At 64.5% G+C, this 56507-nt stretch carries 57 protein-coding genes (1 of these 57 running past the window's edge); 23 read left to right on the forward strand and 34 right to left on the reverse strand.

Going from position 1 to position 56507, the window contains the following annotated elements:
• From J0O65_RS20030 to J0O65_RS20095, 14 genes are all read right to left on the reverse strand, one after another.
• A partial coding sequence (locus J0O65_RS20030; RefSeq protein ID WP_215408988.1) for a bifunctional 5-dehydro-2-deoxygluconokinase/5-dehydro-2-deoxyphosphogluconate aldolase occupies window positions 1-1655 on the reverse strand: 1655 nt, incomplete at its 3' end.
• 12 nt (window positions 1656-1667) lie between these two features.
• Window positions 1668-2657, reverse strand: a complete 990-nt coding sequence (iolG, locus tag J0O65_RS20035; RefSeq protein ID WP_151096947.1) for an inositol 2-dehydrogenase — start codon at window positions 2655-2657, stop codon at window positions 1668-1670.
• Between the two features lie 69 nt (window positions 2658-2726).
• On the reverse strand, window positions 2727-3821 hold the full coding sequence (locus J0O65_RS20040) for a porin (protein WP_215408989.1): 1095 nt from the start codon (window positions 3819-3821) through the stop codon (window positions 2727-2729).
• 114 nt (window positions 3822-3935) lie between these two features.
• Window positions 3936-4766, reverse strand: a complete 831-nt coding sequence (locus J0O65_RS20045) for an inositol monophosphatase family protein (protein ID WP_215408990.1) — start codon at window positions 4764-4766, stop codon at window positions 3936-3938.
• Complete coding sequence (locus J0O65_RS20050) at window positions 4763-5848, reverse strand: ABC transporter ATP-binding protein (RefSeq protein WP_215408991.1); 1086 nt, start codon at window positions 5846-5848, stop codon at window positions 4763-4765. The genes J0O65_RS20045 and J0O65_RS20050 overlap by 4 nt, the downstream gene beginning before the upstream one ends.
• Window positions 5845-8019, reverse strand: coding sequence for an ABC transporter permease (locus tag J0O65_RS20055; protein WP_215408992.1), 2175 nt, complete (start codon window positions 8017-8019; stop codon window positions 5845-5847). Before J0O65_RS20055 ends, J0O65_RS20050 begins: the two co-directional genes overlap by 4 nt.
• Window positions 8020-8102: 83 nt before the next feature.
• Window positions 8103-9122, reverse strand: a complete 1020-nt coding sequence (locus J0O65_RS20060; protein ID WP_251373864.1) for an ABC transporter substrate-binding protein — start codon at window positions 9120-9122, stop codon at window positions 8103-8105.
• 249 nt (window positions 9123-9371) lie between these two features.
• Window positions 9372-10658, reverse strand: coding sequence for an MFS transporter (locus J0O65_RS20065; protein ID WP_215408993.1), 1287 nt, complete (start codon window positions 10656-10658; stop codon window positions 9372-9374).
• 688 nt (window positions 10659-11346) lie between these two features.
• The gene (locus J0O65_RS20070; protein WP_502793580.1) at window positions 11347-11667 is read right to left on the reverse strand and encodes a thioredoxin family protein; all 321 of its coding nucleotides are present in this window, start codon (window positions 11665-11667) and stop codon (window positions 11347-11349) included.
• Window positions 11668-11688: 21 nt separating this feature from the next.
• On the reverse strand, window positions 11689-12384 hold the full coding sequence (locus J0O65_RS20075; protein WP_215408995.1) for a fumarylacetoacetate hydrolase family protein: 696 nt from the start codon (window positions 12382-12384) through the stop codon (window positions 11689-11691).
• A gap of 77 nt (window positions 12385-12461) precedes the next feature.
• Window positions 12462-13757: an MFS family transporter gene (locus tag J0O65_RS20080; protein ID WP_058048361.1), complete on the reverse strand. Its 1296-nt coding sequence runs from the start codon at window positions 13755-13757 to the stop codon at window positions 12462-12464.
• 152 nt (window positions 13758-13909) lie between these two features.
• Window positions 13910-15112: a 3-oxoadipyl-CoA thiolase gene (gene pcaF / locus J0O65_RS20085; protein ID WP_215408996.1), complete on the reverse strand. Its 1203-nt coding sequence runs from the start codon at window positions 15110-15112 to the stop codon at window positions 13910-13912.
• A 28-nt stretch (window positions 15113-15140) separates the two neighbouring features.
• Window positions 15141-15782 carry a 3-oxoacid CoA-transferase subunit B gene (locus J0O65_RS20090; protein ID WP_215408997.1) on the reverse strand — a complete coding sequence of 214 codons (642 nt, stop codon included), beginning with the start codon at window positions 15780-15782 and terminating at the stop codon, window positions 15141-15143.
• A 12-nt stretch (window positions 15783-15794) separates the two neighbouring features.
• On the reverse strand, window positions 15795-16496 hold the full coding sequence (locus J0O65_RS20095; protein ID WP_215408998.1) for a 3-oxoacid CoA-transferase subunit A: 702 nt from the start codon (window positions 16494-16496) through the stop codon (window positions 15795-15797).
• Between the two features lie 164 nt (window positions 16497-16660).
• Here J0O65_RS20095 and J0O65_RS20100 point away from each other — a divergent pair, with 164 nt between their 5' ends.
• Window positions 16661-17488 carry an IclR family transcriptional regulator domain-containing protein gene (locus J0O65_RS20100; RefSeq protein ID WP_215408999.1) on the forward strand — a complete coding sequence of 276 codons (828 nt, stop codon included), beginning with the start codon at window positions 16661-16663 and terminating at the stop codon, window positions 17486-17488.
• Here the strand turns inward: J0O65_RS20100 and J0O65_RS20105 are convergent, their stop codons facing one another.
• Genes J0O65_RS20105 through J0O65_RS20120 form a run of 4 tightly spaced genes read right to left on the reverse strand, consistent with a single transcriptional unit; the run spans window position 17489 to window position 19605 of the window.
• Window positions 17489-18346: a ChaN family lipoprotein gene (locus J0O65_RS20105; RefSeq protein ID WP_215409000.1), complete on the reverse strand. Its 858-nt coding sequence runs from the start codon at window positions 18344-18346 to the stop codon at window positions 17489-17491.
• Window positions 18347-18389: 43 nt separating this feature from the next.
• The gene (locus tag J0O65_RS20110) at window positions 18390-18818 is read right to left on the reverse strand and encodes a YeeE/YedE family protein (protein ID WP_215409082.1); all 429 of its coding nucleotides are present in this window, start codon (window positions 18816-18818) and stop codon (window positions 18390-18392) included.
• Window positions 18818-19243 (reverse strand): YeeE/YedE family protein, encoded by a 426-nt coding sequence (locus J0O65_RS20115; RefSeq protein ID WP_215409001.1) that lies wholly within the window; start codon window positions 19241-19243, stop codon window positions 18818-18820. The genes J0O65_RS20110 and J0O65_RS20115 overlap by 1 nt, the downstream gene beginning before the upstream one ends.
• Before the next feature lie 8 nt (window positions 19244-19251).
• Complete coding sequence (locus tag J0O65_RS20120; protein ID WP_215409002.1) at window positions 19252-19605, reverse strand: ArsR/SmtB family transcription factor; 354 nt, start codon at window positions 19603-19605, stop codon at window positions 19252-19254.
• A 335-nt stretch (window positions 19606-19940) separates the two neighbouring features.
• Between J0O65_RS20120 and J0O65_RS20125 the strand changes: the two genes are divergently transcribed.
• The gene (locus J0O65_RS20125; RefSeq protein ID WP_215409003.1) at window positions 19941-20348 is read left to right on the forward strand and encodes a PEP-CTERM sorting domain-containing protein; all 408 of its coding nucleotides are present in this window, start codon (window positions 19941-19943) and stop codon (window positions 20346-20348) included.
• Window positions 20349-20418: 70 nt separating this feature from the next.
• Here the strand turns inward: J0O65_RS20125 and J0O65_RS20130 are convergent, their stop codons facing one another.
• The 4 genes from J0O65_RS20130 to J0O65_RS20145 are packed head-to-tail and all read right to left on the reverse strand — an operon-like array spanning window position 20419 to window position 23164.
• Complete coding sequence (locus J0O65_RS20130; RefSeq protein WP_215409004.1) at window positions 20419-20598, reverse strand: hypothetical protein; 180 nt, start codon at window positions 20596-20598, stop codon at window positions 20419-20421.
• Entirely contained in the window at window positions 20595-20996 is a 402-nt protein-coding gene (locus tag J0O65_RS20135; RefSeq protein WP_215409005.1) for a DUF3224 domain-containing protein, read from the reverse strand. Before J0O65_RS20135 ends, J0O65_RS20130 begins: the two co-directional genes overlap by 4 nt.
• Window positions 20996-21583 carry a DUF1697 domain-containing protein gene (locus J0O65_RS20140; RefSeq protein WP_215409006.1) on the reverse strand — a complete coding sequence of 196 codons (588 nt, stop codon included), beginning with the start codon at window positions 21581-21583 and terminating at the stop codon, window positions 20996-20998. The genes J0O65_RS20135 and J0O65_RS20140 overlap by 1 nt, the downstream gene beginning before the upstream one ends.
• Before the next feature lie 15 nt (window positions 21584-21598).
• Window positions 21599-23164: a sensor histidine kinase gene (locus J0O65_RS20145; protein ID WP_215409007.1), complete on the reverse strand. Its 1566-nt coding sequence runs from the start codon at window positions 23162-23164 to the stop codon at window positions 21599-21601.
• 206 nt (window positions 23165-23370) lie between these two features.
• On the opposite strand from J0O65_RS20145, the gene J0O65_RS20150 reads away from it, so the two are divergent.
• Together J0O65_RS20150 and J0O65_RS20155 are read left to right on the forward strand one after the other, a co-directional pair.
• Window positions 23371-23709, forward strand: a complete 339-nt coding sequence (locus J0O65_RS20150) for a hypothetical protein (protein WP_251373865.1) — start codon at window positions 23371-23373, stop codon at window positions 23707-23709.
• Window positions 23706-24551 (forward strand): HDOD domain-containing protein, encoded by an 846-nt coding sequence (locus J0O65_RS20155; RefSeq protein ID WP_215409008.1) that lies wholly within the window; start codon window positions 23706-23708, stop codon window positions 24549-24551. Before J0O65_RS20150 ends, J0O65_RS20155 begins: the two co-directional genes overlap by 4 nt.
• Before the next feature lie 116 nt (window positions 24552-24667).
• Here J0O65_RS20155 and J0O65_RS20160 read toward each other — a convergent pair whose 3' ends face one another.
• Window positions 24668-24994: a hypothetical protein gene (locus J0O65_RS20160; protein ID WP_034746769.1), complete on the reverse strand. Its 327-nt coding sequence runs from the start codon at window positions 24992-24994 to the stop codon at window positions 24668-24670.
• Window positions 24995-25658: 664 nt separating this feature from the next.
• On the opposite strand from J0O65_RS20160, the gene miaB reads away from it, so the two are divergent.
• From miaB to J0O65_RS20215, 11 genes are all read left to right on the forward strand, one after another.
• Window positions 25659-27026 carry a tRNA (N6-isopentenyl adenosine(37)-C2)-methylthiotransferase MiaB gene (gene miaB / locus J0O65_RS20165; protein ID WP_215409009.1) on the forward strand — a complete coding sequence of 456 codons (1368 nt, stop codon included), beginning with the start codon at window positions 25659-25661 and terminating at the stop codon, window positions 27024-27026.
• Entirely contained in the window at window positions 27023-28087 is a 1065-nt protein-coding gene (locus J0O65_RS20170) for a PhoH family protein (RefSeq protein ID WP_215409010.1), read from the forward strand. Before miaB ends, J0O65_RS20170 begins: the two co-directional genes overlap by 4 nt.
• Entirely contained in the window at window positions 28071-28535 is a 465-nt protein-coding gene (ybeY, locus tag J0O65_RS20175) for an rRNA maturation RNase YbeY (protein WP_215409011.1), read from the forward strand. The genes J0O65_RS20170 and ybeY overlap by 17 nt, the downstream gene beginning before the upstream one ends.
• 4 nt (window positions 28536-28539) lie before the next feature.
• Window positions 28540-28959: a DUF4259 domain-containing protein gene (locus tag J0O65_RS20180; RefSeq protein ID WP_215409012.1), complete on the forward strand. Its 420-nt coding sequence runs from the start codon at window positions 28540-28542 to the stop codon at window positions 28957-28959.
• 117 nt (window positions 28960-29076) lie between these two features.
• Window positions 29077-29955: a CorC family transporter gene (locus J0O65_RS20185; RefSeq protein WP_034746750.1), complete on the forward strand. Its 879-nt coding sequence runs from the start codon at window positions 29077-29079 to the stop codon at window positions 29953-29955.
• A gap of 16 nt (window positions 29956-29971) precedes the next feature.
• Window positions 29972-31561, forward strand: coding sequence for an apolipoprotein N-acyltransferase (gene lnt, locus J0O65_RS20190; protein WP_251373866.1), 1590 nt, complete (start codon window positions 29972-29974; stop codon window positions 31559-31561).
• A 147-nt stretch (window positions 31562-31708) separates the two neighbouring features.
• Window positions 31709-32626, forward strand: coding sequence for a glycine--tRNA ligase subunit alpha (glyQ, locus tag J0O65_RS20195; RefSeq protein ID WP_099376578.1), 918 nt, complete (start codon window positions 31709-31711; stop codon window positions 32624-32626).
• Between the two features lie 39 nt (window positions 32627-32665).
• Complete coding sequence (gene glyS, locus J0O65_RS20200; RefSeq protein WP_215409013.1) at window positions 32666-34768, forward strand: glycine--tRNA ligase subunit beta; 2103 nt, start codon at window positions 32666-32668, stop codon at window positions 34766-34768.
• On the forward strand, window positions 34768-35355 hold the full coding sequence (gmhB, locus tag J0O65_RS20205) for a D-glycero-beta-D-manno-heptose 1,7-bisphosphate 7-phosphatase (RefSeq protein WP_215409014.1): 588 nt from the start codon (window positions 34768-34770) through the stop codon (window positions 35353-35355). Before glyS ends, gmhB begins: the two co-directional genes overlap by 1 nt.
• Window positions 35356-35371: 16 nt before the next feature.
• Window positions 35372-36112 carry a lysophospholipid acyltransferase family protein gene (locus J0O65_RS20210; protein ID WP_034746739.1) on the forward strand — a complete coding sequence of 247 codons (741 nt, stop codon included), beginning with the start codon at window positions 35372-35374 and terminating at the stop codon, window positions 36110-36112.
• A gap of 44 nt (window positions 36113-36156) precedes the next feature.
• Window positions 36157-37089 (forward strand): M48 family metallopeptidase, encoded by a 933-nt coding sequence (locus J0O65_RS20215; RefSeq protein WP_215409015.1) that lies wholly within the window; start codon window positions 36157-36159, stop codon window positions 37087-37089.
• Here the strand turns inward: J0O65_RS20215 and waaA are convergent.
• The 4 genes from waaA to J0O65_RS20235 form a co-directional block, all read right to left on the reverse strand.
• Complete coding sequence (gene waaA / locus J0O65_RS20220; RefSeq protein WP_215409016.1) at window positions 37086-38363, reverse strand: lipid IV(A) 3-deoxy-D-manno-octulosonic acid transferase; 1278 nt, start codon at window positions 38361-38363, stop codon at window positions 37086-37088. The two genes, J0O65_RS20215 and waaA, sit on opposite strands and share 4 nt — an antisense overlap.
• A 17-nt stretch (window positions 38364-38380) precedes the next feature.
• Window positions 38381-39403 (reverse strand): lipopolysaccharide heptosyltransferase I, encoded by a 1023-nt coding sequence (waaC, locus tag J0O65_RS20225; protein WP_215409017.1) that lies wholly within the window; start codon window positions 39401-39403, stop codon window positions 38381-38383.
• 4 nt (window positions 39404-39407) lie between these two features.
• The gene (locus J0O65_RS20230; RefSeq protein ID WP_215409018.1) at window positions 39408-40790 is read right to left on the reverse strand and encodes a phosphomannomutase/phosphoglucomutase; all 1383 of its coding nucleotides are present in this window, start codon (window positions 40788-40790) and stop codon (window positions 39408-39410) included.
• 104 nt (window positions 40791-40894) lie between these two features.
• Window positions 40895-41203: an H-NS histone family protein gene (locus tag J0O65_RS20235; RefSeq protein WP_215409019.1), complete on the reverse strand. Its 309-nt coding sequence runs from the start codon at window positions 41201-41203 to the stop codon at window positions 40895-40897.
• Window positions 41204-41656: 453 nt separating this feature from the next.
• Between J0O65_RS20235 and J0O65_RS20240 the strand changes: the two genes are divergently transcribed.
• The 7 genes from J0O65_RS20240 (at window position 41657) to J0O65_RS20270 (ending at window position 48100) form a co-directional block, all read left to right on the forward strand.
• Window positions 41657-42496: a symmetrical bis(5'-nucleosyl)-tetraphosphatase gene (locus tag J0O65_RS20240; protein WP_215409020.1), complete on the forward strand. Its 840-nt coding sequence runs from the start codon at window positions 41657-41659 to the stop codon at window positions 42494-42496.
• Between the two features lie 92 nt (window positions 42497-42588).
• Window positions 42589-43509, forward strand: a complete 921-nt coding sequence (locus J0O65_RS20245; protein WP_215409021.1) for an AraC family transcriptional regulator — start codon at window positions 42589-42591, stop codon at window positions 43507-43509.
• 117 nt (window positions 43510-43626) lie between these two features.
• Complete coding sequence (locus J0O65_RS20250; RefSeq protein ID WP_215409022.1) at window positions 43627-44181, forward strand: carboxymuconolactone decarboxylase family protein; 555 nt, start codon at window positions 43627-43629, stop codon at window positions 44179-44181.
• Window position 44182: 1 nt separating this feature from the next.
• Entirely contained in the window at window positions 44183-45268 is a 1086-nt protein-coding gene (locus tag J0O65_RS20255; RefSeq protein WP_215409023.1) for an acyl-CoA dehydrogenase family protein, read from the forward strand.
• On the forward strand, window positions 45265-46071 hold the full coding sequence (locus tag J0O65_RS20260) for an ABC transporter ATP-binding protein (protein WP_215409024.1): 807 nt from the start codon (window positions 45265-45267) through the stop codon (window positions 46069-46071). The genes J0O65_RS20255 and J0O65_RS20260 overlap by 4 nt, the downstream gene beginning before the upstream one ends.
• A gap of 17 nt (window positions 46072-46088) precedes the next feature.
• A complete protein-coding gene (locus tag J0O65_RS20265) occupies window positions 46089-47333 on the forward strand; it encodes an ABC transporter substrate-binding protein (protein WP_215409025.1) in 1245 nt (414 codons plus the stop codon).
• A 2-nt stretch (window positions 47334-47335) separates the two neighbouring features.
• Window positions 47336-48100 (forward strand): ABC transporter permease, encoded by a 765-nt coding sequence (locus J0O65_RS20270; protein WP_215409026.1) that lies wholly within the window; start codon window positions 47336-47338, stop codon window positions 48098-48100.
• On the opposite strand, the gene J0O65_RS20275 is transcribed toward J0O65_RS20270, so the two are convergent.
• From J0O65_RS20275 to J0O65_RS20300, 6 genes are all read right to left on the reverse strand, one after another.
• Entirely contained in the window at window positions 48097-48843 is a 747-nt protein-coding gene (locus J0O65_RS20275; protein WP_215409027.1) for a lysophospholipid acyltransferase family protein, read from the reverse strand. The genes J0O65_RS20270 and J0O65_RS20275 overlap by 4 nt on opposite strands.
• A gap of 87 nt (window positions 48844-48930) precedes the next feature.
• Complete coding sequence (locus J0O65_RS20280; RefSeq protein ID WP_215409028.1) at window positions 48931-50232, reverse strand: dihydroorotase; 1302 nt, start codon at window positions 50230-50232, stop codon at window positions 48931-48933.
• Between the two features lie 24 nt (window positions 50233-50256).
• A complete protein-coding gene (locus tag J0O65_RS20285; RefSeq protein WP_034780223.1) occupies window positions 50257-51222 on the reverse strand; it encodes an aspartate carbamoyltransferase catalytic subunit in 966 nt (321 codons plus the stop codon).
• The gene (pyrR, locus tag J0O65_RS20290) at window positions 51215-51739 is read right to left on the reverse strand and encodes a bifunctional pyr operon transcriptional regulator/uracil phosphoribosyltransferase PyrR (protein ID WP_215409029.1); all 525 of its coding nucleotides are present in this window, start codon (window positions 51737-51739) and stop codon (window positions 51215-51217) included. Before pyrR ends, J0O65_RS20285 begins: the two co-directional genes overlap by 8 nt.
• 39 nt (window positions 51740-51778) lie before the next feature.
• Window positions 51779-52162: a Holliday junction resolvase RuvX gene (gene ruvX, locus J0O65_RS20295; RefSeq protein WP_099668368.1), complete on the reverse strand. Its 384-nt coding sequence runs from the start codon at window positions 52160-52162 to the stop codon at window positions 51779-51781.
• A 165-nt stretch (window positions 52163-52327) separates the two neighbouring features.
• Window positions 52328-52930 (reverse strand): YqgE/AlgH family protein, encoded by a 603-nt coding sequence (locus J0O65_RS20300; RefSeq protein ID WP_034746689.1) that lies wholly within the window; start codon window positions 52928-52930, stop codon window positions 52328-52330.
• A 386-nt stretch (window positions 52931-53316) separates the two neighbouring features.
• Between J0O65_RS20300 and J0O65_RS20305 the strand changes: the two genes are divergently transcribed.
• Window positions 53317-54780: a cryptochrome/photolyase family protein gene (locus tag J0O65_RS20305; protein ID WP_215409030.1), complete on the forward strand. Its 1464-nt coding sequence runs from the start codon at window positions 53317-53319 to the stop codon at window positions 54778-54780.
• A 1-nt stretch (window position 54781) separates the two neighbouring features.
• On the opposite strand, the gene J0O65_RS20310 is transcribed toward J0O65_RS20305, so the two are convergent.
• Window positions 54782-56507 carry the 3' end of a hybrid sensor histidine kinase/response regulator gene (locus J0O65_RS20310; RefSeq protein ID WP_215409031.1) on the reverse strand. It continues 3542 nt past the right edge of the window, so 1726 of the gene's 5268 nt are visible here — the last part of the coding sequence; its start codon lies beyond the right edge, outside the window; its stop codon occupies window positions 54782-54784.

The following is a 56507-nucleotide window of genomic DNA, read 5'->3' on the forward strand; positions in this document are numbered from 1 at the left end:
TGCTTGGCCGACATGCTTTCCAGCTTCCACCATTCCGGATAGATGCCCAGGTTGTACAGCCGCTTCACCGCGCGATACACGGTGTCGTCGTGCTGCGGCAGCGACTTGGCAGGGATAATTTCCAACAGCAATTCATGGCCCGTGACTTGCGCCGCATCGTACAAGCCCTTGATCTGCGCTTCCTGCTCCAATCGGTTTTCCGGCGTATCGTCGGGGTGCAGCTGGACCAGGCATTTGATCACATGTTCCTTGGGCCACTGCGTCAGGCGCGACGCGAGCGAACGGCCCCAATCGAACTGCAGCGGATTCGATCCCGGCATCTCGACGGGACGGCCTATCCACCAGCCGCGCCCCGTCGCATCGTTGAGCGCGTCGACGCCATAACGGTCATCGATCAGCACGCCCGTGCCGCCTTGCAAGCCGCGTGCCGCCTCCGTCTGGCCCACGGCTTGCACGAACAGTTGCTTCAACTTTGCAATCCGCGCCTCATCGCTGGCTCCCTGCTGGGCCAGCTCAAAGAATTGTGTGCGGTGATCAAAAGCAAACACGCACAGCTCGTTCCACTCTTTGCGCGCCACCGTCGTGCGGTGCAGGCGCGCCAGGGTGGCGTCCTGGTCGGGACGGCTCAGCGTGGCCGAGTTGGCGAGGAAATAGTCGAGCTCGACGGGCGACGGCATGGCCGGCGCGCAGCCGTGGCGAGACACGACGAGGGCGCCGCAGCCATTCGCGTAGCGGCAGCACGCCGCGTAATCCTCGCCGCGCAGCCAGCCTTTCAAAAAGCCCGAGAGAAACGCGTCGCCCGCGCCCAGCACGTTCAAGACTTCCACGCGTACGCCCTGATAATTGAAAGCCGCATCGAGGCTGGCAGGAATGGCCGCCTCGATGACGGCGCAGCCCAGCGGGCCGCGCTTGACCACCAGCGTTGCCTCGCTCACTTTACGCACGGCGCGCAAGCTGTCCATGATGTCCGCGCCGCCGCCGGCGATCATGAATTCCTCTTCCGTGCCGACGATCAAATCAAATTGCGGCAGGATCGCCTGCAAGTGGCTGGTCACGCCGTCGTTCGAGACGAAACGCGTTTCGCCATCGGCCTTGCCCGACAAGCCCCACAGCACGGGCCGATAATCGATGTCGAGCACCGTGCGCACGTTGTTGGCGCGGGCCAGTTGCAGGGCCTGGGTGCTGACGGCGTGCATGGCGGACGTGGAAAAATGCGTGCCGGTGATCAGCAGCGCCTTGCTCGAGGCGATGAAGGCGGCATCCACCGACACCGGCTCGATGGCCATGTCGGCGCAATTCTCACGGTAAAAAATCAGCGGAAAGGTGTTCTTGTCCTTGATGCCCAGCATCACCAAGGCCGTGAGACGCTCGCGGTCGATGCCGACGTGGCTGACGTCGCAACCCTCCCGCGACAGGGTATCCGTCAAGAAACGGCCCATATGGTCGTCGCCCACCTTCGACAGCATGGCCGACTTCAAGCCCAGACGGGCCGTGCCGAAAGCGATATTCGCCGACGAGCCGCCCAGGTATTTGGCGAAACTGGTCGCGTCTTCCAGGCTGCTGCCGATCTGCTGCGCGTACAGATCCACGGCCAGGCGGCCCAGGCAGATCACGTCCAGCGCGCGGTCCCGGGCAAATTCAGTGCTATTTTTCATGACATTCTTTCTTTATGACAGTTGCACGATGCGCTGCTCGCGCCACGACACGGTGGCCGCTTCGGCCAGTTCCAGTGCCTTCAAGCCGTCGTGGACGGTGGTGCGCAGGGGCGCGCCGTGGGCAAAGGCGTCGAAAAAGTGCGCCATCTCGCTGGCGTAGGCGGCGCGGTAACGTTCCAGGAAAAAATCTTCCGGACGGTCCACGCTGACGTTGACGGCACCATACGCCGTCACTTCCGTCGGCTTGTGGTTGCCCGCCTGCAGCATGCCGGCGCTGCCCAGCACTTCGAAGCGCTGGTCGTAGCCATAGGCGGCGCGGCGCGTGGTATTGATCTGGCACAAGCGGCCTTGTGCCGTGCGGATGGTCACGGCCGTGCAATCGAGGTCGCCCGCCGCGCCGATGGCGGGATCGACGAGGCAGCTGCCCGTCGCGTGCACGCTGACGGCTTCATCGTCGAGTATCCAGCGGAAGATGTCGAAATCGTGGATCAGCATATCCTTGAAGATGCCGCCCGATACCTGGATGTAGCTGACGGGCGGCGGGCCCGGATCGCGGCTGGTGACGATAAGCAACTCCGGCGTGCCGATCTCGCCCGCCGCGATGCGCTGCTTGACGGCGGCAAACGTGGGGTCGTAGCGGCGCTGGAAACCGATCATGCACAGCACGCCCGCCTCCTTGACGGCGGCGGCGGCGGCGCGCGCGCGTTCCAGTGTCAGGTCGACGGGTTTCTCGCAAAAAATGGCCTTGCCGGCGGCGGCGGCGCGCACGATCAGGTCCGCATGCGTGTCCGTGCTCGATGCGATCAGCACGGCCTTGACTTCAGGGTCGGCCAATACCGCCTCCACGCTGGCGACGCTGGCGCCATGCAGGGCCGCCACTTCCGCCGCCGCGCCCGCATGCACGTCGACCACGTATTTCAGGCGCACGCCGGGCTGGCGCACCAGATTGCCAGCGTGAATACGGCCGATGCGGCCGGCGCCGAACAATGCCACTTGAATCATTTCCATCTCCTTGATAGTCGTAGTACGCTGCCCGAAAATGCACACGTGTGCAAATCCGGGCAAAAAAGGTTAAAACAGGTGGATGACGCCCAGCATCACACCGCTGAGCTTGGCCCCCTTCTTGGTGGCGGCGAAGGCATTGCCGCCAAACGTGTAGTTGGCGTTCTTGTCGTTATTCGTTTGCGTATAGTAGGCATACACGGTGCTGCGCTTGGACAAGTAATACTCATAGCCCAGGGTGGCCTGCTTGGCGCCGCTGTCGTCGCCGCGCACCAGGGTGGTCGCCTTGATGGTCACGCTGCTGCCATTGGGCGCGCTGCCGGACACGTCGCCTGCCACGCCGAACCGGCCGATGAAGGAACCGCCGCCCGCCTTGTAGGCGCCCGTGATGGTGAAGTAGTCGCGCTGCAAGTCGCCGCCGGCCACGTCATACACCATGCGGTTCCAGGCCACGCCCACGTCGCCGCCGCCGAAGTTGTAATTGCCCACGGCGCGGAACATTTTTTCGCTGAAACCGGGACGCAAATCCTTGTGCTTTTCATAGCCGACGGCGCCCTTGACGGGGCCGTTTGCGTATTGCACGATGCCCGAATAGATGCGGTCGCCATTCGATGCCTCGTTTTCGCTGGCGCGGTAAATCGTGGCGCTGAAACCTTGCACCACGGGCGTGCGGTAGCTGACGGCATTCGAACTGCGGCGGTTGAAGCCTTCGCCGCCCAGCTGCGAAATGTTGGCATCATCCTGGATGCCTTCTCCCACGAAACGGTTGGTATAGCCGTTGATCTGACGGATCGGCGTGGCGAAGCGGCCCAGTGCGATGCGGCCGTAAGCCGGATTTTCCAGCCCGACAAAGGTATCCTTGCTATTGATGGCGCCCGTGCCATCGTCGAGCTTGGCATTGCCTTCGATCTGGAAGAAGGCCGTGTTGCCATTGCCCAAATCTTCGCGTCCCCGGAAACCGATCTTCGAGGAATTGTCCGACACGCGCGACACGGACTCGCCATGCGGCGCCGTGGCCGAACTCGACGTTTCGATACGGTCGAAGCCCGCATGGATGCGGCCGTACACGACGACGCTCGATTCGGCGAAAGCGCAAGCCGGCACGGCCAGCAACAATGCCGCGGCGATTTTGTTCAACTGCATGGTGTTCATCCCGTTTTTCATCTTGTCTCCTGCCTGTTTTTATGGTTGTGGATTACTCATGATGCTCAACAGTGTGTTGCCCCTGCACGCGTCCACCGCAGGACGCCCGGCCTCCCTTTCCAGAACGATGCTTGATTAACAGCGCGGCAGCGCCAGCGCCGCCAGTTGCGGATACAAACGGGGACCGCCCACCAGGATGGGGTTGCCCTTTTCCAGGCCGTTGTCGGCGAGGAAATCATTGCAGCGCCCGCCCGCCTCGTTGACGAGCACGATGCCCGCCAGGCAATCCCAGGAATTGATGTGCGGCTCGAAATAACCGATCAGGCGCCCGGCCGCCACGTAGGCGATCATCAAGGCGCCGGAACCGTTGCGGATGAACATGCCGCCCTCTTCCAGCACGTCGAGCAGGAACGGCACAAAGGTGTCGGTGCCCACGCGGTGCGAAAAGCCCACGCCCAGCACGCCGCCCTGCAAGCTGGCCACGTCGTTCACGCGCAGCCGCGTTTCGCCCGCCTTCGCCGTCACGTGCGCGCCCTGCCCCTGGCAGGCATGGAACAACTCGTCCGCATTCGGGTCGTACACGGCGCCGATGGCGGGCTGGCCGTCGACCAGCACGCCGATCGACACGCACCAGGCCAGCATGCCGTTGACGAAGCAGGCCGTGCCGTCGATGGGGTCGATGACCCACACGCAGCGCGCATCGGACGCCCCGCCGCCGCGCTCCTCGCCCACCACGGCATCCCCGGGGAAACGCTCGGCGATCTGCGCGCGCAGGAAATCCTCCACCATGCGGTCGGCGATGCTGACCATGTCCTGCAAGCCCTTTTCCTCGATCACCAGTTCCGCGCGGCGCAGAAACATGCCCAGCGCAATCTCGCCCGCCTGGCCGATGATGTGCCGCGCATAGGCATAGCGTTCCAGCGTGGCCGCATCGGCCAGTACCGCTGCCTGTGTCATATCTGTCATGCTTGTCCTCCAATGATGGCTGCGCCATGTTCGTGTACGGTCATGGCGACCGATGTGCCTTGCGTGAAAACCTGGCTCAAGTCGTGCGAGACGGCAAACAGTTCGCCGACGGGCGTGTCGAGCGTGTATTGCATTTCGCGTCCCAGGTAGGTGGCGCGCGCCACGCGCACCACCATGGCGCTGTCGGGCTGCGCGGGCGACAGCAGGATGGATTCCGGACGCACGGCGAAACTGGCTTCGCCGCTGCGCTGGCTGCGGCACGGCAGGCGCAGCCGCAGCTTGCCCATCACGCAGACGGCCTTGCCGTCGGCCACCGATTCGATCACGCCGTCGACGATGTTCGCGTTGCAGATGAAGTCGGCGACGAACTTGTCGGCCGGCGACTCGAACAGCTCGTGCGGCGTGCCCTTTTGCGCGATCACTTGCCGGTTCATGACGATGATCTGGTCGGAAATGGCCAGCGCCTCTTCCTGGTCATGCGTGACGTACACGGCCGTCAAGCCCAGCTTGACCTGGATGTCGCGGATCTCGTCGCGCACGCGGCGGCGCAGTTTCGTGTCGAGGTTCGACAGCGGCTCGTCCAGCAGCAGCACCTTGGGCTGCAGCACCAGCGAGCGGGCCACGGCCACGCGCTGCTGCTGGCCGCCCGACAGTTCGTTGGGGAAGCGCGCGGCGAAATCAGCCAGGCCCACGAGGCGCAGGCTTTCCTGCGCCCGCTCGATGGCGCGCGGCTTGGCCTCTCCCGAGACGGTCAAGCCGTAGCACACGTTGTCGAGCACCGTCATGTGCGGAAACAGCGCATACGACTGGAACACCATGCTGACGTCGCGCTCGGCGGCCGACGTCAGGGTGACGTCTTCGCCAGCCAGCAGGATGCGCCCCGCGCTGACGCGCTCCAGGCCGGCGATCAGGCGCAGGGTGGAGGTCTTGCCGCAGCCGCTGGGCCCCAGCAGGGTGACCATGGTGCGCGGCGCGATGGTGAACGAGACGTCGTTCACGGCCAGGGCCTTGCCGTAGCGCTTGGTGACGCCGTCGAATTCCAGTGCGGCAAGCTCTGTTGCTTGGATAGTAAAGTGGTTCATGCGTAGCTCTTTTCCAGGTGGGGAACGGCGGCCGGCAGCGTTTTTTCGGCGCTGACGCGGCGAAGGCGGCGCTTGCCGACCAGCAAATGGATCAATTGGATGCACAGCAGGATGACGACGATCAAGACCGTGGCGTAGGCGATGGCCGTGCCGTAGTTGCCGTTCGACACCAGGCCGATGATGTAGGACGTGGCCATGTCATAGTCGGCGCTGACGAGGAAGACGACGGCCGAGATCGACGTGATCGAGCGCACGAAGCCATACACGAGGGCCGAGGCGATGGCCGGGCGCAGCAGCGGCAGGATGACCTTGCGCATGGTGGTCCAGCTGCTGGCGCCCAGGGTGATCGACGCTTCGTCCAGGCTGCCGTCGAGCTGGCGCATGGCGGCGATGCCCGTGCGCAGTCCCATCGGCATGTTGCGGAAGACGAAGCACAGGATCAGAATCGTCGCCGTGCCCGTCAACTCGATGGGCGCCGAGTTGAACGCCAGGATGTAGCTGATGCCGATGACGGTGCCGGGAATGGCAAAGCTGAGCATGGTACCGAACTCGAACGCGCTCTTCAGGGCGAATTGCTGGCGCACCAGCAGCCAGGCCGAGAGGATGCCGACAAAGGCCGTCAGCGGGGCGGCGATGGCCGAAATCGTCAAGGTCGTGAACAGCGACGGCCAGGCCTGGCCCGTCCAGTGCCAGCCGGAAGCGCCCGCCGTGATGCCGAAGGCGTCGATGTAATGGCGCAAGGTGAAGCCATTGTCCTGGCCCCAGTTGTTCACGAAGCCGCCCGCCACCACCGTGCCATACACCAGGGCCGTGAAGGCGAACCATGGCAGGGCGATGGTCCACAGGGTGGTCTTCAGGCGCGGGTTGAGCGAGGCGTGGCCGCCGTGGTCGGCCTTGCCCGTCACCGTCACATACGATTTCTTGCCCAGCCACAGGTTCTGGATGAAGAAGGCGCCCACGGCAAAGGTCAGCAGCACGATGGCCAAGGTCGCGGCGCGGCCCTGGTCGTTCGAGGCGCCCACCACGGAAAAGAAGATTTCCGTCGACAGCACGTGGAAGTTGCCGCCCAAGACCATCGGGTTGCCGAAGTCGGCCATGCTTTCGATAAAGCACAACAGGAAGGCGTTGGCGATGCCGGGACGCATCAAGGGCAGCGACACCTTGACGAAGGTTTGCCAGCTGCTCGCGCCCAGGGTGCCCGACGCCTCTTCCAGCGAAGGGCTGACGCCTTCCACCACGCCTATCAATGTCATGAAGGCGATGGGCGCAAAGGCCAGCATCTGCGACAGCCACACACCCGTCATGCCGTACAGCCAGCGGCTTTGCCCGATGCCAAACAGGTCGCCGACGAGGCCCGTGACGGCGCCGTTGCGGCCGAACAGCAGTATCAGCGCCAGGCCCAGCACGAAGGGCGGCGTGACGATGGGGAGTATCGTGATGGCGCGCATCGGGCGCACCCAGCGGCCATTCGTGCGCGTCACCAGCAGGGCAAAGACGAGACCGAGGAAGGTGGCCGACACGCCCGTCAGCAAGGCCAGCGCCAGGGTGTTCCAGGCCACGCCGCAGCGGCCGGGACCGGACACGCAATTGAGGCTCCAGATGCCCGGGTCCAGCATGCGGCGCGCCAGGGCGGCGGCGCCCGTGCCGCCATCATCCATGGGCTGGCCGGCGCTGACGAGGATCAGCGCGACGGGGAACAGCACGAACAGGGAAATCAGGCAAATGACGAGGCCGATGGCGCCGGCGACGAAGGCGTCGCCGCGGCACACGCCGCAGGCGGCGGCGCCCGAGGTCAAGAGGAACAGCAGGCACAGGGCCAGCAGCAGCGCGCCGAAACCCAGGCCGGTGCCGGCGGCCAGCGGGCCCCAGCCCAGCCATGCCAGCCACAGCATGCCGGCGCCGCCGATGGCGATCTGGCCCAGGCCCAGGGTCTTGCGGTGGGGATAGGCGGCCACCAGCGCGGCGCTGGCGGCGAGCAGGGCGAAGAACACGCCCAGCGGCCAGGCGCCGAACGACAGCAGGTGCAGCACGGCCGGTGCGCCACGCTCCGTGAAGAACTGGCCGTCGCGCAACCATTCACCGGCGAACAGTCCCGCTTCCTGCTGCTGCCAGGGCAACAGGCACAACGCTGCCAGGGCGGCCAGCAGCCAGCCGTAAAATATCTTTTTCATGAGGTCTCTATCCAGCTAAGTAGACCCGCCGACATGGCCGTTGCGGCATGCGGCAGGTTCGGTACGGTGACAGTCTTGACGCCTTAATTTCCGGCAGAATAAATTTGTGTCGTCCAGCGTTGTAATAGGCGCTTGCGCGTGTCCGACGCGCCATACTTGGCGAAGTCGTAGTTGATGGTCTTGATGTTTTCCAGGCGCGGCGAGGCGGCGGGAATGGTGGCGGCCACGTTGGACGGGATCTGGAAGGCCAGCGCTTTCACGGCCTCGCTCTGCACGTCGGGACGCAGGGCGAATTCATAGAATTTCTTTGCCTGCTCCATGTTTTTCGCGCCCTTGACGATGCTCATCGAGCCGATCTCGTAGCCCGTGCCTTCGCAGGGCGGCAAGACTTTCACGGGGAAGCCGGCGACGGTGAGTTTCATCAGATCATGCATGAAGCCGATGGCCACGCCCGCTTCGCCGCGGCCCACATCCTCGCCAGGCGCCACGCCCGCGTTCGGATACTTGCTGACGTTCTGGCCCATTTTCGCGAGGAAATCGAAGGCTTCCTCTTCGCCGAACAGCTGCACCACGGTGGCCAGCGCGTTGTAGGCGGCGCCCGAGGAATTCGGGTTGGCCATCTCGATCTCGCCCTTGTAGGCGGGCTTGACAAGGTCTTTCCAGCATTGGGGTGGCGGCAGGTTTTTCTTCTTCAGCACATTTTCGTTGTAGGCCAGGCCCAGGATGCCGATGTAGATGCCGACGCTGCGGTACCTGGCCGTCTCGGCCTGCTTGAGCGCCCACGGCTGCAGCTTGGGCAGGGTGGGCGACTTGTATTCTTCCGTATAGCCTTCGGCGGCGGCCTGCAGATGCGGGTCGCCCGTGCCACCCCACCAGATGTCCGATTTCGGGTTCGACGCTTCGGCGCGGATCTTCGCATACGCCTCGCCGGCGCTCTTCCTGATCATCGACACCTTGATCTTCGTTTCCGCCTCGAAGCGGTTCTTCATCAGCTGGCACCATTCCATGTCGGCCGAACACAGCACGGACAGGCGTTCCTCGGCGGCCATGGCCGTCATCGGCAGGGCCAGGCTTATAGCGATCGCAACATTGCGCATCTTCATCGTCTCACTCCAAGTTTGTTGTCGTTGTGGTACTTCAGACCGCACCGCTATCTTGCGGTGTCGTTGTCCCGGGATGTGCTTTTTCAAGACTTGCACTGCATTGCACACGTGTGCACACCTTAACACCAGCCGATTTTGACTGTCAACAAGAATCTCGGCAGGCGTGCGGCGTGGTGTTTTACCGACAAAAAAAGCCGCCAGCTGTGCGTACAGCTGGCGGCTTTCGGGTGCTCGGGGATCAGAGGCGTGTTACTGCCAGGCTTCCTTGCCCGTGCGTGGCTTGCCCACCATCAACAGCGCACCCAGGGTCAGCACGGCCGCCAGCGACAGGTAATAGCCCACGTATTGCAGTCCGTAGTTGGTGGCCAGCCAGGTGGCGATGTACGGCGCCAGCGAAGCGCCCAAAATACCCGCCAGGTTGAACGTCAGCGAGGCGCCCGTGTAGCGCACTTCCGGCGGGAACAGCTCGGACAACATCGTGCCCAGCGGACCGTAGGTCATGCCCATCAAGCCCAGGCCGACGGCCATGAAGAGCGTCACTTCCCACGTCACGCCCGAACCGAACATGGGCGCCAGCACCAGGCCGAAGATGGCGATGGCGACGGAGACCCAGATCATGGTGGTACGGCGGCCGCGGCGGTCGGCCAGCACGGCCGAAAACGGAATCGTCATGGCGAAGAACAGCACGGCAAACAATTGCACGATGAGGAATTCCTTGCGCGTGAAGCCCAGCTTGGTCGTACCCCAGCTCAACGCGAACACGGTCATCAGGTAGAACAGCACGAAGGTGGCCAGGGCGATGATGGTGCCGAGGAACAGCATGCGGCCATGCTGGCGGAACACGGTGGCGACCGGCAGTTTCACCACTTCGTTCTTGTCGATGACTTTCTGGAAGTCCGGCGTTTCCGTGATCTTCAGGCGCACGTACAGGCCGACGATGACCAGCAGCGCGCTGGCGAGGAAGGGGATGCGCCAGCCGTAGCTGAAGAACTGTTCATCGGTCATGGTTTCGCTGAGCAGCAGGAAGATGCCGCCCGACAGGAAGAAGCCGATCGGCGCACCCAGCTGCGGGAACATGCCGTACCAGGCGCGCTTGCCCGGCGGCGCGTTTTCCGTGGCCAGCAGCACCGCGCCGCCCCACTCGCCGCCCAGGCCCAGGCCCTGGCCGAAACGGCACAGCGCCAGCAGCAGCGGCGCCAGGGTGCCGATGGCGGCATAGGTCGGCAGCAAGCCGATGATGACGGTGGAAATACCCATAGTCAGCAAGGCGGCCACGAGGGTGGCCTTGCGGCCGATGCGGTCGCCGAAGTGGCCGAACACGGCCGAGCCGATGGGGCGGGCGAAGAAGGCGATGGCGAACGTGGCCAGCGACTGCAGCACGGCGGCCGACGGATCGCCGGCGGGGAAGAACAGTTTCGGGAACACCAGCACGGCGGCGGTGGCGTAGATATAAAAGTCAAAGAACTCGATGGTGGTGCCGATCAGGCTGGCGAACAGCACCGTGCCGGGGGAATTTTTCTTGGGGGGGGTGCTCATTTACTGCGCTCCTTGGGGAGGGTGTCTAAAGGCCATTCTCTGGATGTTTTTTCAGGCAGCAGCACAGCACGTTGTATAAAGTAAGCGCCAGTAAATTATTGTTATTTCTGACTTCCATAAGCGGCGCGCTGCTGCGTTGGCAGCCGCTCGCAGTGCTCGCACTGCGTCGCGACAGCCGCCTTGCATCACATCCGCTTCTGTTCGTCATAAATTTACAATAATTTCCCGACGATTACTTAGGCGCATTGTTCACCTATCATAGCCGTGCGCAGACGTATTTGCTGTGAATTTGCTATTAAATTCACAAACAAATTCCATGCTGCAACACGCCGTTGTTAACGGCAGGCAACGGCAGACAACGGTGAACAAACGCGCGCTATCGCGCCGTGATCAGTGCTGATCAGAGAAACAACGGTCGTGCGCCATCCGGTTACCCGGGGCACGGCAGGAAAGGCGTCAGGGGATGGGCGACGTGTATCAGGCCCGGCGTATCGCCAGGCATTCCGTACCAGACCCGCGCGTCGGCATCGCGGCGTCGGTCATTTGTGGTGAATCCTTGCCTGCGGCCCCTCCGGGTGGAGCGGGCCGGCGATGATCGCGCTGCATCACGAAGGATGCGGTTGATCTTGCTGTAAGCGGCTTATCATACGCGCAGTGCTGCGGTGCGGCAAGAAATGATGGAAACCGTCTACGCATCGATCAGGGCGAACGCCTTGGCGATCTCCGCGCTGTCGAGAGGACGCACGAGGCGCGCCACTTCCTGGCCATCTTTCAAGAAGATCAGGGTCGGCCACAGTTTCACCCGGAAGGACCGCCCGAGTGCGCGGCCGGGGCCGTCTTCCACCCGAAGATGCGGCACGCCGGGGTGCTGCGCCAACGCGGCCGCCAGCGGCGCCTGGGTGGCACGGCAGTGGCCGCACCAGCCCGTGCCGAATTCCAGCAGGGCCGGCCCCGTCAAGGCGTCGATCCCGGCGCGCGTGGGTTGTGCCACAGAATACGTGTCATTCATCATGCCGCTCTCCTTGACAACTTAGACCACTTTCACGCGCAAGGTCTCCAGGCCATCGATGGCTCCCACCAGCTCGTCGCCGCGCTGCACGGCCGCCACGCCGGCCGGCGTGCCCGTGTAGATCAGGTCGCCGGGCTGCAAGGTAAAGTAGGTCGACAGGTCGGCGATGGTTTCGGCCACGTTCCAGATCAGCATGTCGATAGTGCTGCCCTGGCGCAGTTCGCCGTTCACATGCAGGGTGATGGCGGCATGCCCGACGTCGCCCGCCTGCGCGGCCGGGGTAATCGGGCCGATGGGCGCCGAGTGCTCGAACGCCTTGCCCGTCTCCCACGGACGGCCCTGCTTTTTCGCGGCGCCCTGCACGTCGCGGCGCGTCATGTCCAGGCCCACGGCATAACCCCACACGTGGCTCAGCGCATCGGCCACGCCGATGTCGCTGCCGCCCTTGCCGATGGCCACCACCAGTTCCATCTCGTGCTGGAAATCCTGCGTCTGCGCCGGGTATGGCAATTCGCCCGTCGTGCCGGCTGGCACGGGCAGCACGGCGTCGTTTGGTTTCATGAAGAAGAACGGCGCCTCGCGGCCCGTGTGGCCCATTTCCTTGGCGTGGTCGACATAGTTGCGGCCCACGCAATAGATGCGGTGGACGGGAAAGGTATCGGCGCTGGCGGTGACGGGAACGCTGGGCTGGATGGCTGCGGGAACGACATACGGCATGGAAACTCCTGATCGGCACGATAAAAAGGCGGTGATAAAAAAGGGACACCGCAGTGTCCCCCCATTTTACGGCAAGCTTACTTCAACAGTCCCGAGCGGCTCGGGTCGGGCATGCGGATGGCGACGATGAAGGAAATCAGGCACATGACGGTCACGTACCAATAGAAATACTCTTCCACGTGCCAGGCCTTGAACTGCAGCGCCACGTATTCGGCCGAACCGCCGAACATGGCGTTGGCCACCGCGTACGACAGGCCCACGCCCAGCGCGCGCACTTCGACGGGGAACATTTCCGCCTTGATCAAGCCGCTGATCGACGTGTAGAAGCTGATGATGGCCAGCGCGATGATGATCAGGCCAAACGCCGCGTACGGGCTGCTGATGTCCTTCAAGGCATGCATGATGGGCAGCACGCACAGGGTGGCCAGGCCGCCGAAGAACAGCATCGAGGTGCGGCGGCCGATGCGGTCGGACAAGGCACCGAACACCGGTTGCAAAATCATGTAGACCAGCAAGGCGCACGTCATGACGGCGCTGGCCGTCTTGGTATCCATGCCGGCCGTGTTGACCAGGTATTTCTGCATGTAGGTGGTAAACGTGTAGAACACGAGCGAGCCGCCGGCCGTGAAGCCCAGCACCGTGATGAAGGCGCGCTTGTGCTTGAGCAAGCCGCGCAGGCTGCCAGCGTCCTTGTCCTTGCGCTCGCTGGCCGTGGTCGTTTCCGTCAGGGATTTACGCAGGTTCAGCGACACCAGGGCGGCCAGGGCGCCGAAGACGAACGGGATGCGCCAGCCCCAGGCACGCAACTCTTCCAGGGTCAACAGTTGCTGCAAGACCACCAGCACCAGCAAGGCCAGCAGCTGGCCGCCGATCAGGGTCACGTACTGGAACGAGGCGAAGAAGCCGCGCTTGCCCGATTCCGACACTTCGCTCATGTAGGTGGCGCTGGTGCCGTATTCACCGCCCACGGACAGGCCCTGGAACAGGCGCGCCACCAGCAGCAGGAATGGCGCGAAGGCGCCGATGGTGTCATAGGTCGGCATGACGGCGATCATCAGGGAACCGCCGCACATCATCAGCACGGAAATCATCATCGACTGGCGGCGGCCGTATTTGTCGGCGATGCGGCCGAACAGCCAGCCGCCCACGGGGCGCATGAGGAAGCCGGCGGCAAAGATGCCGGCCGTCTGCAGCAGCTGCGTGGTCGGATTGCCGGAAGGGAAGAAGGCGTGCGAAAAGTACAGCGCGCAGAACGAGTAAATATAGAAGTCGAACCATTCGACCAGGTTACCGGAGGAAGCGCCTATGATGGCCTTGATGCGCTGCTGGGAAGTCAGCTGCGCAACGTCATGCGGAGTATCGTGGGATGTCATATCAGTCTTCTTGTTCGTGTAAAAAAGCCAATGCCAGCCGGATTGCCCGTGCTGGTTTTGCATCATACGCCCTTGATCAGGGTCAAAAAGCCGCCCGGCATACGGGTTAATACGTACTGCCGGCAACTTTTTTCACCTGCGGGCGCGAGGAATCAGACCCGTTCCAGCACCAGCGCGATGCCCTGGCCCACGCCGATGCACATGGTGCAGAGTGCATAGCGGCCGCCCGTGCGCTGCAGCTGGTTGACGGCCGTCATGGCCAGGCGCGCGCCCGACGCGCCCAGCGGGTGACCGAGGGCGATCGCGCCGCCATTCGGGTTCACGCGCGGGTCGTCGTCGGGCAAGCCCAGCTGGCGCAGCACGGCCAGTCCCTGGGCCGCGAACGCTTCGTTCAGTTCGATGACGTCGAAGTCGGCCAGGCTCAAGCCCGTCATGGCCAGCACTTTCAGGGTGGCGGGCGCGGGGCCGATGCCCATGATGCGCGGCGCCACGCCGGCCGTCGCCATGGCCACGACGCGGGCGCGCGGCGTCAGGCCGAAGCGGGCCGCGTTGGCCTCGTCAGCCAGCAGCAGGGCCGCCGCGCCATCGTTGACGCCGGAGGCGTTGCCGGCCGTGACGGTACCGTCCGCGCGCACGACGGGTTTGAGTTTGGCCAGGGTGTCCAAGGTGGTGGCGCGCGGATGCTCGTCGCGGGTGACGACGACGGGCTCGCCCTTCTTCTGGGCGATGCTGACGGCACAGATTTCGCCGTCGAACACGCCCACCTGCTGCGCCGCCAGTGCCTTGACCTGGCTGGCCAGGGCGAACGCATCCTGATCAAGACGGCTGATGCCGAAGTCGCTGGCTACGTTTTCCGCCGTCTCCGGCATCGAATCGACGCCATACCGCGCCTTCATCAAGGGGTTGATGAAGCGCCAGCCGATGGTCGTGTCTTCCATTTTCATGCCGCGCGCAAAGGCGCTGTCGGCCTTGCCCATGACGAATGGCGCGCGGCTCATGCTTTCCACGCCGCCGGCGATCAGCAAGCCCGCTTCGCCGCTCTTGATGAAGCGCGCGGCGCTGCCGATGGCGTCCAGGCCCGAACCGCACAGGCGGTTCAGGGTGGCGCCCGGCACGCTGTCGGGCAAGCCGGCCAGCAAGGCGGCCATGCGCGCCACGTTGCGGTTGTCCTCGCCCGCCTGGTTGGCGCAGCCATACAGCACATCCGTGACGGCCGTCCAGTCCACGCCGGGGTTGCGCGCCATCAAGGCACGGATGGGTACGGCGCCCAGGTCGTCGGCGCGCACGCTGGACAGGCTGCCGCCATAGCGGCCAAACGGTGTGCGCTGCGCGTCGCAAATGTATGCGTGGGTCATGTTCTTTCCTCCAAGAAAGTGATTTAAATTAACGTCCGTCCGTCAGTGGCACGGCCGTCAACGCTTGCAGCTGCTCGAAACTCAGGCCATCGGCCAGTTCGACCACCGTGGCGCCGTTTGGCCCCAGGTCGAGCACGGCCAGGTCGCCGTAGATGCGGCTGACGCAGGCGATGCCCGTCAGCGGATAGCTGCACGCCTGCACCAGCTTGCTTTCACCCGTCTTCGTCAGCAATTCCATCATGACCCAGGTTTTTTTCGCGCCGATGGCCAGGTCCATGGCCCCGCCCACGGCGGGGATGGCGTCGGGCGCGCCCGTGTGCCAGTTGGCCAGGTCGCCCGTGGCGGACACCTGGAAAGCGCCCAGCACGCAGATGTCCAGGTGGCCGCCGCGCATCATGGCGAAGCTGTCGGCGTGGTGAAAATAGCTGCCGCCGGGCAGCAGGGTGACGGGCTGCTTGCCCGCGTTGATCAGGTCATAGTCTTCTTCGCCCGGCGCGGGCGCCGGGCCCATGCCGATCACGCCGTTTTCGCTGTGCAGGATGATGTCGGCGCCGGCCGGCAAGTGGTTCGCCACCAGGGTCGGCAAGCCGATGCCCAGGTTCACGACGGCGCCCTCATGGATGTCGGCCGCCACGCGGGCCGCCATCTGGTCTCGATTCCATTTATTCATGTTATTTCTTTCTCAAGCTGCGGCTTTGAAGCCGGCCGGGCCGGTGGCCGTGCGCGGTACTTGCACGAGGCGCTGCACGAACAGGCCCGGCGTGATGACGTGCTCGGGGTCGATGCTGCCCAGCTCAAGCACCTCGTGCACGGAAGCAATGCTGACCTTGGCGGCCATGGCCATGATCGGGCCGAAGTTGCGCGCCGTCTTGCGGTAAGTCAGGTTGCCCCAGCGGTCACCCTGCTCCGCCTTGATCAGCGCGAAGTCGGCGTGGATGGGCGACTCGAACACATACATGCGGCCGTCGATCTCGCGCGTTTCCTTGCCCTTGGCCAGATCCGTGCCATAGCCGGTGGGCGTGAAAAAGCCGCCGATGCCGGCGCCGGCGGCGCGGATGCGCTCGGCCAGATTCCCCTGCGGCACCAGTTCCAGTTCCAGCTTGCCCGCGCGGTACAGGGCGTCGAAGACATGGGAGTCGGCCTGGCGCGGGAACGAGCAGATGATCTTGCGCACCTGCCCGTTTTTCAGCAGGGCGGCCAGGCCCGTGTCGCCATTGCCCGCGTTGTTGTTGACGATGACGAGGTCGCGCGCGCCGTGGGCGATCAAGCCGTCGATCAGCTCGGCCGGCTGGCCCGCGCCGCCGAAGCCGCCAATCATGACGGTGGCGCCATCGTGGATATCGGCCAGCGCATCACGGACGCTGGAACGCAGTTTGTCGATCATTGCTGTCTCCTCCCAATCACACCATCGGCTATTTGTTCGAATAACGAACAAATATTCGTATTTAGAACTTATTCGTGAGAATATGCCTGATCGGGGCGCTTGTCAATTTGCCGTTTTCGCCGGCGCCATGGCTATAATTGCCACCTTGATCAATTGGAATCGCCATGACCGACCGCAGCAGCACGCCCCTTTCCGCCGAAGAACTCCCCGATGCCGACGGCGCGCCCCGTCCCGGCGACAGCTATGTGCAATCGTTCGCGCGCGGCCTGGCCGTGCTGCGCAGTTTTGGCGCGGAGGCGCCGCAACAGACCCTGAGCGAAGTGGCGGAGCGGGCGCAGCTGACGCGCGCCGGCGCGCGGCGCATCCTGCACACCTTGCTGCATCTCGGTTATGTGGAAGCGGATGGACGGCTGTTCCGCCTGACGCCCAAGGTGCTCGACCTCGGTTACGCCTACCTGTCGTCCTTGCCCGTGTGGACGCAGGCGCAGCCGCTGCTGGAAGAATTGATGCAGACCTTGCGCCAGTCGTGCTCGGCCACCGTGCTCGACGGCGACGACATCGTGTATGTGGTGCGCCTGTCCGCGCACCGCACCATGTCGATCAACCTGGGCATCGGCAGCCGCCTGCCCGCCTATTGCACCTCGATGGGACGGGTCTTGCTGTCGGGCCTGGCGCCCGAGGTGCTGCGCGAACGGCTGTCGAAGATGGCGCTGCTGAAAATCACGCCGGCGACCAAGGTCGATATCGAGGTCTTGATGGAAGAGATTGCGCAAGTGCGGCGCCAGGGCTGGTGCCTGGTGCAGGAGGAGCTGGAACAGGGCTTGATCGCCCTGGCCGCGCCCGTGTTCGACCGGGCCGGCAAGGTGGTGGCGGCGATCAACGTCAGCGGGCAGACGGCGGGGCCGTCCGTGGCGCACCTGCTGGAACACAGCCTGCCGAAACTGCTCGATACGGCAAGCCGGGTCAGCGCCGTGGTGCGGGTGCAGCAGTAATTATTGTTTAAACTTGGCGCACGGGTCAGGGCGCGGCTGCGCCGGCATCGTTTGCGTCAGGTCGAAGGTGCCCTGGTAGCCGCCGACGCCCTGTTCCAGGTAGCCGATGCTGCGCACGTTCAGTTGCGGGTCGGCCAGCTTCAGCCAGCGTGGCACGCCGATATCCTTGCGCACATGCACATTGCCGGCGATCAGCACCACGTCGCGCGGCGCCTGGTCGCGGATCAGCTTGGCCATCCAGATATCGCGCGCCACCTGGGCGTTGACGACGCCTTTCATCATCATGTCGGGCAGCATGTTGCAGCGGGCCGCCCGGACTTCCTTCTCTTGCCCGTCGAGGATGTCGGCCGGCACGGGCGCGGCCAGGTAGGTGGCCACCATGGCGGGCGGCATGGCCCACTGGATGCCGTCGCGCACGATGCGCGAGGCATCGGCCGGCGACAGGTTGCCGGCGACCAGGGTCAGCTGGTAGCTGATGACGAGGTCCAGCACGGGCCGGTACAAGCTCCAGTCCCAGCGCGGCTGTTCCATCACGCGGATGATGCAATCGGGGTCGGCGCAATCGCGCGCGGCGCGCGTCAGCAAGGCCTGGTTTTCGCGGTCGAACTGTTCCATGACGATGACGGGACGCCAGCCGGCGGCCAGGCGGCGCTGCAATTCGGCGACGCGCAGGCGCTGGCCTTGCGCATTGTCATGCACTTCACCCAGCAGCAACACTTGCGGATTGGGCAAGGCGTCGGCCACGGGGGCGGGAGCGGGCGGCGCTTCCTTCTTCAGCAGGCTGCCGCAGGCGGCCAGCGCCAGCACGCTGCACAGCAGGGCGGTGTGCGCGCCGGCGCGGAAAATCACGGTCTTCATGTCAACGGGTATCCAGAGTGGCGATGCGCCAGATTGTACCGTCTCAGGCCGGCGCCGGCAGCTTGCGGCGCTCCAGTACTTCAAAGACAAACATGCCGGCCAGCATGGCGCCGGCAAACAGCCAGGCCTTCGGCTGGCCCGCCAGCAGGGACACGAGGGCGGGGCCGGGACAGAAACCGGCGACGCCCCAGCCCGCGCCAAAGGCCAGGCTGCCCAGCAGCAAGCGCCGGTCGATGCGGCGCGACGTTGGCAATTGCATGGGCTCGCCCAGCAGCGCCGTGCCGCGCCGCCGCGCCAGCCAGAAGGCCGGCATGGCCACGCCGATGGCGCCGCCCATCACCAGCGCCAGCGACGGATCCCAGGCGCCGGCCAGGTCGAGGAAACCGAGCACCTTGGCCGGGTTGCTCATGCCGGAGACGATCAGGCCCAGACCAAAGACGAGGCCGCTCAACAGGGAGAACAGGATTTTCATCATAGATGGCGCAACAGATAGACGGTGAGGAAACCGGCCGCCATGAAGGCCATGGTGGCCGCCAGCGAACGGGGAGACAGGCGCGACAGGCCGCACACGCCGTGGCCGCTGGTGCAGCCGGCGCCGTAGCGCACGCCCACACCCACCAGCAGGCCTGCCACGATCAAGGCGGGCGTACCCGCATCGATCTGCACGGGTGGCAAGGCTTGCCACAGCTGGTACAGCAGGGGCGTGCCGATCAGGCCGGCAAGAAAGGCGATGCGCCAGCCCAGGTCGCCACTGCGCGGGCGCAGCAGGCCGCCGAGGATGCCGCTGATGCCGGCGATGCGGCCATTGAACAGGATCAAGAGCGCCGCCGCCAGGCCGATCAGCATGCCGCCGGCCAGCGACGCCCACGGCGTGAAATTTTGCCAGGCAATAGTCATGGTGGGCCTCAGTCGGCTTCGTCGTTGAACGGGGGCAGCGGCGCGCAAAACTGCGCGTACAGCACTTGCAGCACGGCCAGCACGGGCGCGCTGGCGACGCGGTAATAGATCTGCTTGCCGTCGCGCCGCGTGGCCACCAGCATCTCTTCGCGCAGCACGCCCAGCTGCTGCGACAGGGTCGGCTGGCCGATGCCCACTTTCTGTTCGAGGTCGCTGACGCAATGCTCGCCCTGCGATAGCTGGCACAGCAGCATCAATCGGTCGGCATTGCCCATGGCCTTGAGCAGCGAACTGGCCTTGTAGGCCGCGCCGCGCATGGCGTCGAGCTTGTATTCGGCGTGTTGTGTTGCAACTGTTTCCATCTTGCCCTCCCACAGGCGGTCATATTGATCATCATGCGACAAACAATATACTAATCAATATATTGTTTTCCTGCTGGCGATTCGCACAAAAAAACAACAGTGTTTTTTTCAGCGATAGCGTAGTCATGCAAAGTGTGCGGCAGCGATCATGTTTGCGCTATCAAAATGACAAATATTCGTAATAAGCAGGAAATAAACGTATCAAAATTGTCACGATCTGTGCTGTAATGGGAATACTGCAGAAAAACCATGATACGCCCCCGTACAGGCGAATTGTCCGTCCATGCGCAAGCCGGTTTCGGCTGCGCCGCGCGGTGAACAACAGGGAGAGCAAGATGGGAATCAATCCGCCCCTATGCGTGGCCTTGCTGGCGCTGTCGGCCAGCACATGGAGCATGGCGGCAGTCAGCGACACCGCGACCGGCAAGCTGCAGGAAGCCGGCGAACAGGTGACGATCGATGAAAGCATCAGCTTGAATAATAATCCCGGCTGGGAAACACCGGACTTGCCGTATGCACGCCTGCTGGCCAGCAGCAACGCGAGCACGGCCCCGCACTGGAGCACCATAGGCGCGCGTCATGCGGCGCTGGCGCCACCCAGGCCCATGACGGCCGCGCCCGCTCAGCAAGCCAGCGTGCCGGCCCCCGTGCCAGAAGCAAGCATGTATTCGATGTTGCTGGTGGGAATAGGCCTGGTGGCCTTGAGCCTGCACGGCGAAAAACAGGAAAAATTCGATAATTGACGGCGCCGGCACTGGCACGGCATTGCTGAAAAACATTCCGCCTGGTGCGGAATGTTTTTTTATGACGCCATCATTTGTCCAGCAGGCGGCAGACCCGTTCGATATTGCCCACCGGAATGTTTGATTTCAGGGCGCGCGCGATGCAGGCCGCCTTGTCCGTGCCGGAGGCGGAAATGAGCACGAAGGTCGTGCCCAGCGCGCTGACGGCGACCAGCAGGATCAGCACGCCCTTGACGATATCCCAGTTCATGGCGCTTCAGCAATCGCATACGTGAAGTCATAATAATGCTTGCCGCCTTCGATGCGGATGGCCAGGCTGCCCGACAGCCCTTGCAACTGCTCCGTCCCCGTATCGGGCACCACCGTCACTGACAAGGCGGGCGCGCCGCGCGTCATGCTGCCGCTGTGCTGCAAGTAAAAAATGCCGTGACGCCCGTCCAGGCTGCCTTCCACCCGCTCCAGCGCCACATAGCCTGCCGAGCCAGCCACGGCGGCGCGCACGCTGAGCATCTCGCCGTGCGCGCTGGCGTCGAGGGCGCCGTGGTAACGCTTGGCCAGCGACAGGCGTGCCAGCCCCGATTGCGCGGCCGTGTCGGACAAGGTTTCCGGGGTGAGGGTGACGTCGAATGTCCCTGTAATGGAAGGCATCAATGCTCCTTGGCAAATGAGGATGTGGCGGCCGCATCCGGCCCGTTCAGCAGCACATGCAATTTTTGCATGGTGGCCCAGTTGCGCGAGGTGACGCCATCGCCCAGCAGCACGCCCAGCGCCGCCACCAGCTTGCTGGCCAGCACGCCATCGGGACACCAGGCATACGCGGCCCAGCGTCCCAGCGCCAGCGCTTCGGGCTGCCACGGCTGCTGCAAGAGCGGCGCCAGACGCTGGATGTCGGCCGGATTGTTCAGCACCAAGGTCAGCAGACGGGCCGCATCGGCCGCCGGCGCCAGGGGGTTTTGTTCGATCAATTCGGCAAACTGGCTGGCCGACAGCACCGTCACCCTGGCCGCCACGCCCAGTTTCAGCACCAGCGCCTCCTCGATGCGGGCAGCGGCGTCGGCCGGCGCCACCTTGCCCCCGTCATACACGACGTTGCCACTGTTGAGTACAGTGCGCACCTGCGTAAAACCCAGGTCGCCCAGCAGCTTGCGCAAGTCGGCCATGGCCACGCGCTTGGCGCGGCCCACATTGATCCCGCGCAAAAGCGCCACTTGCTGACTATTTTCTGGCTGTGCCATGTCTCTTCTCCTTGCCTAGGCCGGACTGCTGGCGCTTTCCGGCAACGGCGTCACCGTGGGCAGGCGCAGCAGGAACGTCGCGCCCTGGCCCAGGATGCTGCTGACCGTGATGGTGCCGCCAAACTGCTTGGCAATCAAGTTGAACACGATATTCAAGCCCAGTCCCGTGCCGCCCTGCCCCCGCCGCGTGGTGACAAACGGGTCGAACACGCGGTCGAGCATGTCGGGCGCGATGCCGCGGCCGTCGTCGCGCACCTGCATGGCGATCGCGTCGCCGTCGCGGCGCACGCCGATATGGATGTTGCCGGCCGTGTCCGCATCGAAGGCGTGCTCGACGCAGTTCAACACCAGGTTGGTCAGCACCTGCGCCAGCGCGCCCGGATAGCTGTCGAGCATGATGTCGGGCGGGCAATCGATATCGATGCGGATGCGCGTCTTTTTCAGGGTCGGCTGCAGGCTCGAGATCACTTCACCGATATAGTCGCGTAATTCGAACAAACGGCGCGCCTCGCTGACCTGGTCGACGGCGATCTGCTTGAAGCTGTGAATCAGGTGCGCGGCGCGATAGGCATTGTTCATGATCAGCCGCGCGCTCTCGCCGGCCGTTTCCAGGTAGCGCACGATGTCGGTCTTCTTGACGCTGCCGCCAGCCACGGCCTCGCTGATGTGATCGGTGGCTTCCTTCAGCACCGAGGCGCTGGTCAGCGCGATACCGACCGGGGTATTGATTTCATGCGCCACGCCCGCCACCAGGCTGCCCAGCGAGGCCAGGCGTTCCGACTGCAGCAATGATTCCTGCGCGCGGCGCAGCTCGTCCATGGCCTGCGCCGTCTCCTGCTGCGAGCGGCGCGCCATGTCTTCCGCCTCGCGGCTGCCCTCGATGATGGACTTGAGCTTGCGCTGCACGGCGTTGAAGCCGCGGATCACGTCGCCCAGCTCGTCGCGCCGGTTTTCCGGCAGCTCTTCGACGTCGTCGCTGCCGCGCGTGGCCAGGTCGATCAAGCCGTCACGCAACTGTTTCAGGGGATCAAAGACGATGCGCAGGCTCAGCGCCAGGGCGCCGACCAAAATGATGTCCAGCAGCAAAACTTCCAGCACCTTGCGCCGCACTTCGCTGCGCAGGGCCGCATCGATCTGGGCGCGGCTGAAATTGACGATGACCTTGCCAACGATCACCGGCTTGCCGCCACTGGCGGCGGCCACGGCGTCGCGGAAGACCAGCGGCGCCTCGACGGGCGTGCCGCCCATGGCGACGTCGGAGGTCAAAGGCACGAGGGTGCCGGCCGCGTCGCGCACTTCGCCCGCGAACAGGCCGACCGAGGCGTCGTACACGCGAATGCCGACCAGTTCCGGCGGCAGCATTTCAGCCGCGACGATGCTGTCGACCTTGGACTTATCGAGATCCCACAGGGCGGAAGGCAAGCTGGTCTGCAAGCGCGTGAGCACGCCGCTGCGCAGGCGCGCGCTGCCCGATTCGAGTTCCTGGCTCAGTGTATATTGGGTATAGCTGCCCGAAATGCCCAGCACCAGGGTGACGATCACGACAAAAAGCAGGGTCAGCCGGACTTTGATACTCACCATCAATCGATACTCCCCGGGCCAGGCCGGCCGCCAGCCCGCGGCGCGGGCGCACAGACGTCAGCGGACAACAGCCTGAATCAAATGTACGGTATGACATGCTTATTGGCAAGATTTACAGCAATGGCGTTTTCCACAACGGCCTTGATACAGGTTGAGACATTGCGTCATGGCAATGGTAATATCCCGCAATCATCTAAGGAGTCGTCATGACGGTCATGCATCAACATCTCCCCCTGGAACAAGTTCGTCCTGGCATGGTCTTGTCGGATGTCTTGCTCGATGCGCATGGACAAGTGCTGTTGCCGCAAGGCGCGGTATTGACGGAAAACATGCTGGCTCTGATGCCGCGCCACAACATCGACATGCTGCCGATCCAGGCGCCGCCACCGTCGCCGGAAGAAATCGCCGCGCAACGGGCGGCCGATAGCGAACGGCTGGCTTACCTGTTCCGCAAGCACGACCCGGACGATCCCCTGGACGCGGCCACCACCTTGCTGCGCAACTATGTCACGGCTTACCGCCTGGGTAGGGGAGAGGCCGCATGAGCACCCTGCTGACGCTCGACGATATCGTCGCCCGCCTCGATGACCTGCCGTCGCTGCCCGCCGTCGTCATGGAACTGTTGAATAGCATCGACCAGGAAGACGTCGATATTTCCGTGCTGGCAAAAAAAGTGTCGTACGACCAGGCGCTGACGGCGAAAACCCTGCGCCTGGCCAATTCGTCGCAATATGGCTTGCAAGTGAAAGCCACCACCATCCAGCAGGCGATCACCTACCTGGGCTTCCAGACCACGCGCAGCCTGATCACGTCGGCCGCCATCACGGGCTGCTTCCCGGAAGGACGCTGCCCCGGCTTTGACGACAAGGCCTTCTGGCGCCATTCGGTGGCGACGGCCGCCTGCGCCAAGGTGCTGGCGCGGCAGATCCGCTTCAACCAGGATTACGCGTTCACGGCCGGCTTGCTGCATAACATCGGCCGCCTGGTGCTGGTCAGCAGCTTTCCCGCCCAGTACGCGCAGGCGATCGCCTACCAGGCGGCGCACGATTGCAGCCTGCTCGAAGCGGAGCAAACCGTGCTGGGCGTGGACCACGTGCAGGCAGGCGTGGCGCTGGCCGAACACTGGAATTTTTCCGACACCATGCGCCTGGCGCTGGCCAATTACCTGCAGCCGGAAACGCCGGGGGCAGGCTTCCTCGCGTCGCTGATCCACGTGGCCAATGCGCTGGTTTGCGCGCTCGACCTGGCGCAGGCGGGCGACGACATGGTGCCGCGCGTCTCGCCGGTGGCCTGGGACGCGCTGGGCCTGAGCGAAGACACGTATCTGCAGCTGTTCCGCGAAACGGAACTGCGCTACGACGAAATCACTTCGGCACTGCTGAGCTAAGCATTGCCGCAAACACAAACGGCTCTCGCCGCGAAGCGAAAGCCGTCAAGGGTACTGCGGTGTGTCCATGCCGCCGGCAGCCAAGCAAGCGGCACGGTCAGCGTCCAACCGCCACATCAGTGCGCGTAATTCGATTCTTGCGCATCGCCGCGGTCTTCCGCTTTTGGACGGCCCTGGGCGTCGGACAAACGATACTTGGTGCGGCGGTCGCCCATCAAGTCGCGCAAGTCGCGGATGCTCATGCCCGTCACTTCGTGCATGCGGATCAGCAGCGAAGCGCCGACCGGCAAGCGGTGGTGGCGAATCTTGCTGATGACGGGTGGCGCCACTTCGAGCAGACGCGACAGGGCTGCATCGTTTTTCAGCTGCATCTTGCTCAGCAGAATGTCCAGCAGGTGATTCGGGTTGTAACTCTCTTGTGATGCTAATGCATGATGTGCCATGATTTTTCCTCGTCTGGTGAATGTAGAAAATAATGCCGATACGAACTTAAGGCTGGCTTAGCGTGTACAAATAAACGTCTGTCCATCGGATTCAGCCCTCCCCCCTTGTCGTACTGCCTGTACAGGACTCGCACAGCCACGCCCAGCCAACGTACGCAACCTGCCGCGTGAGTAAATGCACGTGCAACCCACTGAAATGAATTGCATATAAGGCAATATACTAGCCCAAACACGCGGCATCTGCGCCTCGCGCAAACTTCCTGATTGTTAAATATCAATCAAGCTGCTGGTTGGCTTGGCAACGATGCCATTTCAACACATTAGGACGCCGGCGCGCGCACACAAGGCTTTGCAGCAACTTGTTACAAATCAATGGTGTCGCTGGGCAATAAATGCTTTGGAGCATCGCGACACATGACGGCATAGGCAAGCGGCAACCTTGTCGGCAAGGTAAGCACGACATGGCCCGCCCCGGCGATTTACGCTAAACTATGGCCTGAACTTGCAGCGAGCCTGCCAGCGGGAAGCCAGAGGCGCCCGGTCGGTCCTCCACCGCCTGCCACCCCGAGCGGCGCACAGCGCGAGCCCCCTGCCCGGCTTATTTTCCGCCACACTTGCTTGCCCACTTATTTGCTGCCACATTTACCGATAAGCATCCGACTCCATGCAGAAAAAAGTATTCATTAAAACCTTCGGCTGCCAAATGAACGAGTACGACTCGGACAAGATGGCCGACGTGCTGGGCGCTTCCGATGGCCTGGTGCGCACCGACACGCCGGAAGATGCCGATGTGATCCTGCTCAATACCTGCTCCGTGCGCGAAAAGGCGCAGGAAAAAGTGTTTTCCGACCTGGGCCGTCTGCGCGAGCTGAAACTGGCCAAGCCGCACCTGTTGATTGGCGTGGGCGGCTGCGTGGCGTCGCAGGAAGGCGACGCCATCGTCAAGCGCGCGCCGTATGTCGACATGGTGTTCGGCCCGCAAACCCTGCACCGCCTGCCGCAGATGATCGAACTGCGCCGCGCCAGCGGCGATGCGCAAGTCGACATCAGCTTCCCGGAAATCGAGAAGTTCGACCACATGCCGCCGGCCAAGGTGGACGGCGCCTCGGCGTTTGTTTCCATCATGGAAGGCTGCAGCAAATATTGCAGCTACTGCGTCGTGCCCTACACGCGCGGCGAGGAAGTGTCGCGCCGCTTCGAGGACGTGCTGACGGAAGTGGCGGGCCTGGCCGCCCAGGGCGTCAAGGAAATCACCCTGCTGGGCCAGAACGTCAACGCCTACCGTGGCGCGATGGAAGGCGGCGAGATCGCCGACTTCGCCCTGCTGCTCGAATACGTGGCCGACATTCCCGGCATCGAGCGCATGCGCTTCGTCACCAGCCACCCGAAGGAATTCACGCAGCGCCTGATCGACGCCTACGCGAAGATCCCGCAGCTGGTCGACCATTTGTATCTGCCGGCGCAGCACGGTTCCGACAAGATCCTCGGCGCCATGAAGCGCGGCTACACGGGCCTCGAATACAAGTCCATCATCCGCCGCATCCGCGCCGTGCGCCCGAACATGGCGATTTCCTCCGACTTCATCGTCGGCTTCCCCGGCGAGACCCAGGCCGACTTCGACGCCATGATGAAGCTGATCGCCGACGTCGGCTTCGACAACAGCTACAGCTTCATCTTCAGCAAGCGCCCCGGCACGCCGGCCGCCAGCCTGGAAGACGATACGCCGCATGAGGTCAAGCTGGCCCGGCTGCAGCAGCTGCAGGCGGCCATCGACGCCAACACGCGCACATACAGCCTGGCCATGGTGGGCACGGTGCAAACCATCCTCGTCGAAGGCCGCTCGAAGAAGGACACGGATGATAGCGAGCTGCAAGGCCGCACGGAAAACAACCGCGTGGTCAACTTCGACGCCGGCCCGGACGCGCTGCAGCTGGTCGGCCAGCTGGTCGACGTGCGCATCACCGAAAGCCATTCCTACACCCTGCGCGGCGAACTCGTCGCCAGCGCCCCCGCATTGAAAAGAGCCAGTTGAAAACCAAAGCCCCGATACAGCCGCATTACTTCATCCCCGAGCCGCTGGACAACACGCGCCTGGCGCATCTGTGCGGCCCGCTCGATGAAAACCTGCGCCAGATTTCCGCCGCCCTCGACGTGACGATCTTTCGCCGCGGCGAGAAATTCATCGTCGGCGGCAGCAATGCCGAGCGCGCGGTGGAAATCCTCGAACAGTTCTACGCCATCGCCAACAAGGTGGTACCGCTGGAAGAAGTACAGCTGGCCCTGGTGGAACAGCGCGCGGGCCTGTCCGCCGCCTCGGAACACCACGCCAACGCGCCTATCAGCACCTTCGTCGAGCCGGACATCGCCAGCCCCGTGCTGAAAACGCGGCGCGCCGACCTGCGCGGGCGCACGCCGCACCAGATCGCCTACCTGCGCGACATCCTCGAACACGACATCAGCTTCGGCGTGGGCCCGGCCGGCACGGGCAAGACGTATCTGGCCGTCGCCTGCGCCGTCGACGCGCTCGAACGCGACGCCGTCAAGCGCATCATTTTGACGCGCCCCGCCGTCGAAGCGGGCGAACGCCTGGGCTTCCTGCCCGGCGACCTGGCGCAAAAGGTCGATCCGTATCTGCGTCCCCTGTACGATGCGCTGTACGATTTGCTGGGCTTTGACCGCACGCAAAAACTGTTTGAAAAACAGGTGATCGAGATCGCCCCGCTGGCCTACATGCGCGGGCGCACCCTGAACCACGCCTTCGTCATCCTCGACGAGGCGCAAAACACGACCGTCGAACAGATGAAGATGTTCTTGACGCGCATCGGCTTCGGCAGCAAGGCCGTGGTGACGGGCGACGTGACGCAAGTCGATCTGCACAAGAGCCAGACGAGCGGCCTGATCGACGCCGTGCACGTATTGAAGGACGTGCGCGGCATCGGCTTCACGCAATTTAACAGCACCGATGTGGTGCGACACCCGCTCGTCGCGCGCATCGTCGACGCCTATGAAACGGCGCAGGCGGCCAACGCCGACGCCGCCCAGTTACTGCCCCTCTTGAAATCCACTGCCGCCAAACATGTCCGAAAAAAATAAACTGTCCTTGTCCGTGCAATACCCGGACGCCCGCCTGGCAACCCTGATCACGCGGCCGAAAGTGCGCCGCTGGGTCAAGGCGGCCCTGCTCGCCCCGGCCGAATTCACCATCCGCTTCGTCGATGCCGAGGAGGGCCGCAGCCTGAACCGCGATTACCGCGAAAAGGACTACGCCACCAACGTGCTGACCTTCGCCTACAACGAAGGCGAAGAATTGAATGACGACGAGCCGACGCGCGCCGACATCATCCTGTGCACGGACGTGCTGGAAAAGGAAGCGGCCGAGCAAAAGAAGAGCGTGGAAGAGCACACGGCCCACCTGATCGTGCACGGCGTGCTGCATGCGCAGGGCTACGACCACATGGATGACGAGGAAGCGGCCGAGATGGAGGGACTGGAGACGGAGATCCTGGCCAAACTCGGCATCACCGACCCGTACAAGGAGTAAGACCATGGGAACCTGGGCCACTGACGCCTTCGGCAACGACTACGCCATGGATTGGGCGCAGGATTTGCACGAATATAAAACCCTGGAACTGGTCGAGACGACGCTCGACAACGTCATCGACAGCACGGAAGCGGAGCTCGAGGCGCCGTTCGCCGCCGAGGCGCTGGCCGCGCTGGAAGTGATCGCGCGCCTGCTCGGCAAGCCGGGCGAGGACGACCCGGCCACGGCGGAGGTGAACGCCTGGGTGGCCGCCTGCAAGAAGAAAGTCACGCCGCCGCTGCTGGAGAAAGCGCGCCTGGCCTTCGACAAGATCGGCGCGGAAACGTCGGAACTGCGCCAGCTGTGGCAGGACAGCGAGCATGACGCCGACTGGCAGGCGGACGTGGCGCACTTGCGCCGCCGCGTGCTGGGCGCGGACGCCTGAAACGTCGGGCAACGGCGCACTACCACGTATTAAATTTGCATCAAAAGCGGGGAAATCCGGTATTCCCCCACTTTTGGTGTATCCTATATCCCTTCGCAACAACGGCTCACGCCTCCTATGCCCGAGCACCCTAGTGGCGTCAGAACTGACGTCAAGCCCCACCGGTCACTGTTTGAACGCCTGACCGCACTCATTTCCCCCGAGCCAGAGAACCGTGCAGAATTGCTCGAAGTTCTACACGATGCGCATGAACGCAAGCTGATCGACGCCGACGCCCTGTCGATGATCGAAGGCGTGTTCCAGGTATCGGATCTCTGCGCGCGCGACATCATGATCCCCCGTTCGCAGATGGATGTCATCGACATCAGCAAGCCGATCGAGGAATGGATGCCGGAAGTCCTGTCCACCGCCCACTCGCGCTTCCCCGCCATCGAAGGCGAGCGCGACAAGGTCATCGGCATCCTGCTGGCGAAGGACTTGCTGCGTTATTACGCAGAAGAAACTTTCGACGTGCGCGACATGCTGCGCCCCGCCATCTTCATCCCCGAATCGAAACGCCTGAATGTGCTGCTGCGCGATTTCCGCGCCAACCACAATCACATGGCCATCGTCGTCGATGAATACAGCGGCGTCGCCGGCCTGATCACCATCGAAGACGTGCTGGAACAGATCGTCGGCGACATCGAGGACGAATACGACTTCGACGAAGCCGAAGATAACATCCTCTCGCTCAAGGAAGGCCAGTTCGGCCCCCGCTGGCGCGTCAAGGCGCTGACCGAGATCGAACAGTTCAACGAAGAAGTGGGCAGCCACCTGGTGGACGACGACGTCGACACCATCGGCGGCCTCGTCTCGAAGTACCTGGGCCGCATGGCGCACAAGGGCGATATCTTCGACCTGGGCAATCTGCGCTTCGAGGTGCTGCGCGCCGATGCGCGCCAGGTGCACGTGCTGCTCGTCGAGCGCCTGCCCAACGTGCCGGAACTGGAACTCTGACATGCGCGTGCTGTAGATGCGTTTCAGACGCGCCGACCCCAACGCCCCCGCCAAACCGCCCCGCAGCACGTGGGCGCGCATGCTGACTGCCGCCATCGCCGGCGCCGTCGCGGTGCTGGCGTTCGCCCCATTCGGTTATTGGCCGCTGCAAATCCTCAGCCTGGGCGTGCTGTTCTACCAGGTGCTGCGCGCGGCAAACGTCAAGGCCGGCGCGCTGATCGGCTGGGCCTACGGTTTCGGCTGGTGCGCGGCCGGCACGCACTGGCTGTACATCTCCATGCACCGCTATGGCGACATGGCCGCGCCGATCGCCGCCGTCGCCGTGGCCCTGCTGGCCCTCCTGATGGCCATCTACGTGGCCCTGGCCATGGGCGCGGCCGCCTGGCTGCGCCAGCGCTGGGTACTTTCGCTGCCCGCCATGACCCTGCTGGTGCTGCCCGCGACGTGGACCCTGTTCGAATGGACGCGCGGCTGGCTGTTTACGGGTTTCCCGTGGCTGGCCACCGGCTACGCCCACAATGCCAGCCCGCTGGGCGGCTTCGCCCCCATCGTCGGTTCGTACGGCCTGGGCTGGCTGGCGGCCCTGTCGGCCGGCGCCCTGCTGCTGCTAGTCCACCCTCTGCGCCGCACGCGCTGGAGCGCGCTGGGCGGCGTGATCGCGCTGTACGCGGCCGGCTTCGGCCTGCAGTATGTGAACTGGACCCATCCGGTCGGGCGCCCGATCACGGTGCGCCTGTTGCAGGGCAACGTGCCGCAGCAGCAGAAATTCGACCCCGGCTTCGTGCTCGGCGCCCTGCAGATGTACCAGGGCGCCATCACCAGCGCGCCGGCCGACCTGATCGCCACGCCGGAAACGGCCGTCACCGTGCTGCCGCACCAGCTGCCGCCCGGCTATCTGGATAGCCTGGCGACGTATGCGCAGCAGACGGGCAGCACGATCCTGGTCGGCATGCCCGTGCTCGACGAACAGCAGCGCTTCTACAATGCGGCGCTGGGGATCACGCCCAACGGCGCGCCGGGACCGTACTACCAGTACCGCAAGCACCATCTGGTGCCGTTCGGCGAATTCGTGCCGCCCGGCCTGCACTGGTTTGTCGCCATGATGGCCATCCCGCTGGGCGACATGGGCCGCGGCGCCGAGGTGCAGGCGCCCTTGTCCGTGCGCGACCAGCTGGTGCTGCCGAATATCTGCTACGAAGACCTGTTTGGCGAGGAGATCGCCGGCCAGCTGGCCAGCGCCCACCGCGGCGGCAAGCAATCGGCCTCCGTGCTGCTCAATATCTCGAACCTGGCCTGGTTTGGCGACTCGATCGCCATCCCCCAGCATCTGCAGATTTCGCAGATGCGCAGCCTGGAAACGGGCCGCCCCATGCTGCGCTCGACGAATACGGGCGCCACCGCCGTCATCGACGGCAAGGGCGTCGTGCAAAGCCTGCTGCCGCCGGAACAGCAAGCCACGCTGGCGGCCAAGGTGCAGGGCATGGGCGGCATGACGCCATACATTCTGTATGGCAATAAACTCGTGCTGGCCCTGGCCGCGCTGGCCCTGCTGACGGCCTTCCTGCTGTCGCGCGCCGCCCGCCGTGGCCGCGCGGCACAGCAATAAGCGGCCGATATTGCCCGAAGAGTCACAGTGGGCCCCTAAAAACCGCTAAAATTAGCAAAACTCCGGCCCGGACGCGCTTCCAAGCATGCGCCCGGGCTTCAAGCAAACCTTAACAAAGCGCAGCCTCCCGCGCGGCGAACTCATACGATGCTCACATTTCAACAAATTATCCTGACCTTGCAAACCTATTGGGACAAGCAAGGATGCGCCCTGCTCCAGCCTTACGACATGGAAGTCGGCGCCGGCACCTTCCACACCGGCACCTTCCTGCGCGCGATCGGCCCGGAGCCTTGGCGCGCCGCGTATGTGCAGCCTTCGCGCCGCCCGAAAGATGGCCGCTACGGCGAAAACCCGAACCGCATGCAGCATTACTACCAGTATCAGGTGGTCTTGAAGCCGGCGCCGGAAAACATCCTCGACCTGTATCTGGGTTCGCTGGCCGCGCTGGGCCTGGACTTGAAGCAGAATGACGTGCGCTTCGTCGAAGACGACTGGGAAAGCCCGACCCTGGGCGCCTGGGGCCTGGGCTGGGAAGTCTGGCTGAACGGCATGGAAGTGACCCAATTTACCTACTTCCAGCAAGTGGGCGGCCTCGATTGCAAGCCCGTGCTGGGCGAAATCACCTACGGCATCGAACGCCTGGCCATGTACCTGCAAGGCGTGGAAAACGTGTACGACCTGGTGTGGACCGAGTGGGAAGAAAACGGGATTACCAAGAAGCTGACCTACGGCGACGTCTTCCACCAGAACGAGGTGGAGCAATCGACCTACAACTTCGAGCACGCGAACACGGACCTGCTGTTCGAACAGTTCGGCAACTACGAAGCGGAAGCGAAGCGCCTGATCGAGCTGCAACTGACCCTGCCCGCCTACGAAAAAATCATGAAGGCTTCGCACAGCTTCAACATGCTCGATGCGCGCGGCGCCATCTCGGTGACGGAACGCGCCGCCTACATCGGCCGCGTGCGCACCCTGTCGCGCCTGGTGGCGCAAGCGTATTACGACTCGCGCGAGCGCCTCGGTTTCCCGATGCTGCCCGCCGCAGACCAACCCGCCGCCGCTTGATCGCCTAGCTCATACACCGCCGTACCAGACAAGAACACCATGAACCAAACACTGCTCATCGAACTGCTGACCGAAGAACTGCCGCCGAAAGCGCTGGCCAAACTGGGCGCCGCCTTCACGGCCGGCATCGTCAACGGCCTGAAAGCGCGCGACTTCCTCGAAGCCGACAGCGTCGCCACCAGCTACGCCTCGCCGCGCCGCCTGGCCGTCTCCATCACCAACGTGCGCGAAGTCTCGCCCGACAAATCCATCCGCGAAAAAGTCCTGCCCGTCTCCGTGGCGCTGGACGCGAACGGCAACGGCACGCCGCCGCTGGCCAAGAAACTGGCCGCGCTGGGCTTCCCCGACCTGACGGTGGCCGACCTGGAACGCGCCGCCGACGGCAAGGCTGACAGCTTCTTCTACACCTACACGGCGCCGGGCAGCCAGCTGGCCACGGGCGCGCAAGCAGCCCTGAGCGAGTCGGCCGCCAAGCTGCCGATTCCAAAACTGATGAGCTATCAGCGCCCGGACGGCAGCACCGTGCAATTCGTGCGCCCGGCCCACAGCCTGATCGCCCTGCACGGCATCAACATCCTGCCATTGACCTTGCTGGGTTTGACGGCCGGCCGCACCACCCTGGGCCACCGCTTCCTCACCGACGGCACGCCGATCAGCATCGCGCACGCGGAAAACTATGCGCCGTCCCTGATCCTCAACGCCAGCGTCATCGCCAGCAACGAGGAACGAAAGGAACGCATCCGCGCCCAGCTGCTGGAAAAAGCCGGTGCCGACCAGGTGCTGATGCCCGAAGCGCTGCTCGACGAAGTCACGGCCCTGGTCGAATGGCCGGTCGTGTATGAATGCCACTTCGAGGAAGAATTCCTGGCCGTGCCGCAGGAATGCCTGATCCTCACCATGCAGACGAACCAGAAATACTTTGCGCTGACCGACAGCGAAGGCAAGCTGCGCTCGCGCTTCCTGATCGTCTCGAACATCGAGACGGACACGCCCGAGCACATCATCGGCGGCAACGAGCGCGTCGTGCGCCCGCGCCTGTCCGACGCCAAGTTCTTCTTCGAGCAAGACAAGAAGAAAACCCTGGCATCGCGCCTGCCGCTGCTGGCCAACGTCGTCTACCACAACAAGCTGGGCACGCAGGCGGCCCGCACAGAAAGAGTAACAGCATTAGCCGGCGCCATCGCCGCAAAATTGGGCGGCGACGTGGCCCTGGCCGAACGTGGCGCCCTGCTGGCCAAGGCCGACCTGCTGACCGACATGGTGGGCGAATTCCCCGAGCTGCAAGGCATCATGGGCACGTACTACGCGCGCCATGACGGCGAAGCCGAGGAAGTGGCGCTGGCCGCCTCGGAACACTACCAGCCGCGCTTTGCCGGCGACGCCCTGCCATCGACCGCCACCGGCACCGCCGTGGCCCTGGCCGACAAGCTCGAAACCCTGGTCGGCATCTGGTCCATCGGCCTGGCGCCGACGGGCGACAAGGATCCGTTCGCGCTGCGCCGCCACGCGCTGGGCGTGCTGCGCATGCTGCTGGAAAAACGCCTGCCTTTGTCGATCCAGGGCTTGCTGGCCGATGCTGCCGCGCAGTTCGCAGCCATTCCCGGCTTCAAGGACCCTGTGGCGGACGTCACCACCTTCATGCTGGACCGCCTGCGCGGCATCCTGCGCGAACGCGGCTTCTCGCCAAATGAAATCGAAGCCGTCGTGGCGCAAAACCCCGATCGCCTGGACGACATCGTGCAGCGCCTGGAAGCCGTGCAGGCGTTTGCCGCCCTGCCGGAAAGCGCCTCGCTCGCAGGCGCCAACAAGCGCATCACGAACATCCTGAAAAAGAACGAGGAAGCCGTGAGCCTGGTCGCCGCCGGCGGCGTCAACGTGGCCCTGCTGCAGGACGAAGCGGAGAAGAAACTCGCCGCCGCCGTCTCGCGCGTGCAGCCGGAAGTCGACGCGGCGTTTGCCAAGGGCGACTTCACCAGCACCCTGCAAACGCTGGCGCAGCTGCGCGACGACGTCGACGGCTTCTTCAACGACGTGATGGTGATGGCCGAGGATGTCGCCCTGCGCAACAACCGCCTGGCCTTGCTGTCGTCCCTGCACGGCATGATGAACCGCGTGGCCGACATTTCGAAGCTGGCGGCATAATGGGTACGCCGGCGCTGAAACTGATTATTCTCGACCGCGATGGCGTCATTAATCATGACTCGCCGGACTTCATCAAGTCGCCTGGCGAATGGCTGCCGATACCCGGTTCGCTCGAAGCGATCGCCCGCCTGAACCAGGCCGGCTATCGCGTGGTGATCGCCTCGAACCAGTCGGGCATCGCGCGCGAATATTTCGACATGACGGTCTTGAACGCGATCCACCAGAAGATGCATACCCTGGCGCAGCAGGTGGGCGCCGACATCGACGCCATCTTCTTTTGCCCGCACGCGGGCGCGGACAATTGCGACTGCCGCAAGCCGAAACCGGGCATGTTCCATGAAATCTCGCAGCGCTACAACACCAGCCTGAAAGGCGTGCCCACGGTCGGCGATTCGCTGCGCGACCTGCAGGCCGGTTTCATCAGCGGCTGCGTGCCCTACCTGGTCCTGACGGGCAAGGGCGAAAAGACCAACGAAACGGGTGGCCTGCCGCCGGGCACCCAGGTCTTCCCCGACCTGGCCGCCGTCGTCAGCCACCTGCTCAAGGCGCCCGCGGCGCCTGCGCCCACCGTGGCATTCAGTATCTAATCTTCGGAGAACCGCATTGCGTAATATTTCCCTGTTCCTGCGATCCCTGCTGTTCATGATCATCATGATCGTGGCCACCATCGTCTGGGCCTGCGTGTGCTTTTTTGCCGCGCCATTGAGCTACAACAAGCGCTATTGGGTCACCTCGCGCTGGAACGTGTTTATCCTGTGGTGTGCCAAGGTCATTTGCGGCATCCGCTACGAAGTCAAGGGGGCGGAGAATTTCCCCGATGCGCCGGCCATCGTGCTGTCGAAGCACCAGTCGGCCTGGGAAACCATCTTTTTGCTTCCCAGCCTGCCACGCCCGCTCGTGTATGTGTTCAAGAAGGAGATCTTGTACATCCCGTTTTTTGGCTGGGCCATGGCGCTGCTGCGCATGATCCCCATCGACCGCAAACAGGGCAAGCATGCGTTCAAGAGCGTCGTCGCGCATGGCAAGCGCCGCCTGGCCGATGGCCAATGGATTATCATGTTCCCGGAAGGTACCCGCATTCCCGTGGGGCAGGCGGGCAAGTACAAGAGCGGCGGCACGCGCCTGGCCATCGCCACGGGCGCCGTGGTGGTGCCGATTGCGCATAATTCAGGCGAGTGCTGGCCCAAGCAGTCATTCCTCAAACGCCCGGGGCTGATCACCGTCTCGATAGGCAAACCGATTTCGCCGGAAGGGCAAACCCCGGACAGCATGATGCAACAGGTGGAAAATTGGATAGAATCAGAAATGCGCGTCATTTCGCCTCACGCCTACAACGCTGGCTAGACGGCATCAGCGCGGTCATCCAGGAGCCGACACTGCGCCAGCAGATGAAGACCATCAAGGTCGGCGACCAGCAACTGGATTTGTTCGCGCATGACGTCTCGACCAGCACGCCCCCGGCGGTGCGCCCCACGGCACCGCCAGCGCCGCCCGTGGTGGCGCCGGTGCAGCTTGCGCCACCGCCCGCGCCCCCCATCGTTCGTCCCGCCCCGCCTCCCCTGCCTTCCCCGCCACGCACCGCCGACGGCCCGCCGCTGCGCCAGCTGCAGCTGGGCAGCCATCTGATCGAATTCGCCCTGCGACGCTCCACGCGCCGCTCCATCGGCTTCATGATCGACGATAACGGCTTGCGCGTCACCGCGCCCAAACGCGTCACCCTGGCCGAAATCGACAACGCCATCCGCGCCAAGCAAGGCTGGATCGTCTCGAAACTGCTGGAACGGGGCGAACGCAAGGTACAGCGCCAGCAGCGCCCGCCCGTGGCATGGGTCGACGGCGCCGTGCTGCCGTATCTTGGTGGCGACATCACCTTGCGGCTGCACCAGGCGCCGCGCCACCGCGCCAGCTTCCAGCGCGAGACGAATGAACTGCACGTATGGGTCACGCCCACGGGCAGCGAGCAGCAATTGAAGGAAAAGGTGAAGGGCTGGTTCCAGCACGAGGCGCGCCAGCTGTTCGAGGCGCGCCTGGACGTGTATGCGGACAAGCTGGGCGTGCGCTACGATTCATTGTCGCTGTCGTCGGCCGGCACGCGCTGGGGCAGTTGCACCATCGAGCGCAAGATCCGCCTGAACTGGCGCCTGATCCACTTTTCCCTGCCGCTGATCGACTACGTGGTGGCGCACGAACTGTCGCACCTGCTGGAAATGAACCACAGCCCCCGCTTCTGGGCCACCGTGGAATCGATCTATCCCGATTATGACGGCGCCAAGCAGGCGCTCAGAAAACGCTCGCAGGAGCTGCCCGTCCTGTTCAATTAAGCTGGCAGCAAAGGTTTGATCGCAGCTATCGTGCGCGGCGTGGCGCCCCGGTGCTGGTTGGCAAACGCCAGCGCCTTTTGTCCCATCGACGATAAACGCGCCGGGTCTTGCAGCAGCGCCGCCGCTTGCGCCATCAGCGCGTCGGCGTCCGCCACCAGCGCGGCGCCGCCGGCGGCAATCGCCTGCTCGGTCACCAGCGCAAAGTTGAAGGTGTGCGGGCCGATCAGCACGGGCTTGCCCAGCGCCGCCGGCTCGATCAGGTTTTGCCCGCCCAGCGGCAGCAGGCTGCCGCCCACAAAAGCGCAATCGCAGGCCGCGTAATAGGCAAACATCTCGCCCATCGAATCGCCCAGCAGCACCTGCGTGCCCGCGGCAACGACGGCGTCCTGCGCCAGGCCGGACCTGCGCTGCACGGCCAGGCCCTGCGCGGCGACCAGTTTTTCCACTTCGTCGAAGCGCTGCGGATGGCGCGGCACGATCAGCAGCAGCGCATTAGCCGGCAAGCTGGCGCGGTCCAAGGCTGCGAGAATCAGTTGTTCTTCCCCTTCGCGCGTGCTGGCGCACAGCAGCACAGGTCTTGTTCCTATGGCGCCGCGCAGCCAGGCACCCGTCGCCAGCGCCGCCTCGGGCACGACGACGTCGAACTTGATGCTGCCCGTGACGACCACGTCCCGCACACCCAGCTGGCGCACGCGATCGGCGTCGTCCTGCGTCTGCGCCGCCACCAGGGTGATGCCGCGCGCCGCATCGGCAATCAGGCTGCCCAGGCGCTGCGCCTTGCCCAGCGAGCGCTGCGACAGGCGCGCATTGGCCAGCACCACGGGCACTTTGTAGCGATTGCATTGGTGGATCAGGTTCGGCCACACTTCCGTCTCCATCAGGATGCAGATGCGCGGCGCGAAATGGCGGATGAATCGGGCCGGCATGGCGCCCGTGTCATACGGCAGGTAGCTTTGCACGAGGCGCGCGCCATGTTTGGCGAACAGGGATTTTCCCGTGGCGCGCCCCGTCGGCGTCATGTGCGTGAGGACGATGCGGCACGCCGGCCATGCGGCCAGCAGCGCATCGATCAGCGGCTCGGCCGCGCGCGTCTCGCCGACGGAGACGGCGTGCAGCCAGATGGTGTCAGGAAGAGGTGTGTCCCGGCGGCCGTAGCAGCCCAGGCGCTCGCCCCAGTGCTGGCGGTAGCCGGGTTCCTGGCGTCCGCGCAGCCACAGCCGCGCCAGCACCAGGGGCAAGGCCAGCCACCAGGCAAGGGTATAAAGAAGTCGCATGATAGGTAATGTTGAAGTCAGGCGGAGGGATGGTCGGCCAGCAGGCGCCGTGCCGCGGCCAGCACTTCCGGCACGCCGGGCGGCGCGCCCTTGTCGCCCAGGTTGATGATTTTCGGCGACCAGTTGCCTTCCGTTTTCCACAGCGGCGAATCGGCATAGATTTCCACCGTCGGGCGCACGAAGGCGGCGGCGATATGCGTCAGGCCCGTATCGACGCCGATCACCAGCGCCGCGTGGCGCGCCAGCAGGGTGGCGTCGCCCATCGACAGCTTCGGCAGCACGCGCGCGTTGGGCAGGCTGGCCGCCAGTTGTTCGGCTTCCGCCTTTTCCTTCGGCGAACCCCAGGGCAGCAAAATCGGCATCGGCGCCAGCGCCTGGCCGAGGGCGATCCAGTTCTGCGGCGCCCATTTCTTGGCGTCGCGCGCCGTGCCGTGGAAATACACGCAGTAGGGCGCCTCGCCCATCCAGTCCGGGCGCGGCTCGCTGCCTGACACTTCCGGCAAGCCGAAATCGGCCGGCGTATCGACCGTGTAGCCGAGTGCCGCGGCGGCCACCAGGCGGCCGCGCGCTACCGCATGCGTGCGCGGGTCGAGCGGAATGCTTTTCGTGTGAAAAATGCGCGAGATGCCTTCGTAGCCGGAGCCCTCGCTGCCATTGGCCAGGCCGACCTTCTGCCCGCCCGGCGCCAGGCGCGCGGCGCCCATGATGATGCCCGTCTTGAGCAAGCCCTGGGTATCGAACACATAATCGTAGCGTGTCTGGCGCAGGCTGCGGAAGAAGGCGGCGATTTCCGCGCGCGTCTCTTTCTTGCCCAGGCTCTTGCGCCAGCGCCGCAGCGCGAACGGGAAGATGGTACCCACGCGCGGGTTCAGGCGCACCAGGCTGACGTAGCCCTCCTCGACCACCCAGTCGATGGTCGCATCCGGATAATGGCGGGCGATGTCCGCCACCATCGGCAGGTTATGCAGCACGTCGCCCAGCGAAGACACCCGCACCAGCAGGATTTTCAAGGGCGCCTGTGCGCCAGCTTGGCCGGCCATGCTGTCAGAACGGCAGGACGGCGTCAGGCTTGACGGCCAGGATCACGCTCTTGAACTGGCCCTGGATGCGCGCCAGTGCCTGCGGCGTTTCCGCTTCGAAGCGCATGACGATCACCGGCGTGGTGTTCGACGAGCGGGCCAGGCCAAAGCCGTCCGCGTATTCCACGCGCAAGCCGTCGATGGTGATGATCTGTTCATTGCCTGGGAAGACGGCGTCGCGGCGCAGCATGTCCATCAGCGCGACGTTCTCGCCTTCCTTCAGTTCCAGGTGCAGTTCCGGCGTGCTGTCGGACTGCGGCAGGGAATTGAGCAAGGCCGATGGATCTGCTTCGCGCGTGAGGATCTCCAGCAGGCGCGCGGCCGAATACAGGCCGTCGTCGAAACCATACCAGCGGTCCTTGAAGAAGATATGGCCGCTCATTTCGCCACCCAGCGGCGCACCTGTCTCGCGCAGCTTGGCTTTCACCAGCGAGTGGCCCGTCTTGTACATCAGCGGCACGCCGCCATGCTTGGTGATCCAGGGCGCCAGGTGGCGTGTGCATTTCACGTCGAACAGGATCTGCGCGCCCGGATGGCGGGTCAGCACGTCGGCCGCGAACAGCATCATCTGGCGGTCAGGGTAGATGATCTGGCCATCCTTGGTGACCACGCCCAGGCGGTCGCCGTCGCCGTCGAAGGCGATGCCGATTTCGGCGTCCGTCTCGGCCAGGCAGCGGATCAGGTCTTGCAGGTTTTCCGGATGCGCCGGGTCCGGGTGGTGGTTCGGGAAATTGCCATCGACTTCGCAGAACAGTTCGATGACTTCGCAGCCCATGCCGCGGAACAGGTCGCCTGCGAACGCGCCGGCCACGCCATTGCCGCAATCGACGGCGATCTTGATCGGGCGCGCCAGCTTGACGTCGCCCAGGATGCGCTCCAGGTAGGCGGCGCGGATATCGTGCGTGGCATAGCTGCCCGGGGTGGCGCTGGCGCTGCCGTCGTGCGCGACGATGCTGTGGTACAGCCCCTGGATCGCTTCGCCGTGGATCGCTTCACCGGCCAGCACCATCTTGAAGCCGTTGTAGTCGGGGGGATTATGGCTGCCCGTGACCATGATGCCGGAACGCGTGTCGAGCACATTCGTGCCGAAGTAGACCATTGGCGTGGCCATCACGCCCAGGTCGATCACGTCGACGCCTGCCGCTTGCAAGCCCTGCGCCAGCGCCGCCGTCAATTCCGGTCCCGACAGGCGGCCATCGCGGCCGATCACGACGCGCTGCTCGCCCTTGGCCAGGGCGGCCTGGCCAAATGCCTGACCGATCTTGTGGGCCACGCTGGCATCGAGGGTTTTAGCGATGATGCCGCGAATATCGTAGGCCTTGAAGATCGTTCTGGACAATGGAAGCATGGTGTGGGCGGTATAAGTAAGGGGCAAATAAGGGAATCAATAAGGTGCCTGGCAGGGTGCAGCGCGCAACTGAGCGCTTGCCACTACGCCAAGAGTATACCGAATTATACGCGCAGCAGATCGATCGACTTGCCCGATTCCACCCACTGCCTGACCCACAGCGGCTGGCGGCCACGGCCTGTCCATTGCTCGGCCGCATTGTCAGGATGGCGGTAACGCACCGCGACTTTGCCCGTGCGCGGGTGCAAACCGTCGATGATCAGCTGTTTCAGCGGAATGCCCGCCTGCTGCGCGATGGCCATGATCTGTTCGCGCGCCTTGTTCAAGTCTTCACGCTCGCGGCTGTTCAATTCCTGCTTGACATTATCTTCCAGCTTGCGCAATTCCAGCATCGTCATCGTAGACAGATCCATTCCGTACATCCTTTACATTAATTTAAATAATAAAATAGGCGTGAAATATACTACATTGTATAAATATCCGCGCACCGCTGCATAATCCGTCGTCATTTGAATCACGGCCATCGACTTATTTATCTGATCAACATGAAGATTCAATGAGGAATATGCCGAAAGCGCGTGAAAAAATTAATAGACATGGATGGCTGGCATTCCGGCTTGCCCGCGCAGGCCGCCTGCAAGGCGGAAATGGCGCGGCCCTTCATTCAGAAAACGCGCTGGCGGATTAATGTCGATGCACGCCCGCGGGAAATGAAGACCATTCAATCGCCCGGCGGCATAATCGGCATCCGGTTTTCCCCTCCCCGTGGCCGCGCACGCAATTGCTCACGGGCCCGCAATGTAGCCGACGCCCGGGGGCCGGCATGCTTATAATGCAGGCGCGTAGTTCATTTCACCTCGGCACATATGAAAACTTACTTTATCGGCGATCTGCAAGGCTGCCATGCACAAACCATCGAACTGATCGAACGGGTCCAGGCGGCGGCAAACGGCCCGTACCGCCTGCTGTTCGCGGGCGACCTGATCAATCGCGGCCCGGCCTCGCTGGCCACCCTGCGCCACGTGCACGCGCTGGCGCAGCAAGGCCTGGCCGACAGCGTCCTGGGCAACCATGACTTGCACCTGCTGGCCGTGGCCAACGGCATCCGGCCCGAACATGCGTCCGATACGCTGGCCGAGATCCTCGACGCACCCGACCGCGACGAGTTGATCACCTGGCTGCGCCAGCGGCCACTGGCGCTGGCGCACGACGGCCATGTGCTCGTGCACGCGGGCCTGCTGCCGCAATGGAGCGCGGCGCAGGCCCTGTCACTGAGCGGGGAAGTATCGGCCATGCTGCGCAGCGACGGCTGGATAGGCTTCCTGCGCAGCATGTACGGCAACGAGCCGGCCGCCTGGCGCGACGACCTGCAGGGCGCCGACCGGCTGCGCTGCATCGTCAACGCCATGACGCGGTTGCGCTTTTGCACGCCGGACGGCGTGATGGACTTCAAGATGAAGGAGAGCGGCAGCGCGCCGCCAGGCTCCGGCCTGCTGCCCTGGTTCGACGTGCCGGGCCGGCGCAGCGCGGGCGACACCATCGTCTTCGGCCACTGGTCGGCGCTGGGATTGCAGTTGCGGGAACGCCTGATCGGCCTCGATAGCGGCTGCGTCTGGGGCGGCAAGCTGTCGGCCGTGTGCCTGGAAGACCACTCGCTGCTGCAGGTCGACTGTCCCGCCTTTCAGCAGCACAGCGGCAAGCGGTAAGCTGCGGCGCTGGCGGCATATGCTTAGTCGAAATCCGTCGTTTGCCCTGCCGCGCGTGGCCCGTATGATGGCGCTTTTGCCATTGCGATCCCATGCATCCTGATACCGACAGACTGGCGCGCTGGCTGCTCGGCAGCCTGGAACTCGACACCGCCGTCCTGCATGTGGGCCAGTACTGCGGCCGCTGGCGCGCTTCCACGGCGGGCCGGGAACTGGGCAGCTTTCACCTGGTGCTCGATGGCCGCTGCTATCTGCACCTCGACGGAGCGGCGCCGATTGCGCTCGGCCCGCGCGACGGCGTCTTCCTGCTGCGCGACTTGCCGCACTTTCTCAGCCCCCACAGCGACCCGCTGCAAGCGGTGAGCGCGCAAGCCATGCTGCCGCTGCGATCGCCCACGGAGCAGCCGGCGACGGCGCTGGCCTGCGGCTTCTTTCAATTTCGCGGCGCCCTCTCCGCGCTGATCGTCGACTCCTTCCCGCCGTATCTGCTGATACGCGGCGACGCGCCCGCCTTCAGCGCCGCCGCCGCGCTGTTCGACCTGATCCTGGCGGAAGCCGGTGGCGATCCGGAACAGCCGTCGCCGCTCATCGCGCGCCTGGTCGAACTGCTGTTCTTTTACCTGATCCGCCATGTGGCGCAGGGCCAGCAGGTGGCGGCCGGCCTGCTGTCGCTGCTGCACCAGCCCGCATTTTCGCCGCTGCTCGAACGCATGCTCGACGCCCCCGCCGACGACTGGTCGATCGAGAACATGGCCAAGGCGGCCTGCATGTCGCGCGCCAGCTTCTGCAAGCATTTCGCCAGTGCCAGCGGCCACTCGCCGGCCCAGTTCCTGCTCCTGCTGCGCATGAAGATCGCGGCGCGGCGCCTGCACGACGGCGTCTCCGTCGAACGGGCGGCCGAACTGGTGGGCTACCGCTCGCACGCCGCGTTTACGCGGGCCTTCAAGCGGGTCACGGGCGAGCAGCCGGGCGCCTACCGGCGCGACCAGCGCCAGCGCCAGCTGGCCAGCTAAATCAAGAATCACGCAATCGCAGACGAACGAGCACAAAAGGACGACGCTGACGTCTGTTACCTGCACGGCATGGCCGATATAATGGCCGGGTGACTTACCAACTTAGCAAGGTACCCCATGTCCCGTCTGACGCTGCACACTCTCGATACCGCCCCGGCCGACAGCCGTCCCTTCGTGGAAAAGGCCATCGCCAACAATGGCTTCCTGCCCAACCTGATCGGCGTGCTGGCCAATGCCCCGCTGGCCCTGGAAACCTATCTGACCGTTTCCGGCATCAATGCGCGCGCCAGCCTGAGCCTGATGGAACGCGAAGTGGTGCAGATCACGGCCGCGCGCATCCATGGCTGCGATTTCTGCATCGCCGGCCATAGCGCCATCTCGCTGAAAAAAGCGGGCCAGACGCCCGATACCGTGCGCGCCCTGCAGCATGGCCGGCCGACGGGCGATACGCAGCTCGACGCCGTCGCCGCCTTCGCCACGGCCGTCATCGCCACGCGCGGCGCCGTCAGCGACGCCGAATATCAAGCATTCCTCGCCACCGGCTACAACGAACAGCAGGCGCTGGAAGTGGTGCTGGGCATCAGCCTGGCCACCCTGTGCAATTTCTCCAACAGCCTGGCCGGCACGCCCGTCAATCCGCAATTGACGCCCTACCTGCCTGGCGCCGTCTGACATGGGCCACCTCAATCACTGGCTGCACACGCACGCCGACCAGCTTGACCAATCGTCGCAGCTGGCTGAAACCGTTTTGCCGGCCCTCGCCAACGACCAGCTGCTGGCCATCGGCGTGCCGCAGGAACACGGCGGCGCGGGCGGCGACGTGCGCGACGCCATCGACGCCATCGCCAAGGTGGCCGAACAATCGGTGACGGCCGCCTTTGTCTTCTGGGGCCAGCGCTGCTTCATCGAATTCCTGCTGCAAAGCGAGAACCGCGCGCTGGCCGAACGCCGCTTGCCCGGCCTGCTGGCCGGCACGCAGGCAGGTGCCAGCGGTTTGTCGAACGCCATGAAATTCTTGTCCGGCATCGAGCAGCTGCAAATCACGGGCGCGCGCCACGACGACGGCTTGCTGGTCGACGGCGGCCTGGCGTGGGTGACGAACTTGCGTAAGGCGGGCTTTGTCGCGGCGGCCGCCGTGGCGCCGAACGACGGCGCGCCCCCCGTCATCGTCGCCTTCGACAGCGGCACGGCAGGCGTGCAGCGCAGCGACGACCTGGACCTGATCGCCCTGCGCGGCAGCAATACGGCATCCGTCAAGCTGGCGCAGGTGCACATCCCCGCCGCGGACATCATCAGCGACAACGCGCCGGCCTGGCTGCCGCAGGTGCGCCCATCGTTCCTCGGCATGCAGTGCGGCCTGTCGATCGGCCTGGCGCGCGCCAGCCTGGCCAAGGCGGCGCAGATTTCGGCCGGCTCGCGCAACGCGCTCACGCCGCGCATCGAAGCGCTGCAAGCGACCCTGGAGGCCGCCGTCGCCACCTTGCTGGCCGGCGTGCACGATGGCCGCTTCAAGGCGCAGGCGCCGGCCATGTTCCGCCTGCGCATACAGCTGGCCGACGTGCTGCAGCAGGCGCTGATGCTGGAACTGCAAGCCATGGGCGGGCGCGCCTACCTGAACGCCGAGCAGCAGGGCTTTGCCCGCCGCTGGCGCGAATCGTCGTTCATCCCCATCATCACCCCCAGCCTGACGCAGTTGCAATCGGCCTTGCAGCTGTTCGACAGCCAGCAGGCGGCCAAGACGGCGGGAGCCCCGGCATGACGGCAGCGGTGGAAACACAAGACTGGGCGCTGCAGGCGCAGGACCTGAGCTACGCCTATCCGGGCACGGCGCCCGTGTTCCAGCACGTCTCGCTGGGCGTGCGCAAGCGCGAAATCGTCTGCCTGCTGGGCGGCAGCGGCTGCGGCAAATCGAGCCTGCTGCGCGTGCTGGCCGGCTTGCAGCCGCCGTCCACGGGCGCGATTCAATTCCTCGACGCGCCCATGCGCGAGCCGGACCCGCGCAGCGCCCTCGTCTTCCAGCAGGCGAGCCTGCTGCCCTGGCTGAACGTCACGGGCAACGCCGGCTTTGGCCTCGACTTCAAGCACCAGCCGCAACTGACGCGCGCAGCGCACCAGGCGCGCGTGGCGCAAGCCATCGACGCGGTGGGCTTGAAGGGCCGCGAAAAGCTGTATCCATCCGCGCTGTCGGGCGGCATGGCGCAGCGCGTGGCCCTGGCGCGCGCGCTGGCGCGCGAACCGGAACTGCTGTTCGCCGACGAGCCGTTTTCCGCCCTTGACGCCATCACGCGCGCCGAGATGCAATCGCTGCTGGTCGACGTGGTGCACCGCTGGCACACGGCCGTGCTGCTCGTCACGCACGATATCGACGAAGCGATCCTCGTGGCCGACCGCATCCTACTCATGGGCGGCAAGCCGGGCAACATCGTGCGCGAATGGTCCGTCGCCATCGACCAGCCGCGCATTGGCCACAGTGCCGACGTCATCGCCCTCAAGATGGACATCCTCGACGCCCTGCAGGCGCTGCAAAAGCAGGATCAAACGCCCGCCTTCGCCCCCAATTAATCGACCGGAACTTTCCCATGACATTCGAAGATCACAACAAACCCCTGCACATCTGCGCCTCGTCCGATTGCGATTGCGGCCTGACGCGGCGCGACTTCCTGCGCATGTCGGCCCTGGCCACGGCCAGCGTCGCCTCGCCGCTGCTGTTCGCCGGCGACGCCATGGCCCAGCAAGGTCCGAAAGGCGACGACCAGCCCGTGAAAATCGGCTACCTGCCGATCACCGACGCCACCCCGCTGCTGGTCGCCCACGCCCGCAAGCTGTTCGAAGCGGAGGGACTGCAGGCGGAAACGCCGCGCCTGTTCCGCAGCTGGGCGCAAATCATCGAAGCCTTCGTCGCCGGCCAGGTCAACGTCATCCACCTGCTGTCGCCGGCCACCCTGTGGGTGCGCTACGGCGCCAAGTTCCCCGCCAAGGTCGTCGCCTGGAACCACGTCAACGGTTCCGCGCTGACGGTGGCCAACGAGATCAACAAGGTCTCCGACCTGGGCGGGCGCACGGTCGCCATCCCGTTCTGGTACTCGATCCACAACATCCTGCTGCAGCAGATACTGTCATCGAATGGCCTGACGCCGGTCACGCGCGCGCGCAACGCGGCCATCAAGCCGAATGAAGTCAACCTGATCGTGCTGGCGCCGGCCGAAATGGTCTCGGCCCTGGCCAGCAAGTCCATCGCCGGCTACATCGTGGCCGAACCGTTCAATGCGGCGGCGGAAAACGCCGGCATCGGCAAGATCCTGCGCTTCTCGGGCGACGTGTGGAAAAACCATGCGTGCTGTGTCACCTTCCTGTCCGAGCGCGACATCGACACGCGTCCCGAATGGGCGCAGAAAGTCACCAACGCCATCGTCAAGGCGCAGCTGTGGACGCGTTCGAACCAGGTCGACACGGCCAAGCTGCTGTCGAACGTGGGCGAGCACCGCTACACGCCGCATCCGCTGCAAGTGCTGACCAAGGTGCTGGCCACCACCGATTACGCCGGCTATGAAAAGCAGGGCCTGATCGTGCACAAGAACTGGCAGCAGCGCCGCATCGACTTCCAGCCGTATCCATTTGCCTCGTACACGGAAGAGCTGGTGCGCGCCATCGGCCGTACCAAGGTGGAAGGCGACACGCGCTTCCTGGCCAAGCTCGATCCGAAGTTCGCCGCGCGCGACCTGGTCGATGACCGCTTCGTGCGCAAGGCCATCACGGCAGTCGGCGGCCCTGCCGCCTTCGGCTTGCCGGCCAACCTGCTGCGCAGCGAAACCGTGGCGGTCTGACGATGACGCGCAAGTTGTTCACGAAGTTCGGCCTGCCCCTGGTGGGGCTGGCCTGTGCCTTGCTGCTGTGGTCCATGGGCGTGACGGCGCTGGAGAAATCCACGCCCATCGCCACCGCCTTCGCACCCTTGCCCACGGCGCTGGCGTTCCAGGAGATGGTGGGCGGTTCGGATATCTGGCTGCACGTGGTATTGAGCCTGCAACGGGTGGCCGTGGGCCTGGGGCTGGCCATCGTCATCGGCGTGCCGCTGGGCGTGCTGGTGGCCATGTCGAAAAGCTTTTCCGGCGCGGCCATGCCGCTGTTCCAGCTGCTGCGCATGATTTCACCGCTGTCGTGGATGCCGATCGCCGTGATGGTGCTCGGTGTCGGCGACGCGCCCGTGTACTTCCTGCTGGCATTTGCGGCCGTCTGGCCGATTTTGCTCAATACGGCGGCCGGCGTGGCGCGGCTCGACCCGAACTGGCTGCTGCTGGCGCGCAGCCTGTCGGCCACGCGCAGCGAGATCGTCTTCAAGGTGATTTTGCCGGGCATCACGGCCGATATCCTGACGGGCGTGCGCCTGGCCATCGGCATCATCTGGATCGTGCTGGTGCCAGCGGAAATGCTGGGCGTCTCGGCCGGCCTCGGTTACTTCATCCTCGACACGCGCGACCGCCTCGCGTATTCGGAACTGATGGCCGCCATCGTGCTGATCGGCATACTCGGTTTCATCCTCGACTACCTGGCCCGCGCCGCGCATGCGCGCTGGCTGCACGTCAAAAGCTAGGTGCTCTTTTCCAGCGGCAGCGCGGCGGCCACGGCCGCCTGCGTTGCCGCCGCCAGCTCACGCCGGTGCGCGTCCGGGGTCGCCATGGGCGCCAGACAGGTCAGGCGCGCCGTGATCGGCGGACCGCTCAGGATCGCCACCATGCTTTGCGCAAAACTCATCTCGCCGATGAAGTCGACGGCGTGATGCAACGCTCCCTTGTCATCCACATACACGAGCGCGAACGGCTGCACCGGCACTTGCGCGTCAATGGCCGCCTCGAACAGATTCGCGTGAAACGGCAAAATCTGCCCCTGCGCGGCGGTCGTGCCTTCGGGGAAGAACGCGATGCGCTCGCCCGCCGTCAACTTATCCACCAGGCCCTGGAAAATCAGGCGCAGGTCGCGCTTGCTGCCGCGCGAAATGAAGATGGTGCCGGCGCGTCCCGCCAGCCAGCCCAGGATCGGCCAGGCGCGGATTTCCGCCTTGGCGACGAAACGGCAGGGGTGGACGGCGTTGATGACGAAGATGTCGAGCCACGACACGTGGTTCGCCACCACCATCGCATGGTCGAGGGCCGGCACGCTGTCGGCCGGCTGCGCCACATGCACGCCGCAGATGTCGAGCAGCTGCGTCGACCAGCGGCGGATGCGCCGGTTGCGGCCTTCCAGGTCCAGCCAGGGAAAGAGTACGGCGCTCTTGGCCATGCCGCAGCTCAGGTGAATGGCGATGCGCGCGAGGCGGTAGGTAAGCAGAAGTTTCAAATCACACCAACAAATAAACCAGAACCGAAATCCGGGAGCAGACAAGGGATGCCGGGGCAGTCTGCCCCGGTCCATGGATCTGATTTTTTAACGCTGGAACGCCACCTGTCCAGCCACGATGGTCGCCTTGACGATGCCGCTCAGCTCATAGCCGAGGAAAGGCGTGTGCTTGCCCTGGCTGGCCAGCGAGGCCGACGACACGGTCCAGCGCGCGGCGGGATCGAAGACGCAGATGTCGGCCGCCTCGCCCACGGCCAGGCTGCCGGCCGGGATGCCGGCCACGCGGGCCGCGTCGGACGTGACCTTGGCCACGGCGCGCGCCAGCGGACGGGCGCCCGCCTGCGGCTGCGCCAGCGCATAGTCGTCGGCCCATTTCAGGGCCAGCGACAGCAGCAATTCCAGGCCCGTGGCGCCAGGCGACGCTTCGCCGAACGGCAGCAGTTTTTCATCGTCGTCGACCGGCGTGTGGTCCGAACACATGGCGTCGACCGTGCCGTCGAGCAGGCCGGCGCGGATCGCATCGCGGTCGCGCTGACTGCGGAACGGCGGCGTGACCCTCGCGTTCGGATCGAAGAAGCCGATGTCGGCGTCCGTCAGGTGCACATGGTGCACACCCACGTCGCAGGTGACGGGCAAGCCTTCGGCTTTCGCCGCGCGGATCAGTTCCAGACCCGCCGCCGAAGAGATGCGGCACAGGTGCACGCGCGCGCGGCTGGCGCGCATCAATTCGAAGATCGTGTGCAGGGCGATGGTTTCGGACATCACGGGCACGCCGGACAGGCCCAGGCGCGACGCCAGCGGGCCGCTGTGGGCGATGCCGCCGCGGCCGATGTGCGGATCCTGCGGGCGCAGCCAGACGGTGTAGCCGAAGGTGTTCGCGTACTGCATCGCGCGCAGCAGCACGGTGGTGTCTTCGATCGGCTCTTCCGCCTGCGCGAAGCCGATGCAGCCCGCTTCCGTCAGTTCGGCCATCTCCGTCAGCGACTGGCCTTTCAGCCCCATGGTCAGCGCGCCCAGCGGGTGCACGTGCGCCTTGTTCTGCGTCTTGGCGCGGTATTTCAACATTTCCACCAGGCCCGGCTCGTCCAACACGGGGTCGGTGTCGGGCGGGCACACGAGGCTCGTGACGCCGCCTTGCAGGGCCGCCTGCAATTCCGACTCCAGGGTCGCCTTGTATTCATAGCCCGGCTCGCGCAGGCGCGCGGACAGGTCGACCAGGCCGGGGGAAACCACCAGGCCGGCCGCGTCGAACGTCGTGTCGGCGGTGAAACCGGCGGGGGCGCTGCCCACGGCCAGCACCTTGCCGTCGGCGATAAACAGGTCTTGCAAGCCATCGATGCCGTTGGCAGGGTCGATCAGGTGGCCATTCTTGATATGTAGTGTCGTCATGCTCGCTTACTCGTCCTTGGGCTATCAGCCCTGATTACCAGCCAAAATACTCATCACCGCCATGCGCACGGCGATACCGAACGTCACCTGCGGCAGGATCACCGCCTGCGGACCGTCGGCCACGGCCGAATCGATCTCCACGCCGCGGTTCATCGGGCCCGGATGCATGACGATGGCGTCCGGTTTCGCCAGCGCCAGGCGCTCGGGCGTCAAGCCGTAGCTCTTGAAATACTCCTGTGCCGACGGCAGCAGCGCGCCGCTCATGCGTTCATTCTGCAGGCGCAGCATGATGATCACGTCCACGCCTTTCAAGCCTTCATCCATGTTGGTGAAGGTGCGCACGCCCATCTGTTCCAGGCCGCCCGGCAGCAGGGTGTGCGGGCCGATGGCGCGCACTTCCGGCACGCCCAGGGTGGTCAGCGCGTGGATGTCGGAACGGGCCACGCGGCTGTGCAGGATGTCGCCCACGATGGCCACCGTCAGATTGGTGAAATCCTTCTTGTAGTGGCGGATCGTGTACATGTCGAGCAAGCCCTGGGTCGGGTGCGCATGGCGTCCGTCGCCGGCGTTGACGACGTGGACGTGCGGCTGCCTGGTGTCGATCAGGTGCTTGGCGATCAGGTAGGGCGCGCCCGACTGCGCATGGCGCACGACGAACATGTCGGCGTGCATGGCCGACAGGTTGTCGATGGTGTCGAGCAGGGACTCGCCCTTGCTGGCCGACGACGCCTGGATGTTCAGGTTGATGACGTCGGCCGACAGCCTTTTTGACGCGATCTCGAAGGTGGTGCGGGTGCGCGTGGAGTTTTCAAAGAACAGGTTGAAAACGCTCTTGCCGCGCATCAGCGGCACTTTTTTCACATCGCGGTCGGAGATGCCGACGAACGAGGAAGCGGTATCGAGGATGTGGTTGACGATAGACTTCGGCAAGCCTTCAATCGTCAGCAGATGTTGCAGTTCGCCGTGTTTATTCAGTTGCGGATTAAGCATGGTGGGTATCTATGGTGAGCGTGAATTTTCCATCGTCGGCTTGCTTCAGGACCAGGGCCTGGCCGGCCGGCACGGCAGTGAAGGCGGCCACGAAATCGGCGGCCACCGGCAACTGGCGTTCGCCGCGGTCGACCAGGGCAGCCAGCATGATCTTCGCCGGACGGCCGTAGTCGAACAGTTCATTGATGGCCGCGCGCGTGGTGCGACCCGTGTACAGCACGTCGTCGACCAGCAGGATGGTGGCGCCGGCCACGTCGAAGCTGATTTGCGTCGGCTTGACGTCGGCATGCAGGCCCTTCTGGGCGAAGTCGTCGCGGTAGAACGAGACGTCGAGCACGCCCAGGCGGTCGAGCAGGTTCAGGTCGCGCGCCAGGCGTTCGGCCAGCCAGGCGCCGCCCGAATGGATACCGACGATGGCCACGTTGGGGATGCCCGCCAGGCCGCTCTGCACTTGCTGCAGCAAGACCGCATACAGGGCCTCGGCGTCGAGTTGGGAAGGATTCGCAGGATGCGGCATAGGGTTCTTGATCATTCAGGGAGGGAGTCTAAGGTCAGATTAATAATTCGCGTCGAAATACTGTTGCAGGATGACGGCGGCGGCGCGGTCGTCGATGACTTCACCGCGCTTGGCGGCGATGACGGCCGATGAGTAGCGCTCGTCGACCAGTTCCACCGGCAGGTTGAAGCGGCCATGCACCTGGTTGGCGAAACGACGGCAGCGCGCGCTCATCTCGTGTTCGGTGCCGTCCGGATGGCTGGGCAGGCCTACCACGATGCGGCTCGCGCCCCACTCCTTGATCAGGCTATCGATGGCGGCAAACTTCGGTTCGTTCGCCGTCGCCGTGATCACGCTGAGCGGCTTGGCCTGGCAAATCATGGTATTGCCGATGGCCACGCCGATGCGTTTCAAGCCGAAATCGAAGGCGAGGATGGTGTCGATGGCGTCACTCGTCACAGCATTTTTCCATAATAAAGATCAACATAGGTGGTGCCAGAAACCGTAGCGAGCAAGCTCAATGTCGGGTTGAGTAGCGGAGCTGTACGAAGGTACAGCGAGCAACGGATGCCCGAAAGTGGGCTGCGCAGTAGGTTTATGGCAACCACCTCATGCGTGTCCGGCTTCCGATGCCAGCATGAGTGGATCGATGCCGAGCAGCTTGATGGCCGCCACGTAGCGCTGCTCGATGGGGAAATCGAACAGGATGTCGGCCGAGGCGCCCACCGTCAGCCAGCCGTTGCGGCCGATCTCGTCTTCCAGCTGGCCCGGGCTCCAGCCCGAGTAGCCGATCGAGACGAGCATGCGCTCGGGACCATCGCCCTTGGCGACGGCTTCGAGCACGTCGATCGAGGTGGTAAACGCCACTTCATCGGTGACCGTCAGCGACGAGGAATAGCGCGCGCCCGGCGTGTGCAGCACGAAGCCGCGGTCGTCCTGCACCGGGCCGCCGAACATGATCGGTTCGTTGATGATGGGCGTGTCGCTGCCGGCCGCCAGTTTCAGGTCGATGCGGTCGAACAGCACTTCCATGGTCATGTCGGTGGGTTTGTTGATGACGACGCCCAGCACGCCGTTTTCATTGTGTTCACACACGTAGACGACCGTGCCGCCAAAGATCGGATCTTGCATGGCCGGCATCGCAATGAGGAAATGGTTGGCCAGATTCAGGGTGGAGGAACCGGTCGCGGCCGGTTCTCCCACACCCTGCATCAAACGATGTCCTGGTAGAGTCTGGTCGATTTTACTCTTTTTCATACGCGATGCTCTCTCTGTGGGCTTGCTGGCAAGTCTCGCTTACCCCGCTATCGTACGCCTGACACCTCCTGCCGCGCATGTCGGGCGGCGAGAATCGTGTTGCCAGGCGCTATTCTTGTTATGTTATAAATTAATAATCAATTCGCGTTGCCTGCAGGCGCATTGCAACGCCAATTGTAAAATTGATTGCAAAATCGCGGTCGCACATAAAGCACCGCGAACATACCCGGTAGTTTACACTGAATTGCCGCCGCAGCGACGCCAAAGGCGCGATGCAAGCGGCCATAAAGCCCTGTTGGCGGCAAAAAATAGCCTATCCTTGACCCTGAACACGCGAAATAATGACAATCAAGACTTCCCTGGTGTGGTTCCGGCGCGACCTGCGCGCGTTTGATCATGCTGCACTGCATCACGCCCTGCGCCAGAGCCAGGCCGTGCATTGCGTCTTTGTATACGACACCGCCATCCTGGCAGCCCTGCCGCGCCGCGACCGGCGGGTCGACTTCATCCATGCCAGCGTGGCCGAGCTGGCCGGCGAATTGCGCCAGCTGGGCGGCGACCTGATCGTGCTGCACGCGGACGCCGCCGAGGCCATCCCGCGCCTTGCCGCCGAGCTGAACGCCGACGCCGTCTTCGCCAACCACGACTACGAACCACAAGCGATCGCGCGCGACGCCAGCGTGGCCGCCGCGCTGACGGAAGACGCGCGCCTGTGGTTCAGCTTCAAGGATCAGGTGATCTTTGAAAAAGACGAGTTGCTGACGCTCTCGGCCAAGCCGTACACCGTCTACACGCCGTACAAGAATGCCTGGCTGAAGAAAATGCGCGCCGAACCCGCCTGCCTGGCGCCGTTCGCCATCGAGCCGCACGCGGCCAGCCTGGCGCCGCCGCGCAGCGCCGCGCCGGCGCCCCTGCCCACCCTGGGCGAGCTGGGCTTCGAGGCCAGCAACCTGGCCGAGCTGGCCATTCCCACCGGCATGTCGGGCGCCAGCAAGCTGTTCGAAGATTTCCTGCCGCGCGTGGCCCGCTATGACGTGGCGCGCGATTTCCCCGCCCTGAAGGGACCGTCCTACCTGTCCATGCATCTGCGCTTCGGCACCGTGTCGCTGCGCTACCTGGTGCGCACCATCGTCGACCTGATGGACCGGGGCGGCGGCGGCGATGGCGCGCCCGTGTGGCTGGCCGAACTGATCTGGCGCGATTTCTACGCCATGATCCTGTACCAGAACCCGCACGTGGAAGGCGGCGCCTTCAAACCGGCCTACGACGCCATCGCCTGGGAAACGGGTCCCGAGGCCGATGCCGCCTTTGCCGCCTGGTGCGAGGGACGCACCGGCTATCCGCTGGTGGACGCGGCCATGGCGCAGCTGAACCAGACGGGCTATATGCACAACCGCCTGCGCATGGTCACGGCCTGCTTCCTGATCAAGGACTTAGGGCTGGACTGGCGCCGCGGCGAAGCGTATTTCGCGCTGCACCTGAATGACTTCGACCTGGCGTCGAACAACGGCGGCTGGCAATGGGCTTCGTCGTCGGGTTGCGACGCGCAGCCCTACTTCCGCATCTTCAATCCCATCACGCAGTCGGAAAAATTCGATGCCGGCGGGCGCTTCATCCGCCGCTACCTGCCACAGCTGAAGGCGCTGGGCGACAAGGAAATCCACGCGCCCTGGCTGGTGCCGCGCATGCTGCTCGAGCAAAAAAACATCGTACTGGGACGCGATTATCCGGAACCGCTGGTGCAGCACGACGAGGCGCGCAAGGAGACGCTGGAGCGCTATGCCGTCGTGAAGGTGGTGGCGTAGGTCAAGATTCGCTCAACAAGCGCCCCACTTCCGCCAGCAATTCCGTTTCCTGGAACGGCTTGCCGAAATACGCATTCACGCCCAGTTCGAACGCGTGCGCGCGGTGCTTGTCGGCGCTGCGCGAGGTGATCATGATGACGGGGATGGCCCGCGTCTTGTCATCGCTGCGCACATTGCGCGTCAAGTCGAAACCGTCCATGCGCGGCATTTCCACGTCGACCAGCAGCAGGGCCGGCATGGCGGCCGGTTCCAGCGCCTGCAGCTGTTCCAGCGCATCGACGCCATCCTTGGCCAGCAGCACCTGATAGCCTTCGCGCTCGAACAGGCGCTGCATCACGCGGCGCACCGTCAGCGAATCGTCGACCACCATCACGCGCACGGCCGGCACTGCCAGCGCGCTGGAAGCGGCATGCTGCGCGCTGCTGGCCAGCGCATACTGCGACAGCAGTTCCGGATGATGCTCCAGGTGCTGCGCCAGCGCCACCGGGTTCAGGATCAGCACGATGTCGCCCGTGCCCAGCACCGTGGCGCCGGCGATGCCGGGCATGCGCGCCAGTTGCGGGCCCACGTGCTTGACCACGACTTCGCGGTTGCCCACCACGTCATCGACCTGCAAGGCCAGCCTGTCATTGCCATTTCTCAGCAGGAGCACGGGCGCATGGCGCTGCGTGGCCTGTGCCGCCGGCGTCTCGCCCAGCATGGCCGACAGGTGGTGCAACGCCAGCGACTGGCCGTGCGACTCGATGCGCCCGGCCGCCCGCACCTGCTCCAGCTGCTCGCCTTTCAGGTGCAGCACCTGCTCCACCAGCACCGATGGCAAGGCATACGTCTTGCCGTTCGCGGCCAGCAGCACCACCTGGGTGACGGCCAGGGTCAGCGGCAGGTGGATGGTGAAGCGCATGCCCAGGCCCGCCTGCGTCAGCGTTTCCACGCGCCCGCCCAGGGCCAGCGCTTCGGAGCGCACGATGTCCATGCCGACACCGCGCCCGGCCAGTTCCGTCAGGCTGTCGGCGGTGGAAAACCCCGGCGTGAAAATCAGCTCGGCCGCCTGCGCGTCGGTCAAGGGCGCGTCCGTCGCCACCAGGCCGGCGCCGTGCGCCTTGGCGCGGATGCGCTCCAGGTCCAGCCCTGCGCCATCGTCGGAAAAGGCGATCGCCACTTCATTGCCCTGCTGGCTGACCTGCACCAGCAGCTCGCCCGTCTCGCTCTTGCCCGTCGCCAGGCGCGCGTCGCGCGGCTCGACGCCGTGCACGATGGCGTTGCGCAGCAGGTGCTCGAAGGGCGCGGCCATGCGTTCGAGCACGCTGCGGTCGATTTCCACGCCGCCGCCGCGGATGTCGAGATTGACCCGCTTGTCGACTTCCTTGGCGCTTTGCCGCGCCACGCGGAACAGGCGCTCGGCGATACTGGCAAACGGCACCATGCGGATCTGCATCAGGTCGCGCTGCAGCTCGCGCGTCAGCCGCGCCTGCAGCACCAGGTCGTCCGTCACCGCATCGACGCTGTGGCTGAGATTTTCATGGAAGGACGCCACGTCGTTGACGCTTTCGGCCATCATGCGCGTGAGTTCCTGCAGGCGCGTGAAGCGGTCGAATTCGAGCGGATCGAAATCGCGCTCGCTGCCGACGGCCATGCGCGATGCGATCTGCGATTCGGCCTGCATTTCCACTTCGCGCAACTGGCGCCGCAGGCGCGCCAGGTTGTCGGAAAACTCGGACAGGGAAGCG

This window comes from Janthinobacterium sp. JC611 (assembly GCF_018682595.1).
Taxonomy (GTDB): Bacteria; Pseudomonadota; Gammaproteobacteria; order Burkholderiales; family Burkholderiaceae_D; genus Janthinobacterium.

Coding starts and splice junctions, on each gene's coding strand:
- iolG (WP_151096947.1), bottom strand. CDS start 2,657: ATGATTCAAGTGGCATTGTTCGGCGCCGGCCGCATCGGCCGTATTCAC.
- J0O65_RS20040 (WP_215408989.1), bottom strand. CDS start 3,821: ATGAAAAACGGGATGAACACCATGCAGTTGAACAAAATCGCCGCGGCA.
- J0O65_RS20045 (WP_215408990.1), bottom strand. CDS start 4,766: ATGACAGATATGACACAGGCAGCGGTACTGGCCGATGCGGCCACGCTG.
- J0O65_RS20050 (WP_215408991.1), bottom strand. CDS start 5,848: ATGAACCACTTTACTATCCAAGCAACAGAGCTTGCCGCACTGGAATTC.
- J0O65_RS20055 (WP_215408992.1), bottom strand. CDS start 8,019: ATGAAAAAGATATTTTACGGCTGGCTGCTGGCCGCCCTGGCAGCGTTG.
- J0O65_RS20060 (WP_251373864.1), bottom strand. CDS start 9,122: ATGAAGATGCGCAATGTTGCGATCGCTATAAGCCTGGCCCTGCCGATG.
- J0O65_RS20065 (WP_215408993.1), bottom strand. CDS start 10,658: ATGAGCACCCCCCCCAAGAAAAATTCCCCCGGCACGGTGCTGTTCGCC.
- J0O65_RS20070 (WP_502793580.1), bottom strand. CDS start 11,667: ATGAATGACACGTATTCTGTGGCACAACCCACGCGCGCCGGGATCGAC.
- J0O65_RS20075 (WP_215408995.1), bottom strand. CDS start 12,384: ATGCCGTATGTCGTTCCCGCAGCCATCCAGCCCAGCGTTCCCGTCACC.
- J0O65_RS20080 (WP_058048361.1), bottom strand. CDS start 13,757: ATGACATCCCACGATACTCCGCATGACGTTGCGCAGCTGACTTCCCAG.
- pcaF (WP_215408996.1), bottom strand. CDS start 15,112: ATGACCCACGCATACATTTGCGACGCGCAGCGCACACCGTTTGGCCGC.
- J0O65_RS20090 (WP_215408997.1), bottom strand. CDS start 15,782: ATGAATAAATGGAATCGAGACCAGATGGCGGCCCGCGTGGCGGCCGAC.
- J0O65_RS20095 (WP_215408998.1), bottom strand. CDS start 16,496: ATGATCGACAAACTGCGTTCCAGCGTCCGTGATGCGCTGGCCGATATC.
- J0O65_RS20100 (WP_215408999.1), top strand. CDS start 16,661: ATGACCGACCGCAGCAGCACGCCCCTTTCCGCCGAAGAACTCCCCGAT.
- J0O65_RS20105 (WP_215409000.1), bottom strand. CDS start 18,346: ATGAAGACCGTGATTTTCCGCGCCGGCGCGCACACCGCCCTGCTGTGC.
- J0O65_RS20110 (WP_215409082.1), bottom strand. CDS start 18,818: ATGAAAATCCTGTTCTCCCTGTTGAGCGGCCTCGTCTTTGGTCTGGGC.
- J0O65_RS20115 (WP_215409001.1), bottom strand. CDS start 19,243: ATGACTATTGCCTGGCAAAATTTCACGCCGTGGGCGTCGCTGGCCGGC.
- J0O65_RS20120 (WP_215409002.1), bottom strand. CDS start 19,605: ATGGAAACAGTTGCAACACAACACGCCGAATACAAGCTCGACGCCATG.
- J0O65_RS20125 (WP_215409003.1), top strand. CDS start 19,941: ATGGGAATCAATCCGCCCCTATGCGTGGCCTTGCTGGCGCTGTCGGCC.
- J0O65_RS20130 (WP_215409004.1), bottom strand. CDS start 20,598: ATGAACTGGGATATCGTCAAGGGCGTGCTGATCCTGCTGGTCGCCGTC.
- J0O65_RS20135 (WP_215409005.1), bottom strand. CDS start 20,996: ATGCCTTCCATTACAGGGACATTCGACGTCACCCTCACCCCGGAAACC.
- J0O65_RS20140 (WP_215409006.1), bottom strand. CDS start 21,583: ATGGCACAGCCAGAAAATAGTCAGCAAGTGGCGCTTTTGCGCGGGATC.
- J0O65_RS20145 (WP_215409007.1), bottom strand. CDS start 23,164: ATGGTGAGTATCAAAGTCCGGCTGACCCTGCTTTTTGTCGTGATCGTC.
- J0O65_RS20150 (WP_251373865.1), top strand. CDS start 23,371: ATGACGGTCATGCATCAACATCTCCCCCTGGAACAAGTTCGTCCTGGC.
- J0O65_RS20155 (WP_215409008.1), top strand. CDS start 23,706: ATGAGCACCCTGCTGACGCTCGACGATATCGTCGCCCGCCTCGATGAC.
- J0O65_RS20160 (WP_034746769.1), bottom strand. CDS start 24,994: ATGGCACATCATGCATTAGCATCACAAGAGAGTTACAACCCGAATCAC.
- miaB (WP_215409009.1), top strand. CDS start 25,659: ATGCAGAAAAAAGTATTCATTAAAACCTTCGGCTGCCAAATGAACGAG.
- ybeY (WP_215409011.1), top strand. CDS start 28,071: ATGTCCGAAAAAAATAAACTGTCCTTGTCCGTGCAATACCCGGACGCC.
- J0O65_RS20180 (WP_215409012.1), top strand. CDS start 28,540: ATGGGAACCTGGGCCACTGACGCCTTCGGCAACGACTACGCCATGGAT.
- J0O65_RS20185 (WP_034746750.1), top strand. CDS start 29,077: ATGCCCGAGCACCCTAGTGGCGTCAGAACTGACGTCAAGCCCCACCGG.
- lnt (WP_251373866.1), top strand. CDS start 29,972: ATGCGTTTCAGACGCGCCGACCCCAACGCCCCCGCCAAACCGCCCCGC.
- glyQ (WP_099376578.1), top strand. CDS start 31,709: ATGCTCACATTTCAACAAATTATCCTGACCTTGCAAACCTATTGGGAC.
- glyS (WP_215409013.1), top strand. CDS start 32,666: ATGAACCAAACACTGCTCATCGAACTGCTGACCGAAGAACTGCCGCCG.
- gmhB (WP_215409014.1), top strand. CDS start 34,768: ATGGGTACGCCGGCGCTGAAACTGATTATTCTCGACCGCGATGGCGTC.
- J0O65_RS20215 (WP_215409015.1), top strand. CDS start 36,157: ATGAAGACCATCAAGGTCGGCGACCAGCAACTGGATTTGTTCGCGCAT.
- waaA (WP_215409016.1), bottom strand. CDS start 38,363: ATGCGACTTCTTTATACCCTTGCCTGGTGGCTGGCCTTGCCCCTGGTG.
- waaC (WP_215409017.1), bottom strand. CDS start 39,403: ATGGCCGGCCAAGCTGGCGCACAGGCGCCCTTGAAAATCCTGCTGGTG.
- J0O65_RS20230 (WP_215409018.1), bottom strand. CDS start 40,790: ATGCTTCCATTGTCCAGAACGATCTTCAAGGCCTACGATATTCGCGGC.
- J0O65_RS20235 (WP_215409019.1), bottom strand. CDS start 41,203: ATGGATCTGTCTACGATGACGATGCTGGAATTGCGCAAGCTGGAAGAT.
- J0O65_RS20240 (WP_215409020.1), top strand. CDS start 41,657: ATGAAAACTTACTTTATCGGCGATCTGCAAGGCTGCCATGCACAAACC.
- J0O65_RS20245 (WP_215409021.1), top strand. CDS start 42,589: ATGCATCCTGATACCGACAGACTGGCGCGCTGGCTGCTCGGCAGCCTG.
- J0O65_RS20250 (WP_215409022.1), top strand. CDS start 43,627: ATGTCCCGTCTGACGCTGCACACTCTCGATACCGCCCCGGCCGACAGC.
- J0O65_RS20255 (WP_215409023.1), top strand. CDS start 44,183: ATGGGCCACCTCAATCACTGGCTGCACACGCACGCCGACCAGCTTGAC.
- J0O65_RS20260 (WP_215409024.1), top strand. CDS start 45,265: ATGACGGCAGCGGTGGAAACACAAGACTGGGCGCTGCAGGCGCAGGAC.
- J0O65_RS20265 (WP_215409025.1), top strand. CDS start 46,089: ATGACATTCGAAGATCACAACAAACCCCTGCACATCTGCGCCTCGTCC.
- J0O65_RS20270 (WP_215409026.1), top strand. CDS start 47,336: ATGACGCGCAAGTTGTTCACGAAGTTCGGCCTGCCCCTGGTGGGGCTG.
- J0O65_RS20280 (WP_215409028.1), bottom strand. CDS start 50,232: ATGACGACACTACATATCAAGAATGGCCACCTGATCGACCCTGCCAAC.
- J0O65_RS20285 (WP_034780223.1), bottom strand. CDS start 51,222: ATGCTTAATCCGCAACTGAATAAACACGGCGAACTGCAACATCTGCTG.
- pyrR (WP_215409029.1), bottom strand. CDS start 51,739: ATGCCGCATCCTGCGAATCCTTCCCAACTCGACGCCGAGGCCCTGTAT.
- J0O65_RS20300 (WP_034746689.1), bottom strand. CDS start 52,930: ATGCAGGGTGTGGGAGAACCGGCCGCGACCGGTTCCTCCACCCTGAAT.
- J0O65_RS20305 (WP_215409030.1), top strand. CDS start 53,317: ATGACAATCAAGACTTCCCTGGTGTGGTTCCGGCGCGACCTGCGCGCG.